The organism is Mesonia profundi, assembly GCF_031085155.1.
Taxonomy (GTDB): Bacteria; Bacteroidota; Bacteroidia; order Flavobacteriales; family Flavobacteriaceae; genus Mesonia; species Mesonia profundi.
Window position 1 is genome coordinate 1 of sequence record NZ_JAVHUL010000016.1, and the last position, 57,671, is coordinate 57,671.

Annotated in this window: 52 protein-coding genes (1 of these 52 running past the window's edge); 33 read left to right on the forward strand and 19 right to left on the reverse strand. The window is 35.9% G+C overall.

Annotated elements, in window-relative coordinates; genetic code table 11:
• The first annotated feature begins 1,046 nt into the window (after positions 1-1,046).
• Positions 1,047-1,619 (forward strand): DUF7010 family protein, encoded by a 573-nt coding sequence (locus RBU60_RS07335; RefSeq protein WP_308864106.1) that lies wholly within the window; start codon positions 1,047-1,049, stop codon positions 1,617-1,619.
• A gap of 339 nt (positions 1,620-1,958) precedes the next feature.
• On the opposite strand, the gene RBU60_RS07340 is transcribed toward RBU60_RS07335, so the two are convergent.
• Positions 1,959-2,837, reverse strand: a complete 879-nt coding sequence (locus tag RBU60_RS07340; protein WP_308864107.1) for a universal stress protein — start codon at positions 2,835-2,837, stop codon at positions 1,959-1,961.
• A gap of 36 nt (positions 2,838-2,873) precedes the next feature.
• The gene (locus RBU60_RS07345; protein ID WP_308864108.1) at positions 2,874-4,547 is read right to left on the reverse strand and encodes a BCCT family transporter; all 1,674 of its coding nucleotides are present in this window, start codon (positions 4,545-4,547) and stop codon (positions 2,874-2,876) included.
• 390 nt (positions 4,548-4,937) lie between these two features.
• On the opposite strand from RBU60_RS07345, the gene lpxD reads away from it, so the two are divergent.
• Complete coding sequence (gene lpxD, locus RBU60_RS07350) at positions 4,938-5,933, forward strand: UDP-3-O-(3-hydroxymyristoyl)glucosamine N-acyltransferase (RefSeq protein ID WP_308864110.1); 996 nt, start codon at positions 4,938-4,940, stop codon at positions 5,931-5,933.
• Positions 5,934-6,166: 233 nt separating this feature from the next.
• Positions 6,167-6,595 carry a GNAT family N-acetyltransferase gene (locus RBU60_RS07355; protein ID WP_308864111.1) on the forward strand — a complete coding sequence of 143 codons (429 nt, stop codon included), beginning with the start codon at positions 6,167-6,169 and terminating at the stop codon, positions 6,593-6,595.
• A gap of 339 nt (positions 6,596-6,934) precedes the next feature.
• Here RBU60_RS07355 and RBU60_RS07360 read toward each other — a convergent pair whose 3' ends face one another.
• The gene (locus RBU60_RS07360; protein WP_308864112.1) at positions 6,935-7,786 is read right to left on the reverse strand and encodes a ChaN family lipoprotein; all 852 of its coding nucleotides are present in this window, start codon (positions 7,784-7,786) and stop codon (positions 6,935-6,937) included.
• Between the two features lie 133 nt (positions 7,787-7,919).
• Between RBU60_RS07360 and RBU60_RS07365 the strand changes: the two genes are divergently transcribed.
• The 18 genes from RBU60_RS07365 to RBU60_RS07450 all read left to right on the forward strand — a co-directional run bounded on the left by RBU60_RS07365 (position 7,920) and on the right by RBU60_RS07450 (position 26,911).
• Positions 7,920-8,432 carry an NADPH-dependent FMN reductase gene (locus RBU60_RS07365; RefSeq protein WP_308864113.1) on the forward strand — a complete coding sequence of 171 codons (513 nt, stop codon included), beginning with the start codon at positions 7,920-7,922 and terminating at the stop codon, positions 8,430-8,432.
• Positions 8,433-8,529: 97 nt separating this feature from the next.
• The gene (locus RBU60_RS07370; RefSeq protein ID WP_308864115.1) at positions 8,530-9,705 is read left to right on the forward strand and encodes a CynX/NimT family MFS transporter; all 1,176 of its coding nucleotides are present in this window, start codon (positions 8,530-8,532) and stop codon (positions 9,703-9,705) included.
• Between the two features lie 111 nt (positions 9,706-9,816).
• Entirely contained in the window at positions 9,817-10,785 is a 969-nt protein-coding gene (locus RBU60_RS07375; RefSeq protein ID WP_308864116.1) for an endonuclease/exonuclease/phosphatase family protein, read from the forward strand.
• Positions 10,775-11,311 carry an XAC2610-related protein gene (locus RBU60_RS07380; RefSeq protein ID WP_308864117.1) on the forward strand — a complete coding sequence of 179 codons (537 nt, stop codon included), beginning with the start codon at positions 10,775-10,777 and terminating at the stop codon, positions 11,309-11,311. The genes RBU60_RS07375 and RBU60_RS07380 overlap by 11 nt, the downstream gene beginning before the upstream one ends.
• 221 nt (positions 11,312-11,532) lie before the next feature.
• Positions 11,533-11,730, forward strand: coding sequence for a hypothetical protein (locus RBU60_RS07385; RefSeq protein WP_308864118.1), 198 nt, complete (start codon positions 11,533-11,535; stop codon positions 11,728-11,730).
• A complete protein-coding gene (locus RBU60_RS07390) occupies positions 11,727-12,341 on the forward strand; it encodes a CHAP domain-containing protein (RefSeq protein ID WP_308864120.1) in 615 nt (204 codons plus the stop codon). Before RBU60_RS07385 ends, RBU60_RS07390 begins: the two co-directional genes overlap by 4 nt.
• Before the next feature lie 103 nt (positions 12,342-12,444).
• Complete coding sequence (locus tag RBU60_RS07395; protein ID WP_308864121.1) at positions 12,445-13,746, forward strand: T9SS type A sorting domain-containing protein; 1,302 nt, start codon at positions 12,445-12,447, stop codon at positions 13,744-13,746.
• A gap of 164 nt (positions 13,747-13,910) precedes the next feature.
• Positions 13,911-14,378, forward strand: a complete 468-nt coding sequence (locus RBU60_RS07400; protein ID WP_308864123.1) for a hypothetical protein — start codon at positions 13,911-13,913, stop codon at positions 14,376-14,378.
• An 83-nt stretch (positions 14,379-14,461) separates the two neighbouring features.
• A complete protein-coding gene (locus tag RBU60_RS07405; protein WP_308864124.1) occupies positions 14,462-15,490 on the forward strand; it encodes an AI-2E family transporter in 1,029 nt (342 codons plus the stop codon).
• Position 15,491: 1 nt separating this feature from the next.
• The gene (locus RBU60_RS07410; RefSeq protein ID WP_308864125.1) at positions 15,492-15,689 is read left to right on the forward strand and encodes a hypothetical protein; all 198 of its coding nucleotides are present in this window, start codon (positions 15,492-15,494) and stop codon (positions 15,687-15,689) included.
• Positions 15,632-16,717 carry an amidohydrolase family protein gene (locus RBU60_RS07415; protein WP_308864126.1) on the forward strand — a complete coding sequence of 362 codons (1,086 nt, stop codon included), beginning with the start codon at positions 15,632-15,634 and terminating at the stop codon, positions 16,715-16,717. Before RBU60_RS07410 ends, RBU60_RS07415 begins: the two co-directional genes overlap by 58 nt.
• Before the next feature lie 45 nt (positions 16,718-16,762).
• Positions 16,763-19,537, forward strand: a complete 2,775-nt coding sequence (acnA, locus tag RBU60_RS07420; protein ID WP_308864127.1) for an aconitate hydratase — start codon at positions 16,763-16,765, stop codon at positions 19,535-19,537.
• Between the two features lie 245 nt (positions 19,538-19,782).
• Positions 19,783-20,979, forward strand: a complete 1,197-nt coding sequence (locus tag RBU60_RS07425; RefSeq protein WP_308864128.1) for a hypothetical protein — start codon at positions 19,783-19,785, stop codon at positions 20,977-20,979.
• Between the two features lie 4 nt (positions 20,980-20,983).
• Positions 20,984-21,556 (forward strand): condensin complex protein MksE, encoded by a 573-nt coding sequence (locus RBU60_RS07430; protein ID WP_308864129.1) that lies wholly within the window; start codon positions 20,984-20,986, stop codon positions 21,554-21,556.
• The gene (locus RBU60_RS07435) at positions 21,540-25,247 is read left to right on the forward strand and encodes an ATP-binding protein (RefSeq protein ID WP_308864130.1); all 3,708 of its coding nucleotides are present in this window, start codon (positions 21,540-21,542) and stop codon (positions 25,245-25,247) included. The genes RBU60_RS07430 and RBU60_RS07435 overlap by 17 nt, the downstream gene beginning before the upstream one ends.
• Positions 25,244-26,095: a DUF7281 domain-containing protein gene (locus RBU60_RS07440; RefSeq protein WP_308864131.1), complete on the forward strand. Its 852-nt coding sequence runs from the start codon at positions 25,244-25,246 to the stop codon at positions 26,093-26,095. Before RBU60_RS07435 ends, RBU60_RS07440 begins: the two co-directional genes overlap by 4 nt.
• A 41-nt stretch (positions 26,096-26,136) precedes the next feature.
• Positions 26,137-26,481 (forward strand): DUF3024 domain-containing protein, encoded by a 345-nt coding sequence (locus RBU60_RS07445; protein WP_308864132.1) that lies wholly within the window; start codon positions 26,137-26,139, stop codon positions 26,479-26,481.
• Positions 26,474-26,911 carry a UPF0158 family protein gene (locus RBU60_RS07450; RefSeq protein WP_308864134.1) on the forward strand — a complete coding sequence of 146 codons (438 nt, stop codon included), beginning with the start codon at positions 26,474-26,476 and terminating at the stop codon, positions 26,909-26,911. The genes RBU60_RS07445 and RBU60_RS07450 overlap by 8 nt, the downstream gene beginning before the upstream one ends.
• Before the next feature lie 108 nt (positions 26,912-27,019).
• Here RBU60_RS07450 and cls read toward each other — a convergent pair whose 3' ends face one another.
• From cls to RBU60_RS07475, 5 genes are all read right to left on the reverse strand, one after another.
• Positions 27,020-28,474 carry a cardiolipin synthase gene (gene cls, locus RBU60_RS07455; protein WP_308864135.1) on the reverse strand — a complete coding sequence of 485 codons (1,455 nt, stop codon included), beginning with the start codon at positions 28,472-28,474 and terminating at the stop codon, positions 27,020-27,022.
• 70 nt (positions 28,475-28,544) lie between these two features.
• Positions 28,545-29,441 carry a DMT family transporter gene (locus tag RBU60_RS07460; RefSeq protein ID WP_308864136.1) on the reverse strand — a complete coding sequence of 299 codons (897 nt, stop codon included), beginning with the start codon at positions 29,439-29,441 and terminating at the stop codon, positions 28,545-28,547.
• A 103-nt stretch (positions 29,442-29,544) separates the two neighbouring features.
• Positions 29,545-29,964: a DUF2141 domain-containing protein gene (locus tag RBU60_RS07465; RefSeq protein WP_308864137.1), complete on the reverse strand. Its 420-nt coding sequence runs from the start codon at positions 29,962-29,964 to the stop codon at positions 29,545-29,547.
• 170 nt (positions 29,965-30,134) lie between these two features.
• Complete coding sequence (locus tag RBU60_RS07470; RefSeq protein ID WP_308864138.1) at positions 30,135-31,526, reverse strand: NAD(P)/FAD-dependent oxidoreductase; 1,392 nt, start codon at positions 31,524-31,526, stop codon at positions 30,135-30,137.
• 491 nt (positions 31,527-32,017) lie between these two features.
• Complete coding sequence (locus RBU60_RS07475) at positions 32,018-33,166, reverse strand: cysteine desulfurase family protein (protein ID WP_308864140.1); 1,149 nt, start codon at positions 33,164-33,166, stop codon at positions 32,018-32,020.
• 107 nt (positions 33,167-33,273) lie between these two features.
• Between RBU60_RS07475 and RBU60_RS07480 the strand changes: the two genes are divergently transcribed.
• Positions 33,274-34,245: a hypothetical protein gene (locus RBU60_RS07480; RefSeq protein WP_308864141.1), complete on the forward strand. Its 972-nt coding sequence runs from the start codon at positions 33,274-33,276 to the stop codon at positions 34,243-34,245.
• 3 nt (positions 34,246-34,248) lie between these two features.
• Here the strand turns inward: RBU60_RS07480 and RBU60_RS07485 are convergent, their stop codons facing one another.
• Entirely contained in the window at positions 34,249-34,779 is a 531-nt protein-coding gene (locus RBU60_RS07485; RefSeq protein WP_308864143.1) for a Smr/MutS family protein, read from the reverse strand.
• Positions 34,772-34,894, reverse strand: coding sequence for a hypothetical protein (locus tag RBU60_RS07490; RefSeq protein ID WP_308864144.1), 123 nt, complete (start codon positions 34,892-34,894; stop codon positions 34,772-34,774). Before RBU60_RS07490 ends, RBU60_RS07485 begins: the two co-directional genes overlap by 8 nt.
• 420 nt (positions 34,895-35,314) lie before the next feature.
• Between RBU60_RS07490 and RBU60_RS07495 the strand changes: the two genes are divergently transcribed.
• Both RBU60_RS07495 and RBU60_RS07500 read left to right on the forward strand, forming a co-directional pair.
• Positions 35,315-35,590, forward strand: a complete 276-nt coding sequence (locus RBU60_RS07495) for a DUF2752 domain-containing protein (protein WP_308864146.1) — start codon at positions 35,315-35,317, stop codon at positions 35,588-35,590.
• A 38-nt stretch (positions 35,591-35,628) separates the two neighbouring features.
• Positions 35,629-35,964 carry a CCC motif membrane protein gene (locus tag RBU60_RS07500; protein WP_308864148.1) on the forward strand — a complete coding sequence of 112 codons (336 nt, stop codon included), beginning with the start codon at positions 35,629-35,631 and terminating at the stop codon, positions 35,962-35,964.
• 247 nt (positions 35,965-36,211) lie between these two features.
• Here the strand turns inward: RBU60_RS07500 and rocD are convergent, their stop codons facing one another.
• On the reverse strand, positions 36,212-37,462 hold the full coding sequence (gene rocD / locus RBU60_RS07505; protein WP_308864149.1) for an ornithine--oxo-acid transaminase: 1,251 nt from the start codon (positions 37,460-37,462) through the stop codon (positions 36,212-36,214).
• Between the two features lie 140 nt (positions 37,463-37,602).
• Here rocD and rlmD point away from each other — a divergent pair, with 140 nt between their 5' ends.
• From rlmD to RBU60_RS07520, 3 genes are read left to right on the forward strand one after another with little or no spacing between them, the layout of a single operon-like run.
• Positions 37,603-39,018, forward strand: coding sequence for a 23S rRNA (uracil(1939)-C(5))-methyltransferase RlmD (rlmD, locus tag RBU60_RS07510; RefSeq protein ID WP_308864150.1), 1,416 nt, complete (start codon positions 37,603-37,605; stop codon positions 39,016-39,018).
• A complete protein-coding gene (locus RBU60_RS07515) occupies positions 39,015-39,542 on the forward strand; it encodes a DUF6452 family protein (RefSeq protein ID WP_308864151.1) in 528 nt (175 codons plus the stop codon). Before rlmD ends, RBU60_RS07515 begins: the two co-directional genes overlap by 4 nt.
• On the forward strand, positions 39,508-40,233 hold the full coding sequence (locus RBU60_RS07520; protein WP_308864153.1) for a DUF6048 family protein: 726 nt from the start codon (positions 39,508-39,510) through the stop codon (positions 40,231-40,233). The genes RBU60_RS07515 and RBU60_RS07520 overlap by 35 nt, the downstream gene beginning before the upstream one ends.
• Before the next feature lie 130 nt (positions 40,234-40,363).
• On the opposite strand, the gene RBU60_RS07525 is transcribed toward RBU60_RS07520, so the two are convergent.
• Positions 40,364-41,524: a THUMP domain-containing class I SAM-dependent RNA methyltransferase gene (locus RBU60_RS07525; RefSeq protein ID WP_308864189.1), complete on the reverse strand. Its 1,161-nt coding sequence runs from the start codon at positions 41,522-41,524 to the stop codon at positions 40,364-40,366.
• Positions 41,525-41,567: 43 nt separating this feature from the next.
• On the opposite strand from RBU60_RS07525, the gene RBU60_RS07530 reads away from it, so the two are divergent.
• Positions 41,568-42,305 carry a class I SAM-dependent methyltransferase gene (locus RBU60_RS07530; protein WP_308864155.1) on the forward strand — a complete coding sequence of 246 codons (738 nt, stop codon included), beginning with the start codon at positions 41,568-41,570 and terminating at the stop codon, positions 42,303-42,305.
• Complete coding sequence (locus RBU60_RS07535; protein ID WP_308864157.1) at positions 42,302-42,967, forward strand: ZIP family metal transporter; 666 nt, start codon at positions 42,302-42,304, stop codon at positions 42,965-42,967. Before RBU60_RS07530 ends, RBU60_RS07535 begins: the two co-directional genes overlap by 4 nt.
• Before the next feature lie 324 nt (positions 42,968-43,291).
• On the opposite strand, the gene serA is transcribed toward RBU60_RS07535, so the two are convergent.
• Both serA and trxB read right to left on the reverse strand, forming a co-directional pair.
• Positions 43,292-45,184 carry a phosphoglycerate dehydrogenase gene (serA, locus tag RBU60_RS07540; RefSeq protein WP_308864159.1) on the reverse strand — a complete coding sequence of 631 codons (1,893 nt, stop codon included), beginning with the start codon at positions 45,182-45,184 and terminating at the stop codon, positions 43,292-43,294.
• A 135-nt stretch (positions 45,185-45,319) separates the two neighbouring features.
• Entirely contained in the window at positions 45,320-46,294 is a 975-nt protein-coding gene (gene trxB / locus RBU60_RS07545) for a thioredoxin-disulfide reductase (RefSeq protein ID WP_308864161.1), read from the reverse strand.
• Positions 46,295-46,457: 163 nt separating this feature from the next.
• Between trxB and RBU60_RS07550 the strand changes: the two genes are divergently transcribed.
• Positions 46,458-47,366, forward strand: coding sequence for a tryptophan 2,3-dioxygenase family protein (locus RBU60_RS07550; protein ID WP_308864163.1), 909 nt, complete (start codon positions 46,458-46,460; stop codon positions 47,364-47,366).
• Positions 47,367-47,654: 288 nt separating this feature from the next.
• Positions 47,655-49,562, forward strand: coding sequence for an acetate--CoA ligase (gene acs / locus RBU60_RS07555; protein WP_308864165.1), 1,908 nt, complete (start codon positions 47,655-47,657; stop codon positions 49,560-49,562).
• A 38-nt stretch (positions 49,563-49,600) separates the two neighbouring features.
• Here acs and RBU60_RS07560 read toward each other — a convergent pair whose 3' ends face one another.
• From RBU60_RS07560 to RBU60_RS07570, 3 genes are all read right to left on the reverse strand, one after another.
• Positions 49,601-50,218 carry an L-threonylcarbamoyladenylate synthase gene (locus RBU60_RS07560; protein WP_308864167.1) on the reverse strand — a complete coding sequence of 206 codons (618 nt, stop codon included), beginning with the start codon at positions 50,216-50,218 and terminating at the stop codon, positions 49,601-49,603.
• A 97-nt stretch (positions 50,219-50,315) separates the two neighbouring features.
• Positions 50,316-50,525, reverse strand: coding sequence for a hypervirulence associated TUDOR domain-containing protein (locus tag RBU60_RS07565; protein WP_308864169.1), 210 nt, complete (start codon positions 50,523-50,525; stop codon positions 50,316-50,318).
• A gap of 147 nt (positions 50,526-50,672) precedes the next feature.
• On the reverse strand, positions 50,673-52,994 hold the full coding sequence (locus RBU60_RS07570) for an ATP-dependent helicase (RefSeq protein ID WP_308864171.1): 2,322 nt from the start codon (positions 52,992-52,994) through the stop codon (positions 50,673-50,675).
• Positions 52,995-53,159: 165 nt separating this feature from the next.
• Between RBU60_RS07570 and RBU60_RS07575 the strand changes: the two genes are divergently transcribed.
• Both RBU60_RS07575 and RBU60_RS07580 read left to right on the forward strand, forming a co-directional pair.
• A complete protein-coding gene (locus tag RBU60_RS07575; RefSeq protein ID WP_308864190.1) occupies positions 53,160-54,764 on the forward strand; it encodes an FMN-binding glutamate synthase family protein in 1,605 nt (534 codons plus the stop codon).
• Positions 54,765-54,779: 15 nt separating this feature from the next.
• Positions 54,780-55,301 (forward strand): DUF7935 family protein, encoded by a 522-nt coding sequence (locus RBU60_RS07580; RefSeq protein ID WP_308864173.1) that lies wholly within the window; start codon positions 54,780-54,782, stop codon positions 55,299-55,301.
• Here the strand turns inward: RBU60_RS07580 and RBU60_RS07585 are convergent, their stop codons facing one another.
• Together RBU60_RS07585 and RBU60_RS07590 are read right to left on the reverse strand one after the other, a co-directional pair.
• On the reverse strand, positions 55,302-56,222 hold the full coding sequence (locus tag RBU60_RS07585; protein ID WP_308864175.1) for a patatin-like phospholipase family protein: 921 nt from the start codon (positions 56,220-56,222) through the stop codon (positions 55,302-55,304).
• A protein-coding gene (locus RBU60_RS07590) for a M1 family metallopeptidase (protein ID WP_308864176.1) crosses the window boundary here: on the reverse strand, positions 56,219-57,671 show its 3' portion. It continues 626 nt past the right edge of the window; the window shows 1,453 of its 2,079 coding nt (coding positions 627-2,079); its start codon lies beyond the right edge, outside the window — the gene reads right to left on this strand; its stop codon occupies positions 56,219-56,221. Before RBU60_RS07590 ends, RBU60_RS07585 begins: the two co-directional genes overlap by 4 nt.

The window sequence follows — 57,671 nt, forward strand, 5'->3', positions numbered from 1 at the left end:
TGATAATTCTTCTTTCCTTGCATACAGTAAGATACGAAAAAAATGTACCTTTAACAATACTTGTGCAACAGGCACATCGCGTATAATTTATTGTTAGTTCTAGCCTACTTACGAAAATCCTAGCGGATTTTCTATTCGGTTTTTATTTGCTAAATTACGTGCTAAACCACGCCACTAATCATACGTGTACCGAGAGCAACGAACGGCTGAAAATCGTTACACAACTGTTTATAAGATGGTGGAACCGACCCACCGATGTTGTCCTGCAGGGTATAGCCTCAAACCACAATAAAGTGCTTTGGTAAAGAGCCAAGGTATTGAGCGTTATGGAAAAGGCTATGCTAAGAGCTAGTCAGGTATTAATAATGTAGATGAATGCAAATGAACCTCTGATGAAGTGTCGAGAAAGTGCTACCCTCTGTCAAAAGTGTTTGAAGTATGACAAGCATTATAAGTTTAGCGGTTACCTGCTTATTGGCTGGGCAGCTCCGAGGCTTCGGGATCATTTAGGAGGCATAACCATTATTTGGGCTTATTTACCAAGCTCGGGAACCTATAGCAAGATGCAAAGTGAAATGCACAATAGCACAAACTAGAGGCAGAATAGCGATGCTTGTCGCAGGGACGGATCAGTCTGTAGTAGTGATGAGGTTTCTGTAATGGAAATGGAGCGAAGGGACTGACTTATTCAGTTTTATCAATTTTTACAACTCGCAAGAGGATGTGAGATACATTGAAAGATGGCTCAAAGCTCCATTGCAAACCCCAAAAGGTGAAATTATTGCAAAAACAAACGGCACACCGTAAGTTGGGGTGATCAGTCCACTATTAGCCAATTTATTACTGCATTACAACTTGGACGTTTGGCATGAAAGATTGAACCCTTCTATTGAATTTGTACGCTATGCAGATGATATTACCATCCGACACAAACCGTTGTGGTGCATTTAAGAAAAATTCCTAATAGCATTAAAATTTTAGAAAATAAAGTAATTTTAATAACAATACTTGAGAAATATAACAAGATAAACTGACCGAATTAACCAATGAATAAAAGAACTCTCGAAGAACAACGAATTGAATTTTCAAATCAAAAATTTCTCGCTACACCTTTAGCTGGACTAATAGTTTGGACAATTATAGGGTTTGTTGGAATATTTTTCTCTGATTTTATAGCAGTTTGGTCTATTTTTATTGGAACAGGTAGTATTGTATATTTAGCTATGTTTATTTCAAAATATACAGGCGAGGATTTCCTCGACAAAACAAAACCAAAAAACGAATTTGACAAGCTTTTCTTTTTTACGGTTGGACAAGCACTTTTAGCTTATTCAATTGCAATACCATTTTTTCTAGTTGACTATTCTTCTCTTCCAATGACGGTGGGAATTCTGACTGGATTAATGTGGTTGCCATTTTCTTGGATTATAAAACATTGGGTTGGAATTTTTCACACATTGACTAGAATAATTACAGTTTTAACTCTCTGGTATCTCTTACCCGAATATAGGTTTATAGCTATTCCTTTTGCAATCGTTCTCATTTATATTATTACATTAATAATCTTAAAAAACAGAAAAAACGACACGACAATAACTAAGCATATGACGCGCCGATAGGCCAGCGCTATATGATATGTTGACTGATCCGGGATTTGTAAATAAGGGGAAATTCGAGAAGTTGGTATGGAACCTTGGAGAATTAGAACGACGTTTTACTGCACTTTATAGCGCTCTTGATTTTAGAATACTACACAAGAAAGCTTTTTTTGAAGTGATTTAATAAATTTACAAATTAGAATGTTATTGACATTTATGAAAGAAAAGCCTCTTGTCCATAACTAAGCCTTCGTGTGACTGGCAAGGTCAAACATCAACGTCATGCTTACTGCCTGCCCGTATTCTATGGTTTTCAAAAATATATTCTCATACAGCTCAACTCCACGTGCCAAGCGCACTTTACTTAATCACCAACAAGGGCATTTTTCGGTTTCGAATCAATAAATCATTAGTAACACTTCCCACAAATAACGAGGTAATGTTATTTCCTCCTCGAGCTGCCACCACAATAATATCAAAATCACCTTTTTCGGCATGAATTTCTATCGCTTCTACAATAGAAAGATCTTCTCTATCGGTAGATCTAAAGGAAGTCTGCTCTAAAAGCTTATGTTTTTTTCTAAATTGCTTTACCTTTTCTTTTAAATGAAATTTGGTTTTATCTATCGCTTTCTCTGTATTGATGTAGGGGAAGAAAAAAGAAGGAAGACTGTACACATGTAAAGCTTCTATATTACCTCCAGAACGCTCTACCAAACTCTTCGCTACGGGAAAACATTTGGCCGATCCTGAACTAAAATCAGTGGGTACCAACACATTTTCCATGACATGTTTTGCTTCTTCTGGGACTAAAAGCATGTTGGCGTTTAACATACGCACCAGTTTTTGACTCAGTGCACCCGTTCCTTGCAATTCATCCTTATTACCCGTAATCATAATATCAATCTTATATTCTTCGGAAAGATGACTCAGAATGCTTTCTGTATAATCATCAGAAGTGATTAATACCGAATACGGAGCATCAGCCTTATAATATTTATCTATAGATTTTTTTAAACCTCGATCTACAATATCTTCTACTGTAATTCCTTCTTCAAGAAAATCATCGTATAAATCATATAGTTTATACTTTTTAATATTATGCGTAAAGTACAGCTGCTCGATATTCCATACCTTACAGAGAAAGCTTACATAACCTAGCAAAATGGGATCCATTTCAGTAAGGTCTAAAGCGACCATCAGTTTTAACTCGTTTTCTAAATTTATTTTCTTTGTCATTTTTCTAACTTAAGAATGTTTAAGAATAGGGTCTATTTATAAATCAGTTGTATTCGGTTTTTTCTCAGTCTCCTCTTCGGGTTCAATCTTCTTTAAGTTTTTCTCTTCCCGCTCTTCATTTACCAAATGAAGTATATTTTTTCGATAAGTTTCTCTTTCTAGAAGTTTTTCTTTACGCTCAGCTTTTTGATAATCTTCCCTGACGCCCCTAAGCAAGGAGAGACACATCATAATTAGTAAAATAGCGAAGGGCAATCCAGAAATAGTTACCACGGTTTGCAGCGCATTTAATCCGCCTCCATACATCAATACCGAAGCAATTAAACCCGTAGCCACAGCCCATATCACTCTTTGGTAAGGAGGGGTTTTAAGTTTCCCTCCAGAAGTAATGCTGTCTACCACCAAGGCTCCAGAATCTGCCGAGGTAATAATAAAGCTACATATAAGAATCACTCCCAAGGATTTTAATACTATCGCTAAGGGAAATTTATCAAAAAACACATACAGTGCTGTAGAAATATTATCATTTACAGCTGCAATCATCACCGTATCTCCTAGCAAAATATCACGCATGGTCGTCCCTCCAAAAGCACTAAACCACAAGAAAGTAACCAGTGCAGGCAATATTAACACACAAAGAATAAACTCTTTAATGGTCCTTCCTTTAGAAATACGAGCGATAAAAGTTCCCACAAATGGAGACCATGAAATCCACCAACCCCAATACATTATGGTTCGCGTTTTTTGCCAGTCGGTTCCACTTAGTGATTCCGTCCACGTTGACATATCTATAAAATTAACAACATAGCTTCCTAAGTTTTGTATATACGATTTAAAAATAAAAGTGGTAGGCCCCAATATGAGCACTAGTAAAAATATAGTTGCTGCAACTCTTACGTTAAGCTTACTCAGCATTTGAACCCCTTTATTTACTCCGCTAAATGCGGAAATAGTCGCTGCTAAAGTAACTCCTATTATAATGATGACTTGATAAAATAAGGAACTGGGAACTCCAAACACATGCGTAAGCCCCGAGTTGATTTGCCCCACTCCAAACCCTATAGTGGTAGCCAGCCCAAAAAGTGTGGTGATTACCGCCATAATATCGATTACATCGCCCATCCATCCGTAAATTCTATTTCCCAATAGCGGATAAAAAGCCGAACGCAAAGTAAGTGGCATTTTTCTGTTAAATGTAAAGTAAGCCAAAGAAAGCCCCACTACCGAATAAATAGCCCACCCATGAATTCCGTGATGTAAAAATGAAAAATTAATAGCCTCTTGTGCGATGAGTGCGGGTTCTTCTCCTGCCAGTCGCGGGGGATTTAAAAAATCTCGAACAGGATCGGCAATGCTAAAAAGTACAAGTCCGTTTCCTATTCCTGCACTAAAAAGCATGGCAAACCAAGCCCACATACTAAACTCTGGTTTGGCTTTTTTACCTCCAATTCTAATAGTTCCAAATTTGCTAAACGCCATATATAAGCAAAAAACGATAAATAAATTTACCGTCAAGGTGTAAATCCAACCTCCATGGGCAGAAACAAAAGTTTGAGCAATTCCAAAATAGTAGTCGGCTTCCTCTTCAAATATAAGAGTAAAACCAATACTACAAATGACCACAGCAATCGCAGAAAAAAATACCGTTTTATTAATGATGAGACCAAGAAATGTGGAGGTACTTTCTTTTCGAGTGACTTTTATTGACATATAAAAAATGAGTTAAAAAAATGAAAACAATCCTATTTCTTTAGCTACTAAAAAGAAAGAAATCTTTAAAGTCATCTGCTAAAGCAATAAAATTAGTGGATTGTCATTATACCATAAATTAAGTTGCTTTACAAATGTTTCTTCTATTGTTTTTAAAAAGCAAATATTAATAATATCCAATAAATACTAACCAAGCATTCTTATACTTAAAAAAAATACTTATTATTGAGAGATGGTTTGATGCTATCAAAAAATATTTTCAATGGAAGATTTATTCCTACTTGTTAAGATAACTGATATAGTCCATAAATCTCATTAAAACTATGGAGAACAGTAAAAAGATTTTACTTTTTCTCCTTTGCTTTATAAACCGCTAAACAAAAACTATTCATGAAATCCTATTCTATAACTGAAATCAACACTATTATAAAAGGCGAATTAATAGGTGATACCACCCAAAAAATTAAAGGGCCCGAAGAAATACAAAAAGCAAATAGCAACCAAATTACCTTTATTGGAAGTAAGAAATATGAAAAACTTTGGACCAACTCAAAAGCCTCTGCTGCTCTAATTAGCGCCAATTCAAATATGCTTCCTGGCGACAACCGCGCTTTTCTTAAAGTGAAGAATGTAGATCTAGCAATGGCAAAATTATTAGAGCTTTTTAATCCGCCAGCACCTGTTTTTGATACCGATATTCATCCCACAGCCGTAGTTCATGAAACGGCAAAAATTGGTGAGGGCTGTAAAATTGGTGCAAATTGTTACGTAGGGAAAGATGTTGAATTGGGAAAGGAAGTTACCTTATACCCCAATGTTTGCGTGTTTGATGAAACCACAATTGACAATAACACGGTCGTTTGGTCTGGAACTATTATACGCGAGCGTTGCATTATTGGAAGTCATTGTATTTTTCATACCAATGTGAGTATTGGAGCTGACGGTTTTGGATACCGACCAAGTGACGATGGCAAAGGTTTGGTGAAAATACCGCAAATAGGAAACGTTATTATTGGTCATTATGTAGAAATTGGCGCGAATTCTTGTGTAGACAGAGCAAAGTTTAGTTCCACTATTATTGGAGATGGCTGTAAAATTGACAACCTCGTGCAAGTAGCGCACAACAGCATTATGGGTCGTTCTTGTATTATGGCGGGACATAGCGGTCTTGCGGGTTCTGTGACTTTAGGAGATGGCGTGGTTATTGGCGGCAGCGCTTCTATTAAAGATCATACTACCATAAATTCTGGTGCCACCGTTGGGGCTGGCTCTGGAGTTATGGGCGATGTGAAAGCTGGGAAAACGGTTTTAGGATATCCCGCGCAAGATGCTCGAGAAATGCTGAAACAATGGGTTGCGATAAGAAAATTTATGAAAAATCAATAGGTAACTTTAGGTGAAGCTTTGCTGATTTGCTTTTACTTCACTAAAATAATCAAGAACTTTACGGAAATCATTAGAATTCCTTTTCTTAATTTTTTAATTATCATTCTAAGCTTACAAATCTACAGTAAAGATTTGTAAGCTTATTTTAGTTCCCATCCCTCCCACTTCTTTCTGAATTTCCTTATGTTTACCTTACAATGAGACTAAAACCAATTTAACTTCACAGAAACCAAATGGATATTTTTTTTAAACAAATACACATCGACGACAAGAATAAGGTGCTCCTCTTATTTAAAGAAGCTGCGGAAAAGATTTCGAAGAAAAATGTGGACCATTGGCAGTATTGGAAAAATCCGCCTCAAGAGAAAATAAAATGGGTAGAAGAAGGCATTTTAAATGACGAGTTCTTTTTTGTGGAAAATTCTGAGCAACAAAATATAGGAATGTTAAGAATTCTAGAAGAAGATTTTATGTATTGGGGAAAGCAAAAAGACAAAGCGAAGTATATTCATTCCTTAGTGGTGATAGAGAAATTAGAAGGGAGAGGATTTGGTAAAATGATACTTCAAAAAGTAGAAAAGGAAGCGAAGAAAGAGGGATGCAAGTTTTTAAGATTAGACTCTGATTCAAAAAACCCAAAACTCTGCAATTATTATGAATAACAAGGCTTCGTGAAAGTCGGAACTAAAGTGCTTCCCATTTCTACCTATAACCTATATCAAAAAAAACTGAATTAGAAGTTCTCTTAAAGAGTTGTAAGTTTCTGTTCTTAACCAACGAATACACTTCCCACAGTTCTGCTATATCTGAATTCTCTACATGATTACGCGGTATTTCAAAATGATTTTATCGAGAGCGAGAGATTATTCTTTATTTTTAATAGCTAAGTTTATAAATTAGTTACAATCAAATCTTGGTTCGTGTTTCCTTATTCTGCTTACAGGGAAAGACAGGTTCTTTATAGGACAACAATAGATTATAATTATCTCTTCCGTTAAACTCTAATACGTATTGGTCATTTCTTCGTCTACCACCAAAATGAAATCAGCTTTGCCCTTATATTCTTTTTCTAATTTCCCTACGTCTTTTTGCATCACAGTAGAAATGGTAGCCACTTTTAAATCTTCTGAAGCTTGTTGTATATACCAATAAATACCTTCAAAATTATCACTGTGATACGCACCGTTATAATGAATAAATTGCTGGCCTTCCCTTCTATTCTTTAAAATAAAATAAGCCATTGTAGCATCTTTTATCGCTTGAGCTTTTGGGAAATTGGGGTTTGCATGATCTGGCATCATTTCCATCATCTTCTTATAGCCTGGCAAATCGGCATCGTAAGCAATAGGCAAAGGAGGTAGAAAACTTTTTTCTTTTTTAGACAGACTATCCAAAGCTTTAAACCCTTTTTTATAGACTAGACTGGCATAGCGTCTAGGAATATTAGTCGCGATAAACTGAAGCTGGTTTGCTTTGGCAAAGTCGACTAAAGGTTGATAATCGGTTTTGTGATTGACCCATAAACGGGCTAAACTATCCAAACCCTTCTCATTGATTTCATCATGTAAATATTGATTGAGTACTTCTTGATCATCGGTTTCTAACATCTCTGCTCCCAATACCAACTCATTTTCGGCATGTAACTGCTGCGTCAATTTTAATTGCATCCAATGCGCAATGGGATTGTCGTGTAATTCTCCAAATAAGATGATATCTTTTTCCTTTACGGATTTAATCAGTTTTTTAAAGCTTACTTTTCTTCCTTTCTTGTTGTACAATTGATAGGCTTCCAGCTTTTGTGCAGATACACTTAAGCTCGCGAGAAGAATTAAGCTAGTTAAAATGAATTTCATACATTTTGGTTTGTTATCCGAAAATAATCAATTTATAGGGTTAAATTTTATTTTTTACGGAAACAATTCCGCGAAAGCGTAAAAAAATCAATGTATCAGTTCTATACAAAATGCTATCTTTAAGATTAAAAAAATGAAAATCTTAGGAATAGCTGCTTCAGCAAGCAAATCTAGCAGCAACTATTATCTCTTAAAAGCCATAGAAGATTTGCTTTCTTCACCAGACGAAATGCAGGTAATTGAAGGTTTAGAAGACTTTGAATTGTTTAGTCCGTTGCGATTAGAAAAAGGCGTTCCCAACAACATACAGGCTTTTAAGCAACAGGTTTTAGCCGTTGATTTAATCCTCATCGCCACCCCAGAATACACCCACAACATCCCAGCGGTACTCAAAAATATGTTGGAATGGTGTACGGCATCGGGAGAATTTGCACAAAAAGCGGTTTTACCCATTACGTTTACGCCTCACGAGCCTCGCGGAAAATATGCGATGATTTCTTTATTGGGTTCCTTACAAACGATGAAAGCTAAAATGGAAACTCAGCTTCCCCTCTACAAAACCGATGTACATATCTTGGATCACCAAATGGAGTTGCCAGAAGATATTCGGGAAATAATTGAAACGGCAATCGACTTATACCGCTAAATTTTATTTATTCACCTCCCTCTTTAATTCTAAGTTAAAACAAAGGCTACCTTGATGAAATAAGCTTAATTTTGCATTTTTTTAAGCAGCGCATTTCATGAATAATACTAGTAGTCCCTCCAAATTATTGCTCATCGTTGCCATTTTAGCCATCGCCTTTAACCTGAGGCCTGCGCTTTCGGGAATTGGACCTTTGGCAGAATCTATTGGCATCGATTTAGATCTATCTGGCGCGTCCTTGGGATTATTGACCACCTTACCCCTATTGGCTTTTGCCGTTATCTCTATGCTGACTCCCTTATTCACTAAAAATTTTGGAGTAGGAAAAACATTATTAGGAGCTTTGGCTATATTGAGTCTCGGGATTATATTGAGATCGGTTTTTGGGATTGTGGGTTTATATGTAGGAACCTTATTGATTGGAATAGGCATTGCGTTTGGAAATGTCTTGCTTCCTGCGTTAACGAAACAAAACTTCCCCGATAGAGCTGGTGCGATTACGAGTTTATACGGAAGTCTCATGGCGATAGGAGCTGCTTTAGCGGCCGGAATTAGTGTTCCCTTGGCGGAAGATTACGGTTGGGGATGGCGCGGAGCATTAGTCATTTGGGCAGCAACTTCATTATTGGCCTTCATTATTTGGTCTTTTCAAGTAAAGCATCTCAAAAAAACCAAACCTAGACGGGACTTTATGGAAGCCCTTAAAAAGCTAAGCAGCGTGCGTTTGGTATGGAAAATGGCAATTTATATGGGCTTACAGTCCATGGTATTTTATGTGATTTTAGCTTGGTTGCCCACTATTTTAATTGAAGATGACTACTCTTCTTCCTATTCGGGGTGGATGCTATCTTTATCTCAAGCCACCGGAATTCTAGGCTCTATCGTCATTCCGCTTTGGGCAGGAAAACGCAAAGACCAGCGGTTGATTATTGGGGTGTTGGTTTTTTTAGAAATTATCTCTTTAATTGGCTTGATGTTTCCTAGTTTAGGACTGGTTCCGCTTTGGGTTTCTATCATCGGATTTGTTTTAGGAGGAACTTTTGGTTTGGCCTTATTGCTTATTATTTTAAGATCTTCAGACTCTGATACCGCCGCAGAGCTTTCAGGAATTGTGCAGTCTATTGGTTACCTCATTGCTGCTACAGGACCTTTCTTTATAGGAATCATTTTTGACCTTAGTGGAGAGTGGAATTATGCCTTACTCGCTTTAATAGCAGTTGCGCTTATCAAACTCTACGTAGGAATGGGCGCTGGGAAACAAGAAACGATTTAGAGAAGAAGTAGCTAATCTTATAGAGGTTCTTTGGGGTAATTTGTTTGCTAATAAACTTAATCCTATCTTGTATTTCAGAAAAAAATATCTTGAAACAAAAAAAGCAGAGAAATGTCCTCTTCACTTTCATATAAAATAATCAGTAAACACTTTTTATTTTTCCTTTTACTAGCTTCTTTTTTATCCTGTACTTCAAATAGCAAGCGTTTTAATCAATTAGCGGCTCAAGCTGATTTCAGCAGTAATAAAAATGTTGTTGAAAAACTTAGTGGAGAAGACAATCCAAGCGCCGATTTTGAAAAATCAAAAAGCTTAAAAGTCGCTTCCTGGAACATCCGCCATCTCGGGCGAACAAAAACTCCTGAAGACATTTACGAGATCGCCAATATTTTGCGCGATTTTGATCTAGTGGCCATCCAAGAAGTGGTAGCCAAAGACCCAGCTGGAGCGCAAGCAGTAGCAAAAATTGCCGATGAACTCAACCGAATGGGAGCTAAATGGGATTACCAGATTAGCGATCCCACTAAGAGTCCGTCTGTTTATATGAGCGAGCGTTATGCCTTTTTATGGAAGACTTCAAAAGTGAATTTAGCACCTCGTGCATACCTAGATAAAGAATTGGAGGACATCTGTTATCGTGAACCTTTTATTGGTACTTTTAAACTGAAGGAAGAAATCACTCCTTTTTATGTGATCAATTACCATGGGCGAAAATATTATGACAAGCCCGAGAAGGAGATTGCTTATTTTATTAATTATCCCGAAAGATTAGGTTCCAATAGGGTTCTTATTACCGGAGATTTTAATCTTGATGAGGCCCATGACGTCTGGAAACCCTTTTATCACAAAGGTTTTAAAAGTGCGTTACAGAATCAGCGAACCACTTTAAAAACAAAATGCAAGAATGGCAACTATTTAAGTCATCCCATTGATAATGTCTATTTTACCCGAGGAATTAAAAAAATCCAAGCGGGAAGTTTAGATTTTATTGGTACTTGTAAAAACCTCAAAAAAGCTCGGGAGATTTCAGATCACCTACCCATTTATATAGAATTTAAAATGAAAGAAAATGAAAAATAAAATCCTTATCCTAATCACATTATTCTCTGCAATGCTTGTAAAAGCACAACAAGACGATAAAGATTCCTCTACTACCCTATCTTTTACAAAATCTGAAACCTTAAGTGTAGCTGATTTATCTTTTCAAGCGATTTGGGATGATAAACTGAGCTATTCTGACAATATAGGATACTACGGAGGTATTGCTGAATTAAGGGTTTTCAAAAACAAGAAACACCTTCAAACCATCAAAAACATAGAAGATGGGATTGCACTGGGATATATAAATTTTGAAATGAATGACTATAATATAGATGGCTATTTAGACTTTACAGTTCCCATAAGTTGTGGACGTTCTTGTAATTATTCCTACTACTTATACAATTCAAAAACAAAAAAGTTTGAATACCGAAAAGAATGGGATTACCTACGAATCCAAATAATGGATAAAGAAAAGAAACAGATTATTTCTCAGCCAGATGGCATGCAAGATGATGGAAAAATATACCAAGTAGAAGGATTGAAACTTATAGAAATAAAAAAATAAGAATTTAAAAATACAGAGGTTTTTAGATAACTACAGGTATGATATCGATTTGTAACTAATCCGTCTAAATGAATATTTATTTTTATCCATAAATGATTAATTATCAGAGTTCGAATCAATAATTTTACGCAAAGACCGCTAAGCCTATCGCAAAGCACACGAATACATGAATTCACGAAATATTAAAAATTAACTACTGACCTCTATAAACACAAAAAAAAATGGATGAAATTTTCTGGATCTGCGTAGAATTAATGAAAAAAGGAGCAGCCATTCTCGGAATCACCTATGAAGAGTTTAATGTAATCCTCTTCGTTTTGATACATCCGGCCATTACGCTCTTTTTTATTTTTAGTTATTGGAAATATAAAAAGCTATATTCAAGGCAAAGAAAATCACTTTCAAATGCTGATGAATGATCATGATAATATTTAAAGTAAGACGAGTATTAAGTTTCTTCGTATTGCTGTTTTTGGGGACTTTAGCATTTACCTCTTGTGATAAAATAGGTTATAAACACAAACCTAAACCCAAAGAGATTGGTGATAAGTTAGATAGTCTTAACGGAGTTTTTGTCTATTATAATAGTTCGGTTAAAAATGTTTCTGGAAGAAATATGACCGCTGACGGGTATAATCTCGGACTCAAATACCAATGTGTGGAATTTGTTAAGCGTTATTATTACGAGCATTTAGACCATAAAATGCCCAATAGTTATGGACACGCAAAAGATTTCTTCGTGAAAGGCCTAGCAGATGGAAAAATGATGAAGCATAGAAACCTAATCCAATACACCAATCCTAGCTCCTCAAAGCCAAAGGGGAATGACCTTTTGGTTTTTGATGGCCATACTTTTAATAAATTTGGACACGTTGCTATTATCTCTAAAGTAACAGAAAACAAAATCGAAATTATTCAGCAAAATCCTGGAGCATATAGTAAATCAAGAGAAAATTTTACCCTTGAAAACAAAAAAGAAAAATGGAAGATTCAAAATAAACGAGTTTTGGGCTGGTTGCGGAAAAAATAAAGACCCAAGCATTACAAACCAATAGAAAGTTCTTTTTTAAATACAACCATCAGTGTTTTAAGCTTTTATTTTATATCTTAGAGGTTAATCAACTTCTAAAATCATGAAAAAAATTACTTTAGCACTAGCCTTACTTACTTTCGGAGTCCAAGCTCAGGATTTCCCTAGTCCATATTGCGATATGGATGATACTAGCGTAGAAGAAATTACATCCGTAGAATTTGCTGGAAGCAGCATCACGAATACAGATTTTACTTCTATTCTGGTGGACGAAACCGCAATCATTGCAGAGGTAACTCAAGAAGAAACGTATACCCTTACGGTAGAAGGAAATACCATCGGTAATTTCGAAAATAATATAGTGGCGTTTATAGATTGGAATCAGAATGAAGTATTGGATGATGAAGGCGAAATTTACGAAATAGGCTCTCTTATTAATACTACGGGAGACGATGGAACTGTAGTAAGTATGGATATTACCGTTCCAGTAGATGCTCTGGAAGGACCGACCCGTATCAGAATTACTAAAACCTATACCGATGAGGACTCTGTTGCCATTATAAATCCGTGTGCGATAGAGTTTGATCCTTTTGGTCAAGGAGCTAATCCCAGTTTTGGACAAGCATTAGATTTTACGTTAAATATAGAAGCTAACGACGCTTTCCCTAGTCCGTATTGCGATATAGAAGACAGTCCTATAGAAGAAATTACTACGGTAGATTTTGCTGAAAGCAGTATCACAAATACGGATTTCTCTTCTATTCTAGTTGACCAAACCGCAACGATTGCTGAGGTTTCTCTGGGAGAAACGTACACTATTATGGTGGGAGGAAATACATATGGAGATTTCCAAAATAAGCTGGTCGCTTTTATTAATTGGAATCAAAATGAGCTCTTAGACGATCCTAATGAAATCTACGAAATAGGTGACCTTATCAATTCAGATGGAACCGACGGAACTGTAGTAAGTATGGACATCAGCGTACCTGCAGATGCTCTGGAAGGAACTACGCGTATTAGAATCACCAAAACTTATGAAGATCCAGACTCTGTTGCCATTATAAATCCATGTGCGATAGAGTTTGATCCTTTTGGCCAAGGAGCTAATCCAGGAATTGGTCAAGCATTAGATTTCACCTTAGAAGTAGGGAGTTTAAAAGTTAATGATTTTGACACCAGCGCATTGAGTGTATATCCTATACCTGCAAAAGATCTACTGAATGTAAACTATAAAACCAATATCAACTCCGTTAAGGTTTATAACCTTTTAGGACAAGAAGTAATCTCACAAAATAAGGCTGCACCTCAAATACAAATAGATGTATCTACACTTTCTGCAGGAGCTTATATCGTAAAAATCTCTACGGAAGAAGGACTACATAATTTTAAAATGGTAAAACAGTAATAAAAAATGTAAACGGTCTCAATTTGATCAGCTTACATAAAATAGAATTAGAGGAGCAAATTATGTACTTGTTCCTCTTTTTTTTGTTTACGGAAATGACAAAAAAATAAATAATTTATATGTTATACCTTAACTAGAAAAAATAAAACCGAAATAAATACTTTATGAATTTGAATTCCAACGCATTAAAAAACCTCTTCCTGTTTTGTCTATTATCTATTTTTAGTGGAGACCTAATGGCGCAACACATGTTTAAAGAGAAATTTGAAGATTGTAAGACGAAACGATTTACGACAGAGAAAGATTCTATAAGCGTACAAGAAAATGAAAAGGATATCATTTATATTCTTGCAAATAACTTTACGGAAGAAAACGTAAAAAAAATAAAAGGGCTTTTAAGTCTACAAATTATTGTAGACACGAATGGAAATTCTTGTTTATTAAGTATCACAAACGATACAGACATAAACACCAAAAAGCTTAATATCAAACAAATTATCGATAAAAAATTAACTTGGAGAAAGCCCGATAAAAAGACTTCTGTTCTTTTGGGAATCAAGTTTTATGGAACTGAAGTTGAAAAGAAAAGAATTGGAATGAGCAAAGAAAAAGGATTCCACGTCATAAATTAAAGAATAAAAAGATGTAATTTACATTCTCGGTAATAAATATTCAGTTGAAAACCTAAAGTATAAACATTTCTTAAGAAAAATATATGGCAAAAATAGAAATATCTGGCAAGCAACTCGTTAAAAGCTTACTCCTCATCTGCCTAATTTGGATTATACTCACTTCTGCTTCTAGCTTAATTTTACCCTTAGTAGTCGCCGTCATCATAGCTACTTTACTAGACAAACCTACCCAGAAAATGAGATCTTGGGGCTTTCCTAAATGGCTCGCCATTAGTATTTCTATGCTCCTATCTATTGTCATTTTCACTTTGCTCTTTTGGCTCATTAGTACTCAGGTAAATTCCATGGCAGATGATTGGCCAACCATCAAAGAAAAAGCACTGGCTAAATATCAAGTTTTTAGTGAGTGGATGCAAGACAACTTTCAAGTAAATCCGAAGAAAGCATTTAATGAAAACATCGATTTATTTGATCAAGTACAAAATTTAGCTCAAGGTTTTTTCTCTTCCATATCTGATGTATTTTCCAATTCTTTTATCATCTTCATTTATGTGATCCTTCTATTAATGCAAAAAAAGCTCTTTATCGGCTTTTTTAAGAAATTGGTAAAACACGAAGGCGGAGCGACTAAAATTCTACAAGGTTCGGCTAACATCATTAGTGGATATCTTTTTGGAAAAGCTAAAATCATGTTCTTCTTAGTCATCATTTATTATATAGGCTTTAAAGTAGGTCAAGTCCCCTTTGCTCTATTTCTAGCTTTATTTGCAGCCTTATTTTCTATCATTCCCTATGTGGGAAATATTATAGGTGGCGGTGTGGCTGTAATCTTATCTTATTTGTATGCGGGTGGCACTCCCGCGCTTATCGTCATTGGAGTAATTATGGCGGCTCAACTTATAGAAAATTACATCCTCACCCCTTGGATTATTGGCGACGAAATAGATTTAAATCCGTTTATTACCGTTTTTGGTGTTATTCTATTCTCCACGCTTTGGGGAATTGTAGGTGCTATCTTTGCTTTACCACTAGTCGGAGTTTTAAAAGTAATTTTTGAGAATACGAAAAACTTAGAAGCCTACGCCCATTTATTAAAAAAACAAAACGATTAAAATGCTTCAGTATAAAATTATCAATGCCCGTCTTAGCAACCATAAAAACCCGGTTCAGATTGGGATTAAAGATGGTCTTATTACCCAAATTAAAGAAAATATCAACGCTTCCGCGGAAGCGATACTAGACGCCAACAATAATTGGGTAAGCCCAGGATTTTTGAGAGCCACATTCACCTTGACAAAGCCTGTATTCTAGACCGCTGTAACATAGAAGAAGGCACCTTAGAAGAGGCTGTAAACGAAACTTCCAAAGCAAAAAAAGATTTTACCGAAGAAGACGTTTACAAAAGAGCGAGCCAGGTGGTAGAAATGGCCATTAAAAAAGGAACCATGGGAATGAGAACTTTTGTAGAAACAGATCCTAAAACCAGTTTAAGAGCCTTTAATGCGATTAAAAAAGTAAAAGAGAACTACGCTTTTGCCATAGACATTCAAATTTGTGCTTTTGCGCAAGAAGGCTTAACAGACAGCAAAGAGACACAAGCCCTCTTAGAAGAAGCATTACAAAATGGCGCAACGGTGGTTGGCGGTTGCCCATACAAAGATGAAAATCTCAACAAGCATATAGAAATGATTCTAGACTTGGCTCAAAAGTATGCTATAGATGCAGATTTTCACTTAGACTTTGACTTAAATCCTGAAGATTCTAATTCTAGCATTCCCAAATTGGTAGAAGAAACACTTAAACGTAATTATCAAGGGAAAGTGAGTATTGGGCACGTTACCAAACTGGCAGCCATGAGGCCAGAGCAACGCGAAAAAATGATTTCTCTGTTAGAAAGCGCTAACATAAATTTGAGCATTCTGCCCGCTACAGATATTTTCCTTAACGGAAGAAATACGGGCAATCCTAAACCTCGAGGACTCGTAAATGCCAAAGATTTTGCAAAACGCATAAATACCTGTATTGCCAGCAATAATATTCTTAATGCTTTTACACCTTACGGCGATGCCTCTCTATTGCGAATGGCGAATATGTATGCTAATTTATCTCAAGCAGCAACCAAAGAAGAATTGGAAACCGTCTATAAAATGATTGGTCAAAATGCTGCGCAAATGCTTCAGCAAAATTTTGCTTTGGAAGAGAATAGGCCAGCAAATTTGGTAATTGTAGAAGCCAAAAATGCTACCGATGCTATCCGAAAAATTTCGCAGCCTTTATTAGGCATCAAAAATGGCAAAGTCAGTTTTAAAAATGAGGCTGCAATTTTGTTTATCCCTTAATTCTAAGTACCTTTAAAGTAACCACGATTTAATAACTCAAAGACTATGAAAGAAACCATAAAAAACATTACCAAAACCTTAAAAACCGCGAAAGGCGATTTAAAATACATCAGTTTAAAGGAATTTGCAGAAAAGAACCCTAAAGTAAAGGAACTCCCCTTCTCTATTAAAATATTATTGGAGAATGCGTTACGGAATTATGACGGCTTTTTAATAGAAGATGAACACATTCACAACTTGGTGAATTGGAATCCTAAAGGCAGTAACCACTCGGTTCCTTATAAACCCGCTCGGGTGTTGATGCAGGATTTTACTGGGGTTCCCGCAGTAGTAGATATTGCTGCCATTAGATCTGAAGCAATTCGAAAAGGAAAAGACGGTTCCAAAATTAATCCGAAAGTTCCCGTAGATTTAGTCATTGACCACTCGGTGCAAGTAGATTTCTTCGGAACAGATTACGCCTATAAGAAAAATGTAGAATACGAATATAAACGAAATAAAGAGCGTTACGAAGTGCTTAAATGGGCACAAAATGCGTTTGAAAATTTTACTGTGGTACCTCCAGGAATGGGTATTTGCCACCAAGTAAACTTAGAATATTTAGCTAAAGGAGTCGTAAACCGTGACGGTTGGGCTTTTCCAGATACTTTGGTAGGAACAGATTCGCATACCCCCATGGTAAATGGCGTTGGTGTAATTGGCTGGGGTGTTGGTGGTATTGATGCCGAAGCTGCTTTACTTGGACAACCTATTTATTTTTCGGCACCAAAAGTCATCGGTTTAAAACTGGAAGGAAAACGCCCCGAAGGAATCACCTCTACCGATATGGTATTGGAAATTACTCAGGTTTTACGCTCTTATGGCGTAGTGGGCGATTTTGTAGAAGTTTTTGGTGAAGGTTTAGACCATCTTACGGTTCCTGATAGAGCCACAATTGCGAATATGTCTCCAGAGTTTGGTTGTACCGTAACCTACTTTCCTATTGATGATCAAACGATCAAATATATGACGGACACTAACCGCGATCAAGATCAATTAGATCTAGTGCAAGACTATTGTAAAAACAATTTACTGTGGCGTACAGGAAAAGAAGAAATCAGCTATAGTGATATCGTAACGGTTGATTTATCTAAATTAGAGCCTACCGTTTCTGGACCTAAATTACCACAACAGAAGATTTTGGTGAAAGACCTCAAAAATAAATTTAGTGATATTTTAAAAGAATCTCACGGCAGGGATTATCTGTCTCTTGATAAAAGAGAAACTTGGTATTCTGAAGGAGGCTCGGGTACAAAATTCAACAAACAGTTTAGAGAACAAAAAGTAGATAAAGAAATTTCGGTAGAGAAAGATGATGCCTTACACTCGGTAAGTATTGCTCAAGGAAATGAACAATATTCTCTAAGTGACGGTTCTATTGTAGTGGCGGCGATTACGTCATGTACCAATACTTCTAATCCATCGGTCATGTTGGGAGCTGGTTTAGTGGCCAGAAAAGCCATTGAAAAAGGAATCGATGTCAAGCCTTGGGTAAAAACTTCTTTAGCACCAGGTTCTAAAGTAGTAACCAGTTATTTAAAACGCGCCGGATTGCTAGAAGATCTAGAAGCCTTACGTTTTCACGTGGTAGGTTATGGATGTACCACATGTATTGGAAATTCGGGTCCGCTTCCACCCCACATTGATAAAGCGATTGATGACGGAGAGCTTTTAGTAGCTTCTGTACTGAGTGGAAATCGAAATTTTGAAGCAAGAATTCATAATAAAATTGAAATGAATTTCTTAGCTTCTCCAATGTTGGTGGTAGCTTATGCCATTGCAGGACGTGTGGATATCAATTTGATGGAAGATCCGTTAACAAAAGATGCCAACGGCAGAGAAGTTTATTTAAAAGATATATGGCCTTCTCAGGAAGAAATTGATCAAGCGATGAAAATTGCCACCTCTAAAGAGGATTACGCTCGGGAGTATGATGTGATCTTTGACGGAGAAGAGCAATGGAAAAACTTAGAAGCGCCAAGCGGATTAGATTACGAATGGAAAGATGATTCTACTTATATTAAAGAAATTCCGTTTTTTAAAGACATCAGTGAAAACCCTGAAGCGCTTAAAAATATAGAGAATGCTAATGTATTAATGAAACTCGGTAACTCTGTAACCACCGATCATATTTCTCCAGCTGGTTTATTTTCTGAACGAAGTGAAGCCGGAAAGTATTTGCTAGAGAAAGGCGTAGAAAAGAATATGTTTAACTCTTATGGTTCCCGTCGTGGAAACCACGAAGTGATGATGCGGGGTACTTTTGCCAATGTGCGTATCAATAATGAGATTGCTAAACGTAAAGGTGGATATACTAACTATTTCCCAGACAATAAGGAAATGACGGTGTATGACGCGGCCATGAAATACAAAGAAACCAACACGCCTCTCGTGGTAATTGCCGGAACGCAATACGGTTCGGGTTCTTCTCGAGATTGGGCCGCAAAAGGAACAATTCTATTAGGAGTAAAAGCGGTTATTGCGACTTCTTACGAACGTATTCACCGCTCTAATTTAGTAGGAATGGGAGTTTTACCTTTAAAATTTAAAGACGGAGAAGACGCTTATAGCTTAAATTTAACGGGAAGAGAAACCTATAGCATTGAAGGAATCGAAGCCGGATTAACTCCCGGAAAAGAACTCGATGTGGTAGCCACTGCCCCCGACGGCAAAAAAACCGAATTCAAGGTGATTACTCGTTTGGACTCTAAAATTGAAATAGAATATGTAAAACACGGAGGTATTTTACAATATGTCCTAAGACAATTTTTAGACGAATAATTGTTTTAAATTAGTCATATCTGATTAAGATTTTTTACCGCTGCTAGCCTGTATTCTTTGGACGGATTCGTCCAAAGAATACAGGCTAGCGCTTTTAGATACTAGAAATTAGAATTGACTTCCACTAACCGACAAGCAAAAAATCGCTTTTAAATTATAAAAAAGCCTTGGATTGTTCTTTATTTTATGGAAAGAAACAACGTATATTTTTTATATTTGGAATACTATCTAATAAGAGGTTATAAATGAACATCTTCCACAATATCAAAGAATTGGTTACCTCACTAAAAAATGAGGAAAAACTAATTGCTGAAATGTTTGGGAAACGGAAATCGATGGACTATAAATATTCCGATGCCATTGAATTGGTCGATTACGACGAAAATCGGCTTGACTTTTTGATTGAGCGTGGGGTTATTCGGGAAAATGGCGGATTGTTGGAACTCGATGACCAATATTTGGAATTCTTTGAGCAGGTCTTGGATGTGAATGAAGAAATTAACCTTTCTTATATTGATGACAACATCAAAAACATTAAGGAAAACATCGATTATTTCCTCAATGAGGGCAACGAAAATAGAAAATACAACTATTTAAAATTTATCAAAAAAACCTTCCGCAAAATTGGGATAATCACGCTTCGGAGCGTGGTCGATTTAAGACGAAATATAGAAAATACCTTTAAAAACGAACCCAATTATAAGAATAAACGGCTAAAACTGGAAAATTTAGATGAGAAAAGAATGCTGGTTAGCAATCTCATCAAGCATACTATCTTGCTCATCAACGAGCAGGAACACACGTTTTTCAATCGGGCGCTGGATGAAGAGTTAAAGCGGATTATTATTGATCTCAAACATCAGCTTGGCGAATGTTCCCACAATTTAATTGAGATTGAAAAGCAAATCATCGATTACCTGAACCAAATAAAACACCAGGGTAGATTCATTGAAAAGCTGCGGAAAATAAAATACCTAAAAGACCATTTTACCATTGACGCTGAAACCGATATTAAACAACTGATCGCCAAAAAAAATCAGGTAATATTTGAAACCCGCTTAAGCGAACCCTTGAAATTATCTATCGATTATTTAAGGGAGAACGAACGTGCTTTTGAAGCCATTAAACGGATTTCCAAAAACCATCACGACCGGAAATCATTCGAGCCGGTTTTGGCCGATCGCATTTCCGAAGAGTTTTTGGGAAATAGTGTGGAAGAGGAAGTGATGATTAATTTGGAAGAACTTCGGAACCATTTTATGGCAACCAGCGATAATCTTTTTAACTTTATCCTGAATTACGATTTTTTAAAAGAAGTCGATTTTGACGAACGGGTAACCGTATTTTGTCAGCTCATTTCGCAATACGAACACGAATTGACCATAGCAAATGAATTTTTAACCACCAACGGCGTTGAGTGTGCCTTGGTGTATCCAAAATAAGCCAATGTTAACTAAATACACTTCAGACATATTTGACGTACTGCGGAAAGGACAATTTATATGTTCCAATAGTCCAAATGACCATATCCAAACCCTTTATAAAGTTTTGGAAGATGAAAATACGTTTGAAGATTTGTACGAGTATTTTTATCAGATTAATTACATCTTGGAACACGGGAACGAATATTTTTATTTCAGCCGTTCCGAAAAAAATGCAGACCTCGACCGGAAATTGGAAAAAGCTTATGGCTGGATAGACATCCTGGATTTTTTAAAGACGTTTGATTCCGCCTTCGATGTTGGGTTTCGGTTTACACCCGCTGAAATTGTCAATCAGTTAAAAAACAATGCCGACTTAAAAAGCAAACTCGATACCTTAAAGAAAGTAGGTGCTTACAAGAAAAACTATTCCGATAGGATAAAAAAAATTATTGAAAAACTGGAAAAAGACAACTTTGTGAGTTTAGAAAATGAAGTTTCAGAAACCTACAAAGTGCTCACCTCTTTCAATTACTTAAAAGACCTTATCACCACGATTAATATTCCCGAAGAAATAGAAAATGAGATACCTGAATAAAATCATATTTATCAATAGTGCATCGGTGAAATATGCCGAGATTGAACTGGACGGTAACGTGCATTTAATCGGCACGCAGGGCGTTGGGAAAAGTACCCTGCTGCGGGCTATTTTATTTTTTTACAATGCCAACAAGACCAAATTGGGCATCCCACGGGAAAAGAAAGGTTTTGATGAATATTATTTCGACTATCAAAATTCTTACATCATTTATGAAATTGTAAAAGATGACATTCCTTTTTGCGTACTCGCCTACAAAGTAAACGGAAAAGTAGCCTATCGTTTTTTTAATTCTAAGTATAAAAGGGAGTTGTTTATCGATGAACATAACCGAGCTTTTGAAAGTTGGGATAAAATAAGAAACGCTTTTGGGAAAACAATTCATTACACACCCATCGTTTCAAGCTACGAAGATTTCCGACGCATAATTTATGGTGATAATAAAGGCTTAAAGGCCGATTTTAGAAAGTATGCTCTTATTGAAAGTAAACAATATCAAAATATACCACGGACCATTCAGAATGTGTTTCTAAATTCTAATTTAGAAGCTCAATTCATCAAAGATACCATCATCAAATCCTTGAATGAAGACGAGTTTAGCATCGATTTGGAAAACTATTCCAAAAATCATTTGCGGGATTTTGAAAGTCAGATCAATGATATTAAAATCTGGTCCAAGACCAACAAAAAAGGCCAAGTTGTGGTACGCAAACAAGCCGATAAAATAATTGATCGGTTTCGGGTTTTTAAGTACCTCAATCGGGAAAAGAAGCAATTAGGCTATAATTTGGCTGGTAGAATAGATTTTATTGAAAAAGAAAAACCCTTGCTTTCGTCTACTTTCAGCAGGGAAAATTCGATGCTTCATAAGCTAACTGAGGACCGGGAAAACCTAAAAAAATTACATTTAAAACGAGCACAAAAACTCATCTCCGAAATTGATTACCTGAAAAAAGAACTCAAAAAAGGAAAGCAAAAGCAGGCCGATTATGCCACGAAAAACATAGATAAGGTCATTGGAAAAATAGCGAAAAAGGCTACGCTAACCAATGAGGAAGAGGCGTTTTCGGAAGAAAAAACCCTGCTCACGTCAAAATTTGCGGAAATAAGTCAAAAATTTGAAGCCCTGATTTCGCAAATTCAAAATCAGAATCAAAAATTTGAAAATGCGCAAACTGCAGCAATTAATACAAAGATTGGTGCTTTTAGCGACAACAAAGCGTCCCTTTACGAAAGGTATGAGAAGGTCATAAAACAGATAAGGGATGACCAAAAAGAAGAAAGAGAACAGGCTCAAAATGAATTGGAGTTGGTGAAAGAGCAAGAAAATGGGCTAAGAAGAAAGAAAGCAGAATTAAAATACCAAACTTTTTTTAATGCTGAAATAACACAACGTCAAGAAGAAAAGAAAGCGCTGGACGATGTGATTTCTAAGACGACAAGCAGTATTCAAGATGCCAAAAATGAAACTGGAACCCTTCGGAAAGAATGGGAATTGGAAACCAAAGAAATTGAGCGAGCGGCCGATTTAAAAATTGATAAAGCCACCGAAATTCAACAAAAATTTTCTGCAAAAATTAAAGGTGTTGAAAATAAAATCAAGCAAAGTCAATCGTCACTTTACGGCTGGTTAAACGAAAATGTTCCGGATTGGGAAAACAACATCGGGAAAGTCATCGATGAAGAAGATGTACTTTTTAATACCAATTTAAATCCAAAATTGACTGATGCTAAAACGACGAGCCTCTTTGGAGTAGAGTTGAATTTGAACGCGCTGGAAAATAGGGTAAAATCGCTTCAAGAATATAAAGCGGATATTGATGCCTTTCAACAAAAAATTGAAGCAAACCAAAAACGAATTTTGCAGCTGAACTCCGAAAAAGCGGACCGGTTGCAAAAAATGAAAACGAAATTCAACAAAAAACTAAAAGTCCTTAAAGACAGCCTTGCAGAAAACGAGTATAAGCTTTCCCAAAGTCAGGAAAAATTAAAAAAGAACAAAATTGATGTTGACGAATGGCTTGCCAAAGCGAAAACAGAAAAAGAAAATAATACTGAAAAACTGGAAAATGAGTTGGATGCCATCGCTTCTAAAAAATTGAAGGCTCAGGAAAATGTAGAACATATAAAAAAGGGAATCAGCCGGAAAATAAGTCTGAAGGAAACCGAGCGCACAAAAGAAATCAACACTCTTGAAAAAGGAAAGGAAACCGAAATTGAAGCCATAAAACGTAGCATTTCAAAAAATAAAGAAGAAGTTGAACAACGCATTCAAGAGCTAAAAAACAAACAAACCGCAGAATTGGACGATAAAGGCGCCGATACTGAACGACTTAATTTTATTGATAATGCATTAAAAGAGATTATTAAAGCCCTGGATTACATTAAAGAAAATGAAGCACTCGTCATTGAATACAACAAGGACAAACGGGAGCTCTTTGATAAAATTCCGGAGTTAAAATCGGAGAAAGCAAGTTTAGAAAAAAAGCAAGCTTCTCTTGTGGAAATCCATAAAATCGAACTGGACAAAATCACCGAAAAACACCAGGAGCAAGATATATTTGTAAAATCAATTGCCACTGAAATTGAAGCCTTTGAAGCCGATGCGGAAAAGTTTGAGGAATTCAAAAAATCGGATGCTTATGCGAGCATCCAAGTTGAGCTTTTAGGACAGATTGATAAAAAACCTGAATCAAAATCTGCCATTGACCTGATTTCAGAAATTAATGATGCGCATTACAAAGGAATTGGAACTTTCAAAGAACTACAGCAAGCCACCAATGCCTTTATTGGGAATTTTAACGAGCATAATGTTTTCAACTTCAAAGTAAAGCTGAATGAAGATAGCGACTTTTTAAATTTTGCCGAGGACCTTAAAGAATTTGTGGAAGAAGATAAAATTGAGCAATATGAAAAACGGGTAAACGAACGTTTTGCGCATATTATTCAGCAAATTGGAAATGAAACGGGGGAATTGATTTCCAAGGAAGCCGAAATTGAAAAAGTCATCAAAAAAATCAACAATGATTTTGTGACCAAGAATTTTGTGCAGGCCATCAAAGAAATGGAGATGCGCACGCAAAAAAGTTCGAATCCAATTGTAAGGCTATTGCTTCAAATAAAATATTTTAATGATGAAAACAGTCTGCTTTTGGGCCAAGCCAATCTGTTTACTTCTTCGGGCAGCAGCAGCAGTTCAAAAAATCAAAAAGCGGTAGAATTACTAAAACAACTCATTAAAGAGTTGGAGCGCTATAAAAGTACCAGCCTCAGTTTATCGGAATCTTTTGATTTACAATTCAGGATTGTCGAAAACGACAATAATTCTGGTTGGGTAGAAAAATTATCCAACGTGGGCAGCGAAGGTACCGATGTGTTGGTAAAGGCGATGATAAATATCTTGTTGCTCAATGTTTTTAAAGAGAGCGCCTCAAAGAAATTTAAGGACTTTAAAGTGCATTGTATGATGGATGAAATAGGACGCTTGCATCCCAATAACATGAGAGGTATTTTGAGGTTTGCCAATGAGCGTAATATCTTTTTGATCAACGGTTCGCCCACAAGTCAAAACGCCACCGATTATAAATACACCTATAAACTGGCTAAGCAACAATCCAAAACAGATGCTAAAAAGTACATTACCAAAATCAATCGGTTGGTGAAAGTGAATGCAAAAGTTCTTTCACAATGAAAATGACCTTAAAAATAGCCAAGATTTTAATCTGTTTAATTGATGGCGAAAGCATTGCTGCAAGTTCGGTCAAGAGCAAATTAATAGATAATTTAGTCCGTGAAAATATTCTTTTCAGAAAAGGAAAGCACCGCAAAACCTTGTCGTTGTTGAGCGAAAATGGGTTACGCCTCTATTTGGCAAACCAGCTTCAAATCAATGATTTGTATAAATACATTTCGGCTTTAGAAAACGAAAACTCAAGTCGAGCTGAATTTGTGAAAATCACAACCGATTCCAAGCATTCAAAAGAACGGGCATTTCAAGGATTTTTAGTGAACTGTTATTTTCCGATGAACGCAGAATTAAATAATCAAAAAATAATCCTCCATCCCGCAATGGGCAGTTTCGTTTTTATCTACGATTATAAAACCTTTAAAATTCCGGCGGTGGTAACGGTAATTGGGGTTGAAAATGCCAAGAATTTCAGTCAGATTCAGCAGCAGAAATATCTATTTGAAGATATTACACCTCTATTTGTCTCTCGTTATCCACAAAACCAAAATAAGGATTTTATAAAATGGATGCAATCTATCCCCAACAAGTATTTGCATTTTGGCGATTTTGATGTGGCAGGAATTGGTATTTATTTGAATGAATATAAAAAGCACTTGGGAAGTAAAGCCAGTTTTTTTATCCCTGAAAATATTGAAAAAGTTTTGCAGAAAAGTGGAAATCGGGAACGCTACAATAAGCAGAAAATCAACTTTAAGGTTTCTGAAATTGAAGAAAAGCGCTTGTTACAACTCTTAAAGATAATCCAAACAGAAAAAAAGGGTTTGGATCAAGAGGTTTACATCAAAACCTGAAACAATTTTTATATTAAGACCTGAGCTAAAAAAAAAATTAAATGAAAGACCAACCCATAGACATCAATGAATCTAGCATAAAAAAATATATAAACTCCTTACGTCCAGATGATCTTGAAATTCGTAAAAAACTCGATTTTGGATACGACTATGATGGGAAAACATTTATTCTTTATGAAATTAGACCTGTTTGGAATAATCCTGAAGAAATCCAGCATATAGAATATGCAAAAATCAGGTACTATAAATCACGGCAAGAATGGAATTTATATTGGATGAGGGCCAGTCTAAAATGGGAACTTTACCAACCTTTTCCTAAAGCTACACATATAGAAAAAATGATTACGTGTATAGAAGAAGATCAAAACGGATGCTTTTATGGCTAAAATGAATTCAAAAATAATTAAAGAAATTGCAGGAAGTTTAGACTGCGGGGAAGATTGTTATTTAAATCGAAAAACAGGGGAACTAATTTGTATTCCAAATTTTTCTAATTTTGGATATGATGAAGACTTTGAAGCCGTTTTTGAAGATGACACAAAAAAAGTAGCTCAGCATCCAAAAGATTTTATCAAATTTGAGGTGTTGGAAAGTTTTGAATCGTTTAAAATTATGGAATCCTTTGTGGAAAGCATTACCGAAAATCAATTCAGATTAGACTTAGAGCGTATATTACAGAGGAAGAAACCCTTCCAAAATTTTAAACATGCGGTAGAATCTTCTAAACACCGACAAGTATGGTTTGATTTTAAACGAAAGGAACTAGAAAAAATCGTTGGAGACCAATTTGAACGTGAGTTTTTGAAAGACTCCTAAAAACAAATCCTTGCTTATACCTATTTTATCTTAAAATAGAATTGGTATTACTTGAAACAAAAACGAGTTTTTAAAAGCTTTCTTTTATAAAGAAATTTCAGGCAAGAATTACAAGAACGGCGATAACAACCTGAAACATTTTTCAATCAGATGAGCGAATTTAGAACGTCCTAGCCATTCTTCCGGGCTGATGAGGCTTGCGTTTTCTAAATCTTCAAAGAACAGCGCTTTTAGCTCTATATTTAACTTCCGACTGTACACCATCGCATTGGCTTCAAAGTTTAAATCGAAGCTGCGGTAATCCATATTGGCCGAGCCTACAATGGCTAGATCATTATCTATACACAGGGTTTTAGCATGAACAAATCCCTTTTGATATAGGTAAATTTCTACTCCGTATTTTAATAGCTCGGTATAATATGAATGTGCGGCTAGATTCACCATTTTAGAATCTGATTTTCCAGGTACTAAAATTTTGACTTCTATTCCCTTTTGTGCTGCGATTACCAAAGCATCCATCAAGCTATCTCCTGGAATAAAGTAAGGAGACGTAATGTAAATGCATTTTTGTGCCGCGCTAATCGCTTCAATCAAGGCGAAATATATGACTGGCATATCAGAATCTGGTCCAGAAGAAGCCATTTGTACAACATCCTCTTGGTAATTAGTATCTAATTGCGGACTAAGAAAATAAGACTGAGGCTGAGTTATAGGTTGTCCGCTACAAAAATTCCAATCGCTTATAAAGGAATACTGATAGAAAAAACTAGCCGTACCTTTTATCTTCAAATGCGTATCACGCCAAAACAAAGCATCTTTAGCATGTGCATCATTTCGGTAGCGATCACTCACATTAATTCCACCTACAAAGGAAGTATCTCCGTCAATGATGACTATTTTACGGTGATTTCGGTAATTGATTCTATTGGCGAAAGCATACCAGATAATCTCATAAAAAGGAGCGATATGCACTCCGGCTTCCTCTAACCCTTGTTTAAATGATTTTCCTAAGCTATGGCTTCCAAAATCATCATACATAAAGCGTACTTCTACTCCTTCTTGCGCTTTTCTTTTTAAAACCTCTGCTACTTGTTGACCGGTGAAATCGTCTTCATAAATATAATATTGAATATGAATATGTTTCTCTGCTTTTTCTAAAGCTTCTAAAAGAACGGGGAATTTATGTTCTCCATTAGCCAATAACTCTACCTTATTATTTGCGGTAAGTGTACTCTGACCGGCTTTCGCTAAAAAATTGACCAGATTAGTATGCTGCGGAGCCACTAGATCACTTTGCAGAATTCCTTTGTGGTACTGTAATAATTTTTGCTCCACCTGCTTTAGTAAAGCTACATCCTGAATAATTTTCTTAGAATATATTTTTCGTTTCCGATAATTCACTCCGAAAGAAAAATAAAAGAAAATACCGAAAATAGGAACAAATACTACCAACAAAATATAGGCTAGGGTCTTAGAAAAGTTTCTAGTATCATAGATAACCCGAAGAACCACCAAGATGGTTATCAGCACATAAATGATTTGTAAGATTAGAATATAGTTCATGGACTACTAGTGTTTTTCAAATCAATATCTTTGTGGCAAGACGCAAGCTATTAAATGTACAGGATTTAATTTACCTAGGAGTTACTTGAGGTTTCTTTTTCTTTTCGCGAATTAGATAAATACCGATTAATATAAGCACGGCACCAATTAAGTACCAAAAATTAAATTTCTCTCCATCTAAAACACCCCAGATTACTGCTACTATTGGTAATAAATAAGAAACGGTACTCGCAAAAACTGCTGAAGTATCCTGAATCAGTTTATAAAATAAAGCGATTCCTATAGCCGTACCGAAGATACTAAGTACCCCCATATAGCCTAAAGCTTCTATAGATTGATCATTAATAGGAGTACTAAAAAATCCAGAGAAAATTAAAATGAAAAAGGAAGGAATCATCCAAATACTAAACACACTACTGGAAATGTGAATGGATTTTACCTCTTGTAGTTTCAGCTTAATGATAAGCGCTGAAACCGCATAAGATGCCGAAGCCAAGACCATAAGCAAAGTATATCCCAGCTGAGTTTCTTCGGTATTCATTTCTGAAAAGTATAATAAAGTTACCGCTCCAAAAAAACCGATGATCGCGCCTATAATTTGTGTAAATTTACTTTTGATACCAAATAACATAAAGCCTAATACCAAAACAAAAATAGGCTCTAAACTATTAATAATTCCTGCTAAAGAACTGCTTACTTTGGTTTGCGCAATGGGAAATAAAAACATGGGTAAAAAGTTACCGAAAAATCCAGCTGCTGCAATCCATAAAGCATCTCTCATTTTCATTTTCAGCAAAGCAGGAATCCCTATAAAAGAAAGAATAATTCCGGATAAGCCTACGCGAAAAGCGCCAATTTCATAAGGAGAAAAAACCGTAAGAGACTTTTTAATTAGAATAAAAGAACTCCCCCAGGTGATGGCCATTATGATGAGTAAGAACCACTTGTTTTTAAAAAGAGTAAGCATAGCAAGTTATTATCCTTAAGGAAAATTAAAACCCACAAAGCTACTACTTAAATTCAGAATGAGAGAGTAGGAACCCATTTATTAACACGTTTTTATACTCGTATTAATGAATAAGGTTGATGTCTAAATGAAGACTTTCTTGGAAAGAAAATTCACAATCCTTAAAAGAAGGAGCCGAGAATTTAGGTTTAAAATTAGTAGAGAACCCATAAGGCTCTTTAGGAACTCCTATGAAGTTACGGTTGCACTTGGTATCTCCATTTTCATCGTGATAAAGAGAGATTGCATAGTTCCCCTTCAATAAGTCTGGAATTTTTATACTGGCTTTTTTATTTTTGACAGGGATACGATATGTTTTAAGAGCTTCTCCTTCTTCTAAAAAACCTTCTTGTTTATTGTAAAGTCCCATTTCTATAAACCCAACATCTTTTTCAATTCCATGTATTTCTATAAACAATTCTGGGCTTGGGTTTGCAGGTTGGTTTAAAACCACTAAAAGCAAAAGAGATATTAAATAATGCATAGGTTTATTTTTTACTAAGTTAAACATTTATTATGCCATAAAGTAATACGGGAAGATATCTATTTTTTATATTTTCAAAAAAATTACAAAAAAAACCGATCAATACAAATCAAGTCTTTACACTCTCATTCTCAGTATATTCATCGGTTAAATTTTATGGCTTGAGGGTTTTATTCCTCGCCTGGTACAAGTTCTTCTACCTCTTCATTAAAAGCTAAATAACGTTCTTTACTATCATCCAGCTCATCCATCCAATCGGTGTGATGTTCCTTGGCTTTGGTACCAGTTACCACACTTGTATAGGTTTTATCTCTATAGGTAAGAATATTGTCTTCCTTATCTTGTAACCATTCTTTAAACATTTCGCCTACTTTATCTAAGTTGAACTCAGGATAGTCTGAAAGCGCAATTAGATCTTTAATGTAATCGGTTTGAAAGTCTACACTATCTAAAGAATCTTTAATGGCATCATGGCGTTCTAACCATTTGCGAATATCTTCTTTACGTTTCTTTTTTGAAGGAAGTTTAAAACGACCCATCATATAATCCCTTGCCAACCATGCTTGCGTATCAAACATATTAAAGGTATAGTATTGATCTTGCATTCCTAAATAAATAAGTTGCGGTAGCTCATTAAAAAAGATTCCTTTGTACAAATAATTTGGATAAAGATTATTTTTCGTTTTTAAACGTAACTCGTCTGGTAAAAACGGAAATTTATGCTGATACCCTGTACACATCACTACGGCATCAAAACTTTCTGAAGTCCCATCAGTGAAATGCGCTGTGGCACCATCAAAATGTGTTAATAAGGGCACTTCTTTAATTCCTTTTGGCCAGTCTACCCCAATCGGATTGCTTCGGTAACTTAAGGTTACTGATTTGGCACCGTGTTTATAACATTGTACGCCAATATCTTCTGCGGAATAACTACTTCCTATTAATAATAATTTTTGATTTTTAAATTGATCGGCACCACGAAAATCGTGTGCGTGCATTACTCCGCCGGGAAAATTTTCAATGCCTTCAAAAAATGGCATATTGGGCGTGGAGAAGTGCCCTGAAGCAACAATTAAATAATCAAACTCTTCCTCATACGTTCTATCCTCTTTTAAGTTATCGAGAATAAGATTAAATTTTTTCGATTCTTCATCAAAACTTACCCAACGTGCCGTCGTATCAAAACGAATATAATCGCGAGCATTACTTTTATTAATTCTTCCTTGTATATAATCAAACAAAACTGGCCTTGGGGGATATGAGGAAATAGGCTTTTTGAAGTGTTCATCAAATGAATAGTCTGAAAACTCTAAACATTCTTTTGGTCCGTTAGACCATAAGTACTTATACATACTTCCGTGAACAGGCTCGCCATACTTTCCTACTCCAGTTCTCCAGGAATAGTTCCACATTCCTCCCCAATCGCTCTGTTTTTCAAAACAAACAATTTCGGGAGATTCTATACCTTGTTTTTCTAATGCTTCAAATGCTCTAAGTTGTGCCAATCCACTAGGACCTGCGCCAATAATGGCTACACGTTTATTCTTTGTGTTCATATTCATATATACGTAAAAATTTAACTGCCCCAAAAAAGGGCATGGTATTCATAATTCTTTTAAAATTTTGAGAAATTCGATTGAAAAATAGAAATTCTGCTATAAACCTGAAATTTTATAGAAAGAATGGTATTAGTAATAAATCTCAAACCGAATGCTCGTAATATAAGGAAAACAATAGCTTAAACCAAGCAAAACGACTTGTTTGTTAGGGTTTTAGGCAAGTTTTATGCCTCTTTTCACAATTCATCTGTAATTTTTGGTGTAAAGCAATTCAGAAAGTGAAGATTGCTCTAGCCTGAGAGCTTTAATAAGAATTTCACCATTTAAGCCAGTAACAAGTAAGCTAAAAATATGAGAATAAGCAAGCAGGATAGTACGCATCAAAAAAGCACATCTGCTCCTCCATTTCTAAAAGAATAGAAGAGTTTTAAAAGCATAACGAAGCAATTCCGTTAACGGAAAAAAATATACTAAATAACCAAATACCAGAAATTTTAGTTGGCTACGAACTGCTTTAATACGCCCACCACATAATCTAATTCCTCTTTCGTATTGAAACTAGAAAAAGAAAACCTAACGGAAGGTTTGCCTAAATCTTCTTTGGATAAAATGGCATTTAAGACGTGAGATCCTTTGTCGCTACCACTTTGGCAGGCACTTCCTTTAGAGCAAGCAATACCATTAAGATCTAATTGAAACAATAACATCGCTGCTTTATCATTTGATACGGGCAAACAAACATTAACAAGCGTGTACGTACTGTCCACCAAATCTGAACAGCCTCCATTAAATTTCACTCCTGGAATTTTCTTTTCCAGTTGCTCCATAAAATACGTTTTTAAATCTTCGGTGTAAGGCTTTTCTTTTCTTAAATTGTCATAAGACATTTGTAAAGCTTCGGCAAGACCTACGATATTATGGACACTTTCAGTTCCTGCACGGTAACCTCTCTCCTGCTCTCCTCCAAAGATTAAAGGTTTAAGTCCGCTATTTTTCTTCACATAAGCGAAACCAACTCCTTTTGGTCCGTGAAACTTATGCGCGCTTACCGCGGTAAAATCTACCGGTGTATTTTGCAAGTCCATCTCAAAGTGACCTATAGATTGTACGGTATCGCTATGAAATAGAGCGCCGTTTTCATGACATAAATCCCCTACTTTATGCAGGTCTAAAATATTACCTACCTCATTATTAACGTGCATTAGACTCACTAATGTTTTATCTTCACTCGCCTTTAAAAGCGAAGTAAGATGATCTAAATCTATGCTTCCACATTCTTTTAAATCTACATATTCTACCACAATGTCATAACATTTTTGCAGTTGATTTACCGTGTACAATACAGCGTGGTGTTCTATTTTTGAAGTGATAATTCTTTTTACTCCTAAATCTCTTACGGCGCTATTTAAAGCTAGGTTATCTGCTTCTGTTCCGCCAGAAGTAAATACAATTTCAGCCGCAGTAACGTTTAAATATTTAGCTACTGTTTTACGAGCATTTTCAATATATGATTTTGCCGATCGTCCAAAAGCATGCGTTGAGGAAGGATTACCAAAACTCTCTTTCATCACTTCGGTCATCTTTTCAATCACTTCTGGTCTCATCTGAGTGGTAGCGGCACTATCTAAATATACTTTTTTCATAAAATGGGTCTTGAAATTGTTTTGCAAAACTAATCATTTTAAATTATTTTTTTATAATCTTAGGGCTAAATTGATGATTAGATTATTTTTGTGGAAAATTGAGAATTATGAAAAAAGTATTATGGTTTGGTATCGTGTTGATTAGCTTATTCTCTTCTTGTGATGATGGCGATCTTATTGTTACCAATTTTGATTTTGATGAAGACACAAGCTTGCAGTTTTGCTCTACGGAAACAGAAACCGTGATTTTTGCAATTGAAACAGATCCCAATGAAACCATATTCTTTAAATTTAATAATGGTAGTTTTGAGGGAAGCTTTGAAGGCATCGCTCTAGATACTACGGTTTCTTATAATGTAAACGATGACAACCAAATTATATACCGCAGCTTAAGTGGTTCTATTACCGCCAATTATTTTTGCAACACCATCCCACCTACCCAAAGCAATGTAAATGAAGAATATATTTCTACCAATGGGGGTACTGTAAAGATCATCACGACCGTAAAATTACCCGGCGATGATGATGCCGATACCGATGGGGATGGCGTGAGCGATTTGTTGGAAGGGAGGTATGAAACTCCGCCAACAGATACCGACGAAGATGGAATTCCAGATTATTTAGATAAAGATGACGATAACGACAATGTACTAACCCAGGTGGAAAACAACCTTTCTAACCAACCTATGTTTGAAGACACGTATCCTGATACCGATGAAGATGGAATCCCAAACTATTTGGATGAAGATGATGACGGAGACGGAGTTTTAACCAGAAATGAAGACCTTAATGCAGCCGATAACGTGACCGCAGAAAATCCTGATTTTGAGTTAAACCCCTCTGATGATGACACCAACCAAAATGGAATCCCTAATTATTTGGATGAAGAAGATACAAGCTCTTTGGAAGTGAATCAATTTAAAGCGAATGAGTTATCAAGAACTTTCACCACCTTGGTGATTGCAGAAAATATTTCCTTAAGAAACACGAGTAATGATGAAGTAATTACTTTAGAAACTTTAATCTTAGGAAAGTTACAAGTTACCAAAACGGTAAGTGTAACCGCACCCATAGAGTAAATCTTAACTCTGCGTTATAAAAACCTCTGTAGCGCCGTATCCATATTTTCTTGGATCGGCTTCATAATAATTGATTTGCTCATACCTGCCAAATAAAGTTTCCAGTTCGGCTTTTAAAACACCTTCTCCTACGCCGTGAATAAAAACTAGCTTTTGAATGCGGTTTCTTATGGCGTGTTCTAGCCTATGCCTAGCGGTATCCATTTGAATGTTGAGCATATCAAAATTATCTAGATGCCTTCTATCGGTCAGTTTTTCAATATGTAAGTCTATTTCTATGGCAGGAATCCCTTTTTCTCGTTTTTTTCTAACATTCTTAGACTTTTTAATCGTCAGTTTTTCCTTTAAGGCATTCTTGATATCTTCTTCCTTTACGGAAATTTCATCGGTACCTGTTTTTACAACTTCCGAGACATCGAAACTCATCACAAAACCATCATCGGTTTCCAAAAAAATGGTTTCGTGTTCTATATTCTGAACAAATCCCGCAATGGCTTCATCTAACACTTCTACCCAATCTCCTACCTTAATCATGCTCTTCTTCTTTATTATCTTTAGACTTAATACCTGTACTTATACCATATAACCCAAACATCAGAATTACGATTCCTAATACTTTTAAAAATAAAAGTTCTTCTTCTTGCGTCATATCATAGATTAACATGACTGCTCCTAATAGGATACAAAAATAACTCAATCGTTGGAAATTAGACTTGGACATAAGCTGAAAACTGGACATAAACAAAGGATAAAGATAATTTTTTTATTCAGGTTTATTTTATATAATTTGTAGAAAAGTATTATTTTTGAACAAATTGATGATTATGAGACACATAACTTCTTTTATGGATCTTGTTTTACTTCAACCACTTTTGTTTGTTATGGCTTATTTGTTCTAATAAGACGGATAAAAAGTAGTAACTCCTGTAAATTATAATAGTTGCTAGGTAGAGATTAAATTAAGAAACTCGAGAGTAAGCTTTCTGGAGGATTAAAAATAGTAGTTAAACGATTAAAGTAAAAGGTTTTTCAACCTAAATAAATTATTATTATTATTATTATTATTATTATGGAAGAATATATGCTTCCCTGTATTACGAAACAAATCTTTCACTTTCCCTGCCCTGGCTGCGGAGTTCAAAGAGCTTTTTTGATGCTTATACAAGCCGATTTTAAAGAAGCTTTCCTCATGTATCCCGCTATTTACCCCTTAGTTTTATTTGCTTTATTGATTTTTATCAATTACCTAAAACCTTTCAAAGAGTATAGTAAAACGGTTTCTTATGTAGCTTCTATTTCTGTTTTCTCTGTTTTAATTAGTTACGGAATTAAAATATTTCATTAATTTTTTTATCTTTAAAGACTAATTTAAACCAAATCAAAATGAATCAAAAACTACCAAATGCAACGCTTGCACTCGTTTTAGCGATTATATCGTATGTCGCATGTTGCCTTAGCTACGGGATTGGAGGAATCGTACTTTCTATTATTGCCTTAGTATTAGCCAATAAAGACCGTAAAACTTATTTACTAAAACCCGAAAATTATGACAATTACAGCCAAGTAAAAACAGCGAGAATTTTAGCGATTATAGCTTTAGTATTATCTGTGTTAATCATTGTTTCATCACTTGGAGCTCTGCTGTTCTTCGGAAGTATAGAAGGGTTACAAAACTGGGCCGAAGATATCCAAAGACAACAAATACAAGCCGCTCAATAATAGTATTTTAGCTATTTAGTGTCGCGCATATAATTTGTTTCTTTTTCGCCCACATTTCAATATAAAATGAAACCGTAGCTAAGGCTATGCTTTAATTTTCTATTTCATTTGGACTTAAAATAATTCAAATTAAGAATACAACTTTAAATAATTAAATTGGTGTAAGCGACTTCTTTTGATATAAATAAAAAACTCCGAAACTTTCGTTTCGGAGTTTTTTTTGTATTTAAATCTGAAGATGAATCACTTAAATCTTACCTTCAAAAGTGCTAAGCGTTTTGGTGATGATAGAAACACAATCCATCAATTGATCTTTTGTAATCACTAATGGTGGTGCAAAACGAATGATGTTACCATGCGTTGGTTTTGCTAACAATCCATTTTCTTTTAATGCCATACAAATGTCCCAAGCCGTTGAGCTATCTTCACTATCATTAATTACAATAGCGTTTAATAGACCTTTTCCTCTTACCAGGTTAACGACCTTAGACGACTCAATGAATTTATTCATTTCATCTCTAAACAACTGACCCATTTTCTCGGCGTTATCGGCTAGGTTTTCATCTTTAATAACTTCTAAGGCTGCAATCGCAACTTCACAAGCAACAGGATTTCCACCAAAGGTAGAACCGTGCTGTCCTGGTTGAATCACATCCATCACTTCATTATTTGCCAATACTGCAGACACAGGATAAACTCCGCCAGAAATAGCTTTTCCAAGCGTTACAATATCTGGTTTTACATTTTCATGATCTACGGCCAATAACTTTCCTGTTCTAGCAATACCCGTTTGGATTTCATCAGCAATAAAAAGTACATTATGCTTTTCACACAATGCTTTTGCTTTTTTCAAGTAGCCTTCAGAAGGAACAAAAACTCCTGCTTCTCCCTGAATAGGTTCTACTAAAAATCCTGCGATATTTTTATTTTCATTTAAGGTTTTCTCTAATGCCTCTAGATCATCATAAGCTACTTTTAAAAATCCTGGAGTATAAGGACCAAAGTGTTTACGTGCACCTTCGTCATTACTAAAAGAGATTACGGTTGTGGTACGCCCATGAAAGTTATTTTCAGCAACAATAATTTGTGCTTCATTTTCTTTAATTCCTTTTCTCTCATACGCCCATTTTCTACAAATCTTAATGGCCGTTTCTACTGCTTCTGCTCCCGTATTCATAGGAAGCAACTTATCGAAACCAAAATACTCGGTCGCAAATTTCTCGTATTTCCCTAAAACATCATTATAAAAAGCTCGAGAGGTTAAGGTTAAAGTTTCTGCCTGTTTTGTCATCGCACCTACAATTCTTGGGTGACAATGTCCTTGATTTACCGCCGAATAAGCCGAAAGGAAATCATAGTATTTTTTATCTTCTACATCCCAAACAAAAACACCATCTCCTTTTTTTAATACTACAGGTAAAGGGTGGTAATTATGAGCTCCGTGTTTATCTTCTAGAGCAATGGCTTCTTTTGATGATTTAATTTCTACAACTGACATGCTTAATTTTTTTTCAATTTTAACTTCTTCGATTCCTGCTTAATGGAGAGAAATCACCCATTTTCTTCAAGTTTGCAAAATACTAAATGTTTAGCACAATTGTCAACTTCAACTTCATAAATTCTTCCTATTTTTGCCCTATGGCAAGAAGAAAACAAACCAAAGTATCCTTTGAAGCATTAGAGGTTATCGATGCTGGCGCAAAAGGAAAAGCAATAGCAAAAGCTCCAGACGGCAGAGTCGTATTTATAGACAATGCAGTACCAGGCGACGTTGCAGATGTGCAAACCACTCAAAAGAGAAAATCTTACTATAAAGCTAGCGCTACTCATTTCCACACCCTATCTGATAGAAGAACAGAGCCTGTTTGCCAGCATTTTGGCACTTGTGGCGGTTGTAAATGGCAAAATATGGAATATGATTCTCAGCTTTATTTTAAGCAAAAAGAAGTGGAGAGCAACTTAATACGATTGGGGAAAATAGAACTTCCAGAAATCACTCCCATTTTAGGCAGCAAAGAAATTTACTTCTATAGAAATAAAATGGAATTTTCCTTTAGCGATAGCCGATGGTTAACCTTAGACGAGATTAAAGGTGATATCCATATTACAGATAAAAATGCACTCGGTTTTCATATTCCCGGGATGTGGGATAAAATTCTAGACATCAAAAAATGTCATTTACAAGAAGATCCTAGTAACGCCTTAAGAAACGAAATTAGAGATTTTGCGACGGCAGAAAACATTCCGTTTTTTAACGCCAGAAAGCAAGAAGGACTTTTGCGTACCTTAATGATAAGAACCTCTTCTACGGGAGAAATTATGGTCTTGTTGCAGTTCTTTTATGAAGATAAAGCCAAAAGAGAACTCTTGCTTAATTTTATTGCAGAGCGTTTTCCCGAAGTCACTTCTCTACTCTATGTGGTGAATGAAAAAGGAAACGATACCATCTACGATCAAGAAGTGGTTTGCTTTAAAGGAAGAGACCATATTTTTGAAGAGATGGAAGGTTTAAAGTTTAAGATTAATGCCAAATCTTTCTACCAAACCAATTCCGCACAAGCCTATGAATTGTATAAAATCACTAGAGCTTTCGCCGATTTAAGCGGAGATGAATTGGTCTACGATTTATATACAGGAACGGGAACTATCGCTCAATTTGTAGCTAAAAAAGCCAAAAAAGTGATTGGTGTAGAAGCCGTACCGGAAGCAATTGAAGATGCTAAGAAAAATGCCGAGTCTAACCATATTACCAACACCGAGTTTTTTGTTGGCGACATGAAAAAAGTCTTTACGCAAGATTTTATCAACACTCACGGTCATCCAGATGTCATTATCACCGATCCTCCAAGAGACGGGATGCATAAAGATGTAGTAGCCCAAATCATCAACATTTTGCCAAAACGCATTGTATATGTAAGTTGTAATTCGGCTACACAAGCACGGGATTTGTCTTTATTAGATGAACATTACAAAGTGACCAAAACTCAAGCGGTAGACATGTTTCCGCAAACACATCACGTAGAAAATGTAGTTTGCTTAGAACTAAGATCATGATAAAAAACACTGCGCTCCTACTAGTAATTAGTTTGCTGTTTCTTTCTGGATGTCAGAAAGATGATATTTGTCCGGAGTCGACTAACACGACTCCGCATTTAGTGATTAAGTTTTTGGATAGTGAAAATCCCTTAAACATTAAAGAAGTCACTAATTTACAAGTGAAAGAGGAAAATTCGATGAAAGATTATTTTGAAACTCCAGTTTCAGATAGCCTCATTAAAATTCCGTTAAGAACAACAGAGAATTTCACCAATTATATCTTTACCTTAAACACTCCTCTAGATCCCGATGCCGAGATTGGAGCAAACGACCCGCTTCCCAATGAAGACCAACTCCACTTTAATTACGGTACTTTAGTGGAATATGTAGGACGGGCTTGTGGCTATAAAACCGAGTTTGTAGCTTTTGAAGCCAATAGAGTAAATGAAGAAGACGACACCAACTGGATCAAGAGCATAGAAGTGCTACAACCTAATGACATTACCAATGAATTTGACACACATCTCTATATTTATCATTAGTTTCTTGGGGGTTTCTTTGGGTTCTTTGCAGGCTCAAAATTCAGCTACTCAAGATTCTACTGTCATTAAAGAAAAGTTTGGAATACGCGTGGGCGCCGACCTCAGCAAAGCCATCACCAGTATCATCGATGAAGATTATAAAGGTTTTGAAATCTTGGGCGATTACCGTGTGTATAAAAATTATTACGCTGCCGCGGAAATAGGCATCGAAGAGAAACATTATACAGAACCTTACCTTGATGGAACTGCCAATGGTTCTTACATAAAAATTGGTGCCAATTACAATGCGTATAAAAATTGGCTCGACATGCAAAACGAGATTTTTGTAGGCGTTCGTTATGGTTTTGCTAGCTTTTCTCAGACTTTGAATAAGTTTGCCATCTATTCCAACGACAGTTATTTTCCGGTAGACATTAGAGAAACCAACCAAGAGTTTAAATCTTTAAACGCAAGCTGGGGAGAAGTACAAGGCGGACTAAAAACCGAGGTCTTAAATAACTTATTTTTAAGCGTACACGTACAATTGAAGATTATGATTAGCGATAAGAAACCAGATAATTTTGACAACCTCTATATCCCGGGGTTTCATAGAACCTACGGCGGAAGCTCAATTGGTGTGGGTTGGGGTTATTCTCTTTCTTATCTTATTCCTGTAGTAAAGAAGGCTAAAGTGCTGAGAAAACCAGAATAATTTTTTTTTCTTTACAGAAAGTGACATGATTGCTCTCTTATACCTAAACTAAAAAAGTGGAAAGCTTGAGGCCTCCCACTCTATCTATAGATTCTGATGAAGTACTTGAAATGAATCAAGCAATAATGTTTTACTTTAACTTATGTGTTTTCTTAGTCCCTTCATAGATCTCATACTTTAAGAAACGAGACTCTAACTTCCCATTAAACATTTTAATCTTTCTAGAAGGCCTTAAGCCTACGCTCTTAATTGCATCCATATTAGAAACGATAAACCAAGCTTGAGTTCCTGGATAATTTTGTTTTAGGGTGTTTCCAATATCCTTATAAAACTCCTCTAGATTCAATAATTCTAATCGTTCCCCGTAAGGCGGATTAAAAACCATATGCAAATGCCCTTCGGTGTTTTTTTCGGTTTGGAAAAAATCTTGATGCTCCACCTGGATAAATTCAGTTAAATTGGCATTTTCAATATTGTCTATAGCTTTATGAACGGCAGACGGAGCCTTATCATAACCAATGATTTTATGCTCAAAACCTCGTATTCTACTCAGTAAAGAAGCTTCTATTTTTTCAAATAAATCTACATCCCAATCTTTCCATTTTTCAAAGCCAAATTCTTTTTTATTCAAGTTTGGCGGAATGTTACACGCAATCATCGCCGCTTCTATTAAAATGGTTCCACTTCCACACATGGGATCCATAAAATCTGATAATCCATCCCAACCACTCATCAATAACATTCCTGCAGCTAGAACTTCATTAATAGGAGCAATATTGGTAGCGGTTTTGTACCCTCTTTTATGTAAAGACTGCCCAGAACTATCTAACGAAATGGTACAAAAGGTATCTTCAATATGCACGTTAATACGCAAATCTGGAAAATCTAAATCTACACTAGGTCTAAAACCGGTCGTATTCCTAAATAAATCTACAATCGCATCTTTGGTTTTTAACGCGATAAACTTACTGTGCGTAAAACGAGAAGAATGCACGGTAGCATCAATCGCTAAAGTACCTTTATTGTCTAAGTACGCTGGCCAATCCATGGCGTAAATCTTCTTGTAGAGATCTTCTTCAGAATCAATCCTAAAGGTTTGAATAGGTTTTAAGATTTTTATAGCGGTTCGCAAGCCCAAATTCGCTTTGTACATAAAGCCTTTGTCTCCTAAGAAACTAACGTTTCTCACCCCCTCTTTGACGTCTATTGCACCTAAATTTTTTAACTCTTTCGCTAATAGAGGCTCAAATCCGTAAAGGGTTTTTGCCACCATTTTATAATTATTTTCCATATAGAAGTTCTCTTGCTGCAAAAATACATTATTTTTGCAGGCTATGGGAAAAGATAAGACAAAATGGTACATCTCTTGGTTTGACACCAAGTATTACCATATTTTATATAAAGACAGGGGTTATGAAGAAGCAGAAGAATTTATGCGGAATCTCACCTCTTTTCTTCAGTTAAAAAAAGGATCCACCATTTTAGATTTAGCTTGTGGGAAAGGGAGACATTCCGTTTACTTGCATCAACTAGGTTATAAAGTAACCGGCGTAGACCTTTCTCCAAACAGCATACAAGAAGCCCAAAAATCTGAAAAGGAAGATCTTATTTTTCAAGTTCATGATATGTGTTTGCCCTTAACGGAAAAGTTTGATGGCGTATTTAACCTGTTTACGAGTTTTGGATATTTTGAAGATGAAGAAGATAATTTAAGAACCATAAAAGCCATAAAAGAGGAACTCGAACCTAATGGCTATGGTGTCATCGACTTTATGAATGTGCACGAGGTGATTAAAAATTTGGTGCCACAAAACACGCAAAGCATTCAGGGGATAGACTTTCACCTAGAGCGTTATGTGGAGGATGGTTTTATTTATAAAGACATTCAGTTTACCGACGAAGGGGAATCTTTTAAATTTCAGGAAAAAGTAAAAGCCATTAGCTTAGAACAGTTTAAAACCTACTTTGAAAAAGCAGGCTTACAAATAAAAAATCTCTTTGGAGATTACCATTTAAACGAATTTCACCTAGAAACTTCTCCTAGGCTTATTCTAATCTTTGAGCACGCATGAGTTTAATTTTACCCATTATTGCGGTTGTCATTGGTTTATTGATTGCCTATTTTCTAAAAGCCAATTCTACTTCGGTTAAATTGTTGTTATCTTTTAGTGGTGCTTTTTTATTATCGATTACCGTATTTGAGTTTATTCCTAAAGTATATGGCGATTACCATAAACTAATCGGTGTGTTTACCATGCTGGGGATTTTGCTCCAAATTTTTTTAGAGTTTCTTTCTAGAGGTGCAGAACACGGACATTTACATCATCATGAAGATACGCAGCGCTTTCCGGTTTTGCTCTTTATAAGTTTATGTATTCATTCCTTGTTGGAAGGTTATCCGTTACACGGAAATGATCATTTATTATGGGGCGTAGTAATTCATAAAGTCCCTATTGCTATCATTATCGCGTCTTTTCTCATACATTCTCAACTTTCTAAAACCAAAGTAATCCTTTTCTTACTCGTTTTTGCGATGATGACTCCTATAGGAAGTTTGATTCATAAATATTTTTCTTTCTTAACGGAATATGAAATTTATATTGAAGCTATGGTGATTGGTATTTTCTTGCATGTCTCTACCACCATCTTATTTGAATCTTCTAAAAATCATCAATTCAACATCTCTAAAGTGCTAATGATTGTTTTGGGTGTTGTCGTTGCTTATTTTTTATAATTTTCACCTGTTGATATAGTAGTTCGGTAGATTTTAAGCCACAAGTCTTATTTTTATCTTTACGCTATTAAAACTTTGAAGATGGTACAAGACTCAATTCCTTAGCCCCGATTGCAATGGAAATCCCGGAATGAAACGCTAGTGAAATGAGGAATTGTAATGGAAAGCGGGAAACCAATTTACCAAATATGGAATGTCTTTTATGCTCCTAATTATACCCATTTAATTTGGTATTATACAGTATAAAAGAGTTCTACACCCATAAGAATTTTATCAAAATAATTGGGCATATAACGGAGATACGTCAAAGATGATTTCGTTTTTTTAATACAAAACCCTAAACCGTATCGTCCCTTCTAAACCTTTGAGTTCTTCAATAACCGTTTTTTCGTAAGCTTTATTCACATCGGTAATCACATAACCTATTTGTTCGTTGGTTTTTAAGTACTGACCGTCTATATTAATTTGATGCTTGGCTAATAACTCATTAATTTTAGCCAAAATACCCGGCGTATTGTAATGGATATGAATAAGACGATGGGCATTTTTTAAAACAGGTAATTGTAAATTAGGAAAGTTGACACTGTTGGTGGTGCTTCCCGTATTAATATATTTTATAAAACGCTGCGGAACAAATTGGGCAATGTTTTCTTGAGCTTCGAGCGTGCTTCCGCCAATATGCGGAGTTAAAATAAGGTTAGGTAAACCTTTAAGTACACTTTCGAAAGCTTCGTCGTTTGTTTTTGGCTCTACAGGATAAACATCTATAGCGGCACCGCTTAGGTTTCCGTTGATCAGGTGTTTTTTTAGTGCATCTAGATTAACCACGTGTCCCCTACTCAAATTAATAAACACGCTGCCTTTCTGCATCTGCTGAAACTGCTCTTCGTCCATAAAATTTTTATTTTCAGGCCTTCCATCTACATGTAAAGAGATCACTTCGCAGGTTTGTAGCAATTCTTCCAAGCTATTGCATTTGGTCACATTTCCTAGAGGTAGTTTTTCAATTAAATCATAGTAATATACGTCAAAACCAAGACTTTCTGCCAAGACAGAGAGTTGAGCTCCAATATTTCCGTAACCAATAATTCCCAGTTTTTTCCCTCTTATCTCATAGCTTTTTGCTGCGGATTTATTCCACTTCCCTTGGTGCATTTGCTGCATTTTATCGGGGAGGTTTCTCAGCAATAAAATCATTTCCCCAATAGCCAATTCCACTACAGAACGCGTATTGCTATAGGGTGCATTAAACACTGGAATTCCTTTTTTGGCACAAGCCTCAAGATCTATTTGGTTGGTTCCTATACAAAAAGCACCTACTGCGATAAGACGTTTTGCGTTCGCCAACACTTCTTGCGTCAATTGTGTTTTAGAACGTATGCCTAGAATGGAAACATCTTTAATTTTTTCTTTGAGCTCTTCTTCATCCATCGCTCCGGGATGAGCGATTACTTGATAGCCTTCTTTCTCTAGAATAGCCTGAGCGGAAGGGTGAATATTCTCTAATAAAAGAGCTTTAATTCTATTTTTAGGATAAGATAAAGAGGTGTTCATATGGTGTAAATATAAAAATTCGTCTAAACTAGGAGTAATATGGTCTGCTTGCGCTATAACATTTTCTCTGGTTACATTTTCTGTAAAAGCATAAAATTTATTGGCAAAACCTGCCGCTTTTACTTCATAATCATTGTAGCCATCGCCAATCATAAAAATATCTCCCTCAAGGTTTAATGTTTTGAGTAATTTGGGTTTTCCGTTATTTTGGGCGAGTATATTGGATTCATCAAAACCGACAATATCTTTTTGATCATTTGTGACAAAAGTATTGGCATATACGTGCGATTCTAAAATACCAAAAGCCGTAACAATAGGAACTATAAATTCTTTAAAACCATTGGAAATAATATAAATTTGTGCGGCATGCTCTTGTAAAAATGGAGCATTTCTGGCAAAAGACACACTTATCTTATTTTTTAAAACCTGTATAAGCTCTCCAATATTTTCTTCATTAGCTTGTACCAAGTTTAAGCGTCGCTCTAAAGATTCTTTAAAATCGATTTCTCCTCGCATCGCTAAATGCGTAATTTCTTCTATTTCCCGACTAATTTCTTCTTGACGCGGATGCTCTTTTAGACTTATTTTTGCCAATTCATCTAAGGCTTCCACTTGGGTGAAAGTACTATCAAAATCTATAATGTAAACTTGATTATTTTTCATAGCTCTTACTAAGAATCTGCTTTAGGCATTAACCACTTTACAATCTAAAAGTTCCCGAGACAGGATTCAACTAAAAGTATAAAAAAAAGCCTTAACGTGATACGCTAAGGCTTTTAAAAAATCGTTTTTTTGAGATTAAGCGGTAACTTCTTCTTCGCTTTCTACCGTTGCCAGGTAACGCTCGGCATCTAATGCTGCCATACAACCCGTTCCCGCAGCGGTTACTGCCTGTCTATAATCTTTATCTTGTACATCTCCACTGGCAAAAACTCCAGGAAGATTGGTTTTAGTCGTTTTTGGTTCTGTAATCAGATAACCTGTTTCATCCATCTCTAACTGACCTTTAAAAATATCGGTATTTGGTTTATGTCCAATAGCGATAAAAAGACCTGTAATGGCAATCTCTTCTTTTTCTTGCGTTTGGTTATTCACCATACGTAAACCATCTACTACTTGTTCTCCCAAAACTTCATCAATTTCGGTGTTGTAACGCAAATCTATATTCTTGGTAGAAGTTACTCGATGTTGCATCGCTTTAGAAGCTCTCATCTCATCTTTTCTCACCAACATCGTCACTTTATTACAAATATTAGCTAGGTAAGTGGCTTCTTCGGCAGCGGTATCTCCACCTCCTACGATAGCCACATCTTGACCTTTATAGAAAAATCCATCACAAACCGCACAAGCTGAAACTCCGCCGCCACGTAATCTTTGCTCACTAGGAATCCCTAAATATTTAGCAGTTGCGCCAGTAGAAATAATTACCGTTTCGGCTTCTACCCAGGTTTTATTGTCTACGCAAGCTTTATGGATTCCTCCAACTTCTTTACTTAATTGTACTTCAGTTACCATTCCAATGCGCACCTCAGTTCCAAAACGTTCTGCCTGTTGTTGCAATTGTACCATCATGGTAGGACCATCAATTCCTTCCGGGTAACCGGGAAAATTATCTACTTCTGTAGTAGTCGTTAACTGTCCGCCTGGCTCCATACCCGTATACATGATTGGTTTTAAATCAGCTCTAGCTGCATAGATTGCTGCAGTATAGCCTGCAGGTCCAGATCCTATGATTAGACATTTGATTCTTTCCGTTTTATTTTCTTCTGACATGATCATTTACTTTTTTTGAATGGATAAAAATAATAAGATTCATCCATATTATACCATAAAAATGATGAAGACTTGTGATATAGTTATAAAGAATAATAATTAAACCAAATTAAGCATTTAATACTGTTTATAATTTGATATTTTTGTTAGAAACTAACATCCCATGAAGAAAGAAGATATACTTGCTAAAATTGATGAAAAGTACGAAAATCTAGGAGAAAATCCAGAGACCTATTTAAGCGGACTTCTACAAGCCAAGCCCATTAACTACTGGGATTACATACAAGTAGACACTTTGCTTTCTCTACAAAAGCCAAGAACAGATTTTGAAGATGAAGAAATCTTTATCATGTATCATCAAGTAACCGAACTTGTGCTTAAACTTATGATTCATGAGCTAAAGCAGATTACTTTAAAAAACCTTGAAGAAGCTATTTTAATAGATAAAATCAAACGAATTACGCGCTATACCAAAATGTTGATGACCTCTTTTGATGTGATGCGTGATGGAATGGATTATGACGATTACAATACCTTTAGAGCTACTTTGGCTCCCGCAAGCGGATTTCAAAGTGCTCAATTTAGATTTTTAGAAATCTATTGTACTCCCATAGAAAACCTTATCAATGTAAAAGGAAAAGAACGTCTTCCCAAAAACCCGAGTACAGCAGATTTATTTGACCAAGTATATTGGAAAGATGCTGGTCATAATCGTAAAACCGGAAAGAAAAGTTTAACCTTGAGAGCTTTTGAAGAGAAGTATTTAGATGATTTTATCGCTCTAGCCAAAAAAATGGAGGGAAATACCTTAGCGGAAAAATACCTTCAGATAGAAAATCCTTCCGAAGAACTTACCAAAGCATTAAGAGGTTTAGATTATTTGTTTAATGTAGAATGGCCTATCATTCATTTGAATACCGCGCAACATTACCTCAACAAAAAAGGAGAATCAAAAGCGGCTACAGGCGGCTCTGAATGGCAAAAATACCTACACCCTAAATACCAACAACGTAAATTCTTCCCTGCATTATGGACGGAAGAAGAAATTTTGCATTGGGCAGAAAACGCATAATCGAAACACTTTTAGCGTAAATTGTTTTACCCACTTTATATCATCCTAAATTTTTTTCTCTACGTAAGAAAAGATTTAGGATGATTTTTTTTGTTGATTTTATGAAATCCTAATTACTTATTCTTATTTTAGAGAACAAGTGACCAATACCAATTTAAATATGTAGTGTGGTATTAGGAAATTAAATTATTTTATGCTGAGTTGAAATTAAAAAGTAAGCATAAAAGAAACGATTTAATTGCGCTATTATCTGTTTAACTTGGTATAAAAAACCTAAACTAAAAAACTATGGAGAATAAAATGCAAATAAAATCCTTCGCCGCCTATAAAAAAAACTACAAAAGAAGTGTGGAGCAACCTGAAGAATTTTGGAGCGATGTAGCTCAGAATTTCTCTTGGAGAAAAAAATGGGATACGACTTTAGAATGGGATTTTTCTACACCAGAAATTAGCTGGTTTAAAGGAGGAAAATTAAACATCACCGAAAATTGCCTGGATAGACATGCAGCAGCAACTCCTAATAAAAACGCTATCATTTGGGAGCCCAACGATCCTAATGAAGAGTCTAGAACCATCACTTACAAACAGCTTTTAGTAAAAGTTTGTCATTTTGCCAACGTTCTTAAACGCAAAGGCATTAAAAAAGGAGATCGAGTTTGCATTTACATCCCTATGATCCCCGAGTTATCTATCGCCATGTTAGCTTGTGCGAGAATTGGCGCAATTCATTCTATTGTTTTTGCAGGTTTTTCCAGTAAAGCCATTAGCAATAGAATCAATGATTCAGAATGTAAATTATTAATTACTGCCAACGATTATTATAGAGGAAGAAAATCAATTCCGTTAAAGGAAGTGTGTGACGAAGCTTTAGAGAGCACCCCAAGCATTGAAAACGTGATCGTTTATCGCAGAACCATCAACTCTACTCCCATGAAAAAAGGTAGAGATACGTTTTGGTTTGATGAACTGCAAGACGCTTACGCGGAATGTGATCCCGAAGAGATGGATGCCGAAGATCCTTTGTTTATTTTATATACTTCTGGGTCTACCGGAAAGCCAAAAGGCATGGTGCATACCACGGCAGGATACATGATTGGTACCAGTTATACCTTTGAGAATGTGTTTCAACCCGATAAAGATTCCATTTATTGGTGTACGGCAGATATTGGTTGGATTACGGGTCACTCCTATATTATTTACGGTCCGTTAACCTCTGGCGCGACCACAGTCATGTTTGAAGGTGTCCCTAGCTATCCAGATTTTGGGAGATTTTGGGAGATTGTAGAGAAGTTCAAAATTACTCATTTTTACACGGCGCCGACGGCGATTAGAGCGATTGCCAAACAAGACATTTCTTTTGTAGAAAAACACGACCTTACTTCTTTAAAAGTGCTAGGAAGCGTTGGAGAACCTATTAATGAAGAAGCTTGGCACTGGTATAATGACCATATAGGAAAGTCTAAATGTCCTATTGTAGATACGTGGTGGCAGACAGAAACTGGAGCCATTATGATTTCTCCTTTAGCGGGAGTTACCGCAACCAGACCTACATTTGCAACCTTACCTCTACCCGGAGTGCAACCCGCATTAATGGATGAAGAAGGAAATGAAATAGAATTCGACGGACAAAAATCTGAAGGCCGATTAGCTATAAAAGCGCCTTGGCCAGCCATGGCGAGAACCATTTGGAACAACCACCAGCGTTTTAAAGATACCTACTTTTCTGCTTATAAAAATAAATATTTTACTGGCGATGGCGCTTACCGCGATGCTACAGAAAATTATAGAATTACGGGAAGAGTAGATGATGTAGTCATTGTCTCTGGACATAATTTGGGAACGGCTCCCATAGAAAATGCCATCAACGAACACGAATTGGTTTCTGAAAGTGCTATTGTAGGCTTCCCGCACGACGTAAAAGGAAATGCTTTATATGCCTACGTCATTTTACAGGATAATGCAGAGCCTTCGGAAGAATTAAAAAAGGAGATCTTAGCAAAAGTCATCAAACATGTGGGTGCGATTGCCAAGCCTGATAAAATTCAGTTTGTAGATAATTTACCCAAAACAAGAAGTGGTAAAATTATGCGGAGAATACTTAGAAAAATCGCTTCTAAAGACACCGATAATCTAGGAGACACTTCTACTTTATTGAATCCAGAAGTGGTACAAACTATAAAAGATAAGGCTTTATAAGCCTTATCTTTTTCTTTTTATTCCGTAAAGTTTAGGGGTTAGAAAATATCTACATCCCCTTTTCCTTCTCTTAATATTTCAGGATCACCTTCGCTTAAATCGATTACAGAAGAAGCCACGTTATCTCCGTATCCTCCATCGATAACTACATCTACAAGTTTATCCCACTTTTCAGCAATCAACTCTGGATCTGTAGTATATTCTAAGACTTCATCCTCATCTTTTATAGAAGTAGAAACAATAGGATTGCCTAAAGCAGTCACCAGCGCTCTGCATATATTATTATTAGGCACTCTAATTCCCACAGTTTTTTTCTTTTTAAATACAGAAGGTAAACTATTACTTCCCGGCAAGATAAAAGTATAAGGCCCCGGAAGATTTCTTTTTAAAATTTTAAAATTTTGATTATCAATTGATGCATATTCAGATAAGTTACTCAAATCTGCCACAATAAAGGAGAAGTTAGACTTTTCTAATTTCACTCCTTTAATCTGCGCAATTTTTTCTAAAGCAGCATTATTGGTAATATCACAACCTAATCCATACACCGTATCGGTAGGATAAATAACAAGACCTCCATTTTTAAGGACTTTTACCACCTTCTCTATTTCTTTTGGAGAGGGATTTTCTTCGTAAATCTTGATTAATTCCGCCATAAAATATATATTTTTTAGAAAGCATAAGTTAGCAAAAAAAAATTGCTTTTACACTTTTTTTTATGAATCAGCTTTGGTTTTTTAAATTAGTTTTGAGTTAAGATTGTTCGACCTCACTTTCTAATTTTAAAACTTTAGCACCATCTTCTTGTTCTATGAAAATGGCTTTGTTCCCTTGTTCTCCTTTTCTTGTAATTTTTGATCCTTTAATCGTTTTGGTAATTTCTTGAGTATAAGTTTCAATTACTTTCCCTGTAGCAGTTCCTTCACCCCATTTCCAACTAACTTTTGAGCCTTTTTTAATCATTTTTCTGTTATGTTTTATTTTTATTTAGGCTCTAGTTTAACAGTGCGTTAATCATATCTTGATAAAAAAAGTTTCCTCCTACGTAAGAAGGACAGCTTATCACAATTGTAATAGCTTTTTTAAACTACAGCCTTTATTTACTATTTATTAAAGAAGTTTAAGCTTAGCAAACCTGAGTAATAACTTCTTTAATCCGCCATTTTCAAAGTCGATTTCTGCTTTTTTATCTTGTCCTGCTCCTTCAATACCAATTATGCTTCCTTTTCCAAAACGCAGGTGCTCTACTTTTTGTCCAGGTTCTAATTGTAATATTTCTGATGACGCTTTCGCGGAATTACCACTGCTTTGAGGTCTAAGTTTTCTTAATTTCCTTAATTGTTCCTCACTAGGTTTATGCGCTGGTGGCGGAGTTCCTTTCTTAGGCTTGTTTTGTCTTAGCCTACTTTTATCTACTTCCCCAAAAACATCTGAATCGATTAAAGGCTTGTATTTATAATCATCCTGCGGAATCATATACTCTTTATATTCAGCGTCAATTTCTTCAATAAATCTACTGGGTTCTGCATCAATCAATTTCCCCCATCGGTAACGCGATTGGGTATAGGTTAAATAAGCTTGCTTTTCTGCTCTAGTCAAGGCCACATAAAAAAGTCGTCTTTCCTCTTCCAGTTCAGAACGGGTATTCATACTCATTCCTGAAGGAAAAAGTTCTTCCTCTAAACCTACAATATACACATAAGGAAATTCTAATCCTTTGGCCAAATGTATGGTCATTAAAGCCACTCTATCTTCCTCTTCGGTAGCTTTGTCCATATCGGTAGCAAGAGCTACATCTTCCAAAAATTCGGCTAGAGAACCATCGGTATCAGCAATTTCTTTTTGTTCTTCTACAAAATCTTTTATTCCGTTAAGGAGTTCTTCAATATTTTCTATACGTGCAATTCCTTCCGGAGTACCGTCTTTTTTAAATTCTTGAAGTAAACCTGTTTTCTTTGCAATAGATTCAGACACCGTAAACGCATCTTCCTTTTGCGCCATGACCTGAAAGCTTTTGATCATATTGGCAAAATTCGTCAGCTTGTTTTTAGTACCCTTGTTAATCTTGAGGTCTATTTTATCGATATTATCAATCACTTCAAAAATAGAACGCTTGTAATGATTGGCTGCTAGCACCAATTTATCCATGGTAGTTGCGCCAATTCCCCTCGCTGGATAATTAATCACCCGTTTTAAAGCTTCTTCATCTTTAGAATTTACCAGCAAACGCAAATAAGCCAACACATCTTTGATCTCTTTACGTTGGTAAAATGAAAGTCCGCCATAAATTCGATATGGAATGTCTCTCTTCCGTAAAGCATCTTCCATAGCTCTACTTTGCGCATTGGTTCTATAAAGAATGGCAAAATCTCCATTTCTCATTTGGTGCTCCATTCTATTATCAAAAATAGAACTGGCAACGTAACGTCCTTCTTCCCCATCAGTCAATAAGCGATTGACAATAATTTTGGGTCCGTCATCGTTAGCTGTCCAAACAATCTTTTCTAGCTTGGTTTTGTTTTTATCTATAATAGAGTTGGCCGCGTGTACAATATTTTTGGTAGAGCGGTAATTTTGCTCTAGGCGATACATTTCTACATTATCATAGTCACGCTGAAAATTTAAAATGTTGTTGATATTAGCTCCGCGGAAAGCGTAAATACTTTGCGCATCATCCCCTACCACACATATATTTTGAAATTTATCACTCAACGCGCGTACAATTAAATACTGCGAGTGGTTGGTATCTTGGTACTCATCTACTAAGATATATCTAAATCTATTTTGATATTTAGCCAATACTTCTGGAAAACGGGTTAAAAGCTCATTGGTTCTTAAAAGCAAGTCATCAAAATCCATGGCGCCGGCTTTAAAACAACGATCTACATAATGCTGATAGATTTCTCCCAAGCGAGGTCGCTTTGCCATCGCATCGGCTTCTTGCAATTCGGCATTTTGAAAATAAGCTTTTACGGTAACGAGACTGTTTTTATAGGAAGAAATTTTAGAGTAGACTTGTTTGTACTTATAAATGTCTTTATCTAAACTCAATTCTTTAATAATGGAGGAGATCAACCGTTGAGAATCTTGAGTATCGTAAATGGTAAAATTAGAAGGGTACCCTAATTTATCGGCTTCAAAACGGAGAATTTTAGCAAAAATAGAGTGGAATGTTCCCATCCATAGGTTTTTAGCTTCACTGCTTCCCACAATTTTGGAAATACGGCTTTTCATTTCCTTGGCCGCTTTATTGGTAAAAGTTAAAGATAGAATATTAAAAGGGTCTACCCCTTTACTCATTAAATAAGCAATTCTATACGTAAGTACTCTTGTCTTGCCAGATCCTGCACCAGCAATTACGATCATAGGACCGTCTTTTTGCAATACAGGCGCGCGTTGTGCGTCATTAAGTTCGGCTAGGTAATTCTCCAAAATAGTATCGTTTTAAAGTCGTGAATTTACTAAAAATAGAAAAATATTTCCCGCTTTCACGCTTAACTTATAAACAATATAAAGAAGCACATAGAATGTTTAAAACACTATTTGATTACATATATTTTAAATATCTTAGCCGCCTATTTACAAGACTTAATTATGATGGATAGCGTATTGGATTTTTTAGAAAAGATTACGTGGTGGCAATGGATAATCATTGGGGTTGTTATAGTTGCCATTAGGGACATCTTTTTTAATAAAAAACATATTATTACGAAAAACTTTCCCGTGGTTGGACATATCCGATACATGTTAGAGAGTATTGGCCCAGAATTAAGACAGTATATCGTTGCGAATAACCGTGAGGAACTTCCTTTTGATAGAATACAAAGAGGTTGGATATATGCATCTGCGAAGAATCAAAACAACTATGAAGGTTTTGGAACAGATCGCGATATTTATCAAAACAACTATATTTTCATCAATAATGCGATGACTCCTTATAAGATGGCTCCTAAGCATCCCAATATTAGTGATCCTTACTTTTTACCTTGTGCCAAGGTAATGGGCTTACATCATAAAAGAAGAAGACCTTATCGTCCTGCTTCTGTCATTAATGTTTCTGCCATGAGCTTTGGGAGTCTTTCGGCAAGAGCCATTGCTTCTTTAAATAAAGGAGTAAAACTAGCCAACGCCTATCACAATACTGGAGAAGGAGGAATTTCTCCATATCATAGAAATGGAGGCGATTTAGTATTACAAATTGGTACTGGTTATTTTGGAGTACGAGATGACGAGGGTAATTTTTCTATGGATAAGCTAATAAAGCTTGTAGAAAACACACCTACTTTAAGAGCTATTGAAATAAAACTATCTCAAGGTGCTAAACCAGGAAAAGGAGGAGTTCTTCCTGCCTCTAAAATCACCCAAGAGATTGCAGACATACGTCACGTCCCTATGGGAAAAGATGTGATTTCACCACCTTATCATAATGCTTTTGATGGTATTGATGAGATGATTGATTTCTTAGAAGATATCGCAGAAAAAACTGGACTTCCTGTCGGAATTAAAGCTGCTATAGGTAAAACTAACCAATGGCAAGAACTGGCCAGAAAGATGAAAGACACCAATCGCGGTCCTGATTTTATAAGTATTGATGGCGGAGAAGGTGGAACAGGTGCTGCTCCCCCAAGTTTCGCCGATCACGTTGCCGTACCTTGGACCTATGGTTTCCAAAAGATTTATAAGATCTTTAAAAACTATGATTTAAGCAATCAGATTGTGTTTGTAGGAAGTGGCAAGTTAGGATTTCCTTCTCAAGCTGCGATGGCTTTTTCTATGGGTGTAGATGTTATTAATGTGGCACGAGAGGCGATGATGAGCATAGGGTGTATACAAGCTCAAGCTTGTCATACCAACACCTGCCCTACAGGAGTAGCGACTCAAAATAAGTGGTTACAACGCGGAATAAATGTAGATAATAAGGCCGTACGCACCAATATGTATTTTAAGAATTTCCGTAAAGAATTTATTGAAATCACCCATGCTTGTGGTTATGAACACCCTTGTGAATTTACGATGGATGATGTGAATGTGAATTTAGGAGATCAAGATTTTACCAAAACACTAGCCGATTCCTATGAGTACCATAAAGTAAAAGTTCCTTTTGAAGGAGTTCGTGCTTTACAGAAATGTAAGTATCTTGGCGGAAATTATAAAAGAAAAGACTCCGAAGAATCTTTTGAAGAAGATGACGTTCGTTATTAAAGTTTTACAAAATCTATGGAAGAAGTTAATATCATTCAATTATTATTTTATTTACTACCCGCTGTAATTGTAGCCTTGGTAGCTTACTACTTTTTTAACTCTTATTTTAAAGAGGAACAAAAACGTAGAATGTATCAACTAAGAGCAGAAAACAGCAGACAAGCGCTTCCGTTAAGGCTTCAAGCGATAGAAAGAATGACCTTGTTTTTAGAACGGATAGATCCAGGAAGTCTTATCATTAGAGTGAAACCTTATAATGAAGATCAAGTGGATTACGAAAACTTACTGATTAAAAATATTGAGCAGGAGTTTGAACATAATCTCGCTCAACAAGTTTACGTGAGTATAGAATGCTGGAATGCCATAAGAGCTACTAAAAATGCTACCATCGCACTTATTAGAAAAGCGAATAAAATGGAAGAAGTAAACAGTCCCGATAAATTAAGGGAATTGATTTTGAGCCAGATGGTAGAAAAAACTTCTCCTAGCCAAACGGGAATTGCTTATTTAAAGAAAGAAGCGAGAGATATTTGGTAGTTACTCATTCTTTTCTAACCGAAGCTCGTTTTCATGTAAACTTTTTGCTTTCTTTTCGGCGTAATCAAAGCCTTGCTGCCACCAGTTGGTCATCAGTTTTTTATCAAAAATTAAAGAATTTTCGGTGAGTTTACTGGGAGTATAATAAAGATTTAAAATTACATCCCTATTAATCGCAGCTAATTTCCCTTCTATAATATTGCTCTTCTCTACTTGGTCGAGCATATACCCAAAAAGGTTTACCATTAAGGAGAAAGGGTTTTTCCCCAACACCTTATTGTATTCCATATTCTCAGATTCTAGAATCACCGCATCAATCTCTGTGGCGCCACGCCTTATGGCTTCCCGAATAGGAACCATACAACCAAAACCACCGTCGGCGTATTCAAAGCCATCTTTCTTGGCTATACTCATAAACGGAACGTAGTTGCAAGAAATCCAAATCCAATCGCAAAATTCTTCGTAAGTAAAGTCTTTAATCGATTTATATTCGATTTGATTTTTACTCAAATTAGAAACCGTCACCACCAAATCTGTTACCGTAGATTTAATTTCAAGAAATTCTGCTTTGGTAAGTTTTTTTCGAATAAGTTTTTTTAGGTTTTTACTTTCTCCAAAAGTTCGTTTTTTCTTTAAAAACTGAAGAATAGTCGTCAAATAATTAATACTTACATACTCCCTGTTCCCTTCTTTTTTTATTACTAACGGATTTAAACTAAAAATACTGGTTTGGTTCACATTGGTGTAAATATCGTGCAGTTTGGTAAGTTTCCCTAAGGCGAGATGTGAAATCAATAAACTTCCTGTAGACGAGCCTATAAAAATATCGTATTCCTTTTTCTGCTCTCGTATAAGGTGCTCGGCAACTCCGCCCGCATAAGCTCCTTTACTCCCTCCGCCAGATATCACTAATGCTCTCATAAATTATATTTCTTTTTTGCATAAGCCGCATGATCACTTGGAATCTCGTCTACTAAAGCCATAAGCTGCGCCCTATGTTTGGTATTTTCCCATAAGGTGTCTAACAATTGCCTACAATAACTTCTAAAACGCCATACCTGATGCTTGGTTCCTTCAAATAAGTCTTCATAGCTTTGCTGTGAAAACGTATCTATTTGGTAGAGATATCCCAATGCATTTTCTCTAATCGCATAATCATAAGATGCGGAAGTGTATTTAGATAATTTTTTAAAAACCTCTTGTTTTTGATCCTTTTCATAAGCAGGCGAAACCAAATGTAAGGTAAGCCATAAGATTTCTATATTTTTATCTTGAAAACCTTCTACTCCTTTTAATTTCTCAAAGTAAGCCGTTCTACTTTCTGTAAAATTTTGCCATAAATTCATCAAGGCTTTTTCTTGAGTAAGGTAAGAGTCATCTTCCAATAAACTTTCCATATCTTCTTTTAGCTGCCGCGGAGTTTCTCTCAACGTAATCGCAATTGCTTGCCGAGTAAGTAAGTTGTCACTCGCAAAGGCTTTTTTATACAAAGCCATTACTTCTTCAGGCTTTTCTTGTGCCAATTGATACACCACTTCTTGACCAAAATAATCGTTTACGGGTTGTTGTAAAGCAAGCTGTAGCTGATTCTTTTTGTCTTCCAAATCCAACTTCCGTAAAGCTTTTAATGCTAAAAGTTCTTTTATAAAGTCCGACTTTTTTAAAGATGCCAAAGATTCATCAGCCTTAAACGCCGACTGAAACAACCAATCTTTTTTAAAGAGCGATAAATCGGTTTTACTGGCCAATTCCATTTCTTTTAGAAAAGCGTCGGTGTTTACACTTTGATAAGCGTATTTCATCAAATAAGTCTTTACTCCTTTTCTAAAAGCCTCCTCTCCTACGTTCTCTTTTAAAATATGAAGCGCCCAAGCTCCTTTTTGATAAAAAGTAAGCGAACTTGCTTTGGCGTTTAACAAAGCCTCCCCTTCTCCCGCATCACTTAATTCTTTGAGTTGCTCTGCCGTTTCGTACAATTTATAATAGTAGTAATCCTCTCCAAAAACTTCCCGCTCGGCTAATAAAGCATAAAAAGTAGCAAATCCCTCTTGCAACCAATGATGTTCGCTAGAAGTTGCCGTAACAAAATTCCCAAACCATTGGTGTGCTAATTCGTGTGCATTAACATTTACATAATTACGATCTATAAATCCCGTATCATCGGTGATAAACTGATTAGAAAATAAAGTAGCCGTCGTGTTTTCCATTCCTGCATATAAAAAATCCCTTACCGGAACTTGTTTATAGTCTTGCCAAGGAAATGGAATTCCTATTTCGGTTTCAAAAAAGTCAAAAATTTGCTTAGAGTAACGATAGGTAGCTTCTACTTTATCTTTGTTTTCGGGTTCATAATAGTATTGTAAAGCAATC

Coding starts and splice junctions, on each gene's coding strand:
- RBU60_RS07335 (WP_308864106.1), top strand. CDS start 1,047: ATGAATAAAAGAACTCTCGAAGAACAACGAATTGAATTTTCAAATCAA.
- RBU60_RS07340 (WP_308864107.1), bottom strand. CDS start 2,837: ATGACAAAGAAAATAAATTTAGAAAACGAGTTAAAACTGATGGTCGCT.
- RBU60_RS07345 (WP_308864108.1), bottom strand. CDS start 4,547: ATGTCAATAAAAGTCACTCGAAAAGAAAGTACCTCCACATTTCTTGGT.
- lpxD (WP_308864110.1), top strand. CDS start 4,938: ATGAAATCCTATTCTATAACTGAAATCAACACTATTATAAAAGGCGAA.
- RBU60_RS07355 (WP_308864111.1), top strand. CDS start 6,167: ATGGATATTTTTTTTAAACAAATACACATCGACGACAAGAATAAGGTG.
- RBU60_RS07360 (WP_308864112.1), bottom strand. CDS start 7,786: ATGAAATTCATTTTAACTAGCTTAATTCTTCTCGCGAGCTTAAGTGTA.
- RBU60_RS07365 (WP_308864113.1), top strand. CDS start 7,920: ATGAAAATCTTAGGAATAGCTGCTTCAGCAAGCAAATCTAGCAGCAAC.
- RBU60_RS07370 (WP_308864115.1), top strand. CDS start 8,530: ATGAATAATACTAGTAGTCCCTCCAAATTATTGCTCATCGTTGCCATT.
- RBU60_RS07375 (WP_308864116.1), top strand. CDS start 9,817: ATGTCCTCTTCACTTTCATATAAAATAATCAGTAAACACTTTTTATTT.
- RBU60_RS07380 (WP_308864117.1), top strand. CDS start 10,775: ATGAAAAATAAAATCCTTATCCTAATCACATTATTCTCTGCAATGCTT.
- RBU60_RS07385 (WP_308864118.1), top strand. CDS start 11,533: ATGGATGAAATTTTCTGGATCTGCGTAGAATTAATGAAAAAAGGAGCA.
- RBU60_RS07390 (WP_308864120.1), top strand. CDS start 11,727: ATGATCATGATAATATTTAAAGTAAGACGAGTATTAAGTTTCTTCGTA.
- RBU60_RS07395 (WP_308864121.1), top strand. CDS start 12,445: ATGAAAAAAATTACTTTAGCACTAGCCTTACTTACTTTCGGAGTCCAA.
- RBU60_RS07400 (WP_308864123.1), top strand. CDS start 13,911: ATGAATTTGAATTCCAACGCATTAAAAAACCTCTTCCTGTTTTGTCTA.
- RBU60_RS07405 (WP_308864124.1), top strand. CDS start 14,462: ATGGCAAAAATAGAAATATCTGGCAAGCAACTCGTTAAAAGCTTACTC.
- RBU60_RS07410 (WP_308864125.1), top strand. CDS start 15,492: ATGCTTCAGTATAAAATTATCAATGCCCGTCTTAGCAACCATAAAAAC.
- acnA (WP_308864127.1), top strand. CDS start 16,763: ATGAAAGAAACCATAAAAAACATTACCAAAACCTTAAAAACCGCGAAA.
- RBU60_RS07425 (WP_308864128.1), top strand. CDS start 19,783: ATGAACATCTTCCACAATATCAAAGAATTGGTTACCTCACTAAAAAAT.
- RBU60_RS07430 (WP_308864129.1), top strand. CDS start 20,984: ATGTTAACTAAATACACTTCAGACATATTTGACGTACTGCGGAAAGGA.
- RBU60_RS07435 (WP_308864130.1), top strand. CDS start 21,540: ATGAGATACCTGAATAAAATCATATTTATCAATAGTGCATCGGTGAAA.
- RBU60_RS07440 (WP_308864131.1), top strand. CDS start 25,244: ATGAAAATGACCTTAAAAATAGCCAAGATTTTAATCTGTTTAATTGAT.
- RBU60_RS07445 (WP_308864132.1), top strand. CDS start 26,137: ATGAAAGACCAACCCATAGACATCAATGAATCTAGCATAAAAAAATAT.
- RBU60_RS07450 (WP_308864134.1), top strand. CDS start 26,474: ATGGCTAAAATGAATTCAAAAATAATTAAAGAAATTGCAGGAAGTTTA.
- cls (WP_308864135.1), bottom strand. CDS start 28,474: ATGAACTATATTCTAATCTTACAAATCATTTATGTGCTGATAACCATC.
- RBU60_RS07460 (WP_308864136.1), bottom strand. CDS start 29,441: ATGCTTACTCTTTTTAAAAACAAGTGGTTCTTACTCATCATAATGGCC.
- RBU60_RS07465 (WP_308864137.1), bottom strand. CDS start 29,964: ATGCATTATTTAATATCTCTTTTGCTTTTAGTGGTTTTAAACCAACCT.
- RBU60_RS07470 (WP_308864138.1), bottom strand. CDS start 31,526: ATGAATATGAACACAAAGAATAAACGTGTAGCCATTATTGGCGCAGGT.
- RBU60_RS07475 (WP_308864140.1), bottom strand. CDS start 33,166: ATGAAAAAAGTATATTTAGATAGTGCCGCTACCACTCAGATGAGACCA.
- RBU60_RS07480 (WP_308864141.1), top strand. CDS start 33,274: ATGAAAAAAGTATTATGGTTTGGTATCGTGTTGATTAGCTTATTCTCT.
- RBU60_RS07485 (WP_308864143.1), bottom strand. CDS start 34,779: ATGATTAAGGTAGGAGATTGGGTAGAAGTGTTAGATGAAGCCATTGCG.
- RBU60_RS07490 (WP_308864144.1), bottom strand. CDS start 34,894: ATGACGCAAGAAGAAGAACTTTTATTTTTAAAAGTATTAGGAATCGTA.
- RBU60_RS07495 (WP_308864146.1), top strand. CDS start 35,315: ATGGAAGAATATATGCTTCCCTGTATTACGAAACAAATCTTTCACTTT.
- RBU60_RS07500 (WP_308864148.1), top strand. CDS start 35,629: ATGAATCAAAAACTACCAAATGCAACGCTTGCACTCGTTTTAGCGATT.
- rocD (WP_308864149.1), bottom strand. CDS start 37,462: ATGTCAGTTGTAGAAATTAAATCATCAAAAGAAGCCATTGCTCTAGAA.
- rlmD (WP_308864150.1), top strand. CDS start 37,603: ATGGCAAGAAGAAAACAAACCAAAGTATCCTTTGAAGCATTAGAGGTT.
- RBU60_RS07515 (WP_308864151.1), top strand. CDS start 39,015: ATGATAAAAAACACTGCGCTCCTACTAGTAATTAGTTTGCTGTTTCTT.
- RBU60_RS07520 (WP_308864153.1), top strand. CDS start 39,508: ATGAATTTGACACACATCTCTATATTTATCATTAGTTTCTTGGGGGTT.
- RBU60_RS07525 (WP_308864189.1), bottom strand. CDS start 41,524: ATGGAAAATAATTATAAAATGGTGGCAAAAACCCTTTACGGATTTGAG.
- RBU60_RS07530 (WP_308864155.1), top strand. CDS start 41,568: ATGGGAAAAGATAAGACAAAATGGTACATCTCTTGGTTTGACACCAAG.
- RBU60_RS07535 (WP_308864157.1), top strand. CDS start 42,302: ATGAGTTTAATTTTACCCATTATTGCGGTTGTCATTGGTTTATTGATT.
- serA (WP_308864159.1), bottom strand. CDS start 45,184: ATGAAAAATAATCAAGTTTACATTATAGATTTTGATAGTACTTTCACC.
- trxB (WP_308864161.1), bottom strand. CDS start 46,294: ATGTCAGAAGAAAATAAAACGGAAAGAATCAAATGTCTAATCATAGGA.
- RBU60_RS07550 (WP_308864163.1), top strand. CDS start 46,458: ATGAAGAAAGAAGATATACTTGCTAAAATTGATGAAAAGTACGAAAAT.
- acs (WP_308864165.1), top strand. CDS start 47,655: ATGGAGAATAAAATGCAAATAAAATCCTTCGCCGCCTATAAAAAAAAC.
- RBU60_RS07560 (WP_308864167.1), bottom strand. CDS start 50,218: ATGGCGGAATTAATCAAGATTTACGAAGAAAATCCCTCTCCAAAAGAA.
- RBU60_RS07565 (WP_308864169.1), bottom strand. CDS start 50,525: ATGATTAAAAAAGGCTCAAAAGTTAGTTGGAAATGGGGTGAAGGAACT.
- RBU60_RS07575 (WP_308864190.1), top strand. CDS start 53,160: ATGGATAGCGTATTGGATTTTTTAGAAAAGATTACGTGGTGGCAATGG.
- RBU60_RS07580 (WP_308864173.1), top strand. CDS start 54,780: ATGGAAGAAGTTAATATCATTCAATTATTATTTTATTTACTACCCGCT.
- RBU60_RS07585 (WP_308864175.1), bottom strand. CDS start 56,222: ATGAGAGCATTAGTGATATCTGGCGGAGGGAGTAAAGGAGCTTATGCG.